43 protein-coding genes, 2 pseudogenes and 1 CRISPR repeat array (1 of these 46 only partly in view) are annotated in these 57,671 nt (G+C 71.1%); of the genes and pseudogenes, 25 read left to right on the top strand and 20 right to left on the bottom strand.

Annotated features, from left to right (window positions below; translation table 11 throughout):
- Positions 1 to 312: 312 nt before the first annotated feature.
- The 3 genes from ACWGR4_RS34225 to ACWGR4_RS34215 form a co-directional block, all read right to left on the bottom strand.
- A complete protein-coding gene (locus ACWGR4_RS34225; RefSeq protein WP_452131056.1) occupies positions 313 to 735 on the bottom strand; it encodes a hypothetical protein in 423 nt (140 codons plus the stop codon).
- 883 nt (positions 736 to 1,618) lie between these two features.
- A complete protein-coding gene (locus ACWGR4_RS34220; RefSeq protein WP_452131057.1) occupies positions 1,619 to 2,761 on the bottom strand; it encodes an ABC transporter substrate-binding protein in 1,143 nt (380 codons plus the stop codon).
- A 116-nt stretch (positions 2,762 to 2,877) separates the two neighbouring features.
- Positions 2,878 to 3,450, bottom strand: coding sequence for a TetR/AcrR family transcriptional regulator (locus tag ACWGR4_RS34215; RefSeq protein ID WP_452131058.1), 573 nt, complete (start codon positions 3,448 to 3,450; stop codon positions 2,878 to 2,880).
- A gap of 104 nt (positions 3,451 to 3,554) precedes the next feature.
- On the opposite strand from ACWGR4_RS34215, the gene ACWGR4_RS34210 reads away from it, so the two are divergent.
- The 3 genes and pseudogenes from ACWGR4_RS34210 to ACWGR4_RS34200 all read left to right on the top strand — a co-directional run.
- On the top strand, positions 3,555 to 3,863 hold the full coding sequence (locus ACWGR4_RS34210) for a hypothetical protein (RefSeq protein WP_452131059.1): 309 nt from the start codon (positions 3,555 to 3,557) through the stop codon (positions 3,861 to 3,863).
- 86 nt (positions 3,864 to 3,949) lie between these two features.
- Positions 3,950 to 4,672, top strand: a complete 723-nt coding sequence (locus ACWGR4_RS34205) for a VOC family protein (protein ID WP_452131060.1) — start codon at positions 3,950 to 3,952, stop codon at positions 4,670 to 4,672.
- 43 nt (positions 4,673 to 4,715) lie between these two features.
- Positions 4,716 to 5,539: pseudogene (locus ACWGR4_RS34200) on the top strand (IS5 family transposase); the annotation flags it as partial.
- 94 nt (positions 5,540 to 5,633) lie between these two features.
- Here ACWGR4_RS34200 and ACWGR4_RS34195 read toward each other — a convergent pair.
- Together ACWGR4_RS34195 and ACWGR4_RS34190 are read right to left on the bottom strand one after the other, a co-directional pair.
- Complete coding sequence (locus ACWGR4_RS34195; protein ID WP_452131061.1) at positions 5,634 to 6,260, bottom strand: DUF7691 family protein; 627 nt, start codon at positions 6,258 to 6,260, stop codon at positions 5,634 to 5,636.
- 196 nt (positions 6,261 to 6,456) lie between these two features.
- Positions 6,457 to 6,660, bottom strand: a pseudogene (locus tag ACWGR4_RS34190) (flavodoxin-dependent (E)-4-hydroxy-3-methylbut-2-enyl-diphosphate synthase); the annotation flags it as partial.
- A gap of 1,907 nt (positions 6,661 to 8,567) precedes the next feature.
- Positions 8,568 to 8,962: a CRISPR direct-repeat array (repeat unit 29 nt; unit sequence GAAGTCTCCGCGCAGGCGGAGGTGAACCG).
- A gap of 523 nt (positions 8,963 to 9,485) precedes the next feature.
- On the opposite strand from ACWGR4_RS34190, the gene ACWGR4_RS34185 reads away from it, so the two are divergent.
- The 10 genes from ACWGR4_RS34185 (at position 9,486) to ACWGR4_RS34140 (ending at position 25,864) form a co-directional block, all read left to right on the top strand.
- Positions 9,486 to 10,589, top strand: a complete 1,104-nt coding sequence (locus ACWGR4_RS34185; protein WP_452131062.1) for an alpha/beta hydrolase — start codon at positions 9,486 to 9,488, stop codon at positions 10,587 to 10,589.
- Positions 10,590 to 10,919: 330 nt separating this feature from the next.
- Positions 10,920 to 11,681 (top strand): ParA family protein, encoded by a 762-nt coding sequence (locus ACWGR4_RS34180; protein WP_452131063.1) that lies wholly within the window; start codon positions 10,920 to 10,922, stop codon positions 11,679 to 11,681.
- Positions 11,681 to 12,487, top strand: a complete 807-nt coding sequence (locus ACWGR4_RS34175; protein WP_380003992.1) for a hypothetical protein — start codon at positions 11,681 to 11,683, stop codon at positions 12,485 to 12,487. Before ACWGR4_RS34180 ends, ACWGR4_RS34175 begins: the two co-directional genes overlap by 1 nt.
- 542 nt (positions 12,488 to 13,029) lie before the next feature.
- Entirely contained in the window at positions 13,030 to 15,789 is a 2,760-nt protein-coding gene (locus ACWGR4_RS34170) for a hypothetical protein (RefSeq protein ID WP_452134292.1), read from the top strand.
- Positions 15,790 to 16,845: 1,056 nt separating this feature from the next.
- Positions 16,846 to 17,256 carry a hypothetical protein gene (locus tag ACWGR4_RS34165; protein ID WP_452133939.1) on the top strand — a complete coding sequence of 137 codons (411 nt, stop codon included), beginning with the start codon at positions 16,846 to 16,848 and terminating at the stop codon, positions 17,254 to 17,256.
- Positions 17,257 to 17,749: 493 nt separating this feature from the next.
- On the top strand, positions 17,750 to 18,520 hold the full coding sequence (locus tag ACWGR4_RS34160) for an SDR family NAD(P)-dependent oxidoreductase (protein ID WP_380003988.1): 771 nt from the start codon (positions 17,750 to 17,752) through the stop codon (positions 18,518 to 18,520).
- A 1,282-nt stretch (positions 18,521 to 19,802) separates the two neighbouring features.
- Positions 19,803 to 21,149 (top strand): hypothetical protein, encoded by a 1,347-nt coding sequence (locus tag ACWGR4_RS34155; RefSeq protein ID WP_452133938.1) that lies wholly within the window; start codon positions 19,803 to 19,805, stop codon positions 21,147 to 21,149.
- 146 nt (positions 21,150 to 21,295) lie between these two features.
- A complete protein-coding gene (locus ACWGR4_RS34150) occupies positions 21,296 to 21,778 on the top strand; it encodes an NUDIX domain-containing protein (protein WP_452133937.1) in 483 nt (160 codons plus the stop codon).
- 316 nt (positions 21,779 to 22,094) lie between these two features.
- The gene (locus tag ACWGR4_RS34145; RefSeq protein WP_452133936.1) at positions 22,095 to 24,074 is read left to right on the top strand and encodes an IPT/TIG domain-containing protein; all 1,980 of its coding nucleotides are present in this window, start codon (positions 22,095 to 22,097) and stop codon (positions 24,072 to 24,074) included.
- A 476-nt stretch (positions 24,075 to 24,550) separates the two neighbouring features.
- The gene (locus ACWGR4_RS34140; RefSeq protein ID WP_452134139.1) at positions 24,551 to 25,864 is read left to right on the top strand and encodes a low temperature requirement protein A; all 1,314 of its coding nucleotides are present in this window, start codon (positions 24,551 to 24,553) and stop codon (positions 25,862 to 25,864) included.
- Between the two features lie 150 nt (positions 25,865 to 26,014).
- Here ACWGR4_RS34140 and ACWGR4_RS34135 read toward each other — a convergent pair whose 3' ends face one another.
- The gene (locus tag ACWGR4_RS34135; RefSeq protein ID WP_452133952.1) at positions 26,015 to 28,303 is read right to left on the bottom strand and encodes an MMPL family transporter; all 2,289 of its coding nucleotides are present in this window, start codon (positions 28,301 to 28,303) and stop codon (positions 26,015 to 26,017) included.
- Between the two features lie 448 nt (positions 28,304 to 28,751).
- Here ACWGR4_RS34135 and ACWGR4_RS34130 point away from each other — a divergent pair, with 448 nt between their 5' ends.
- Positions 28,752 to 29,357, top strand: coding sequence for a TetR/AcrR family transcriptional regulator (locus ACWGR4_RS34130; RefSeq protein ID WP_452133951.1), 606 nt, complete (start codon positions 28,752 to 28,754; stop codon positions 29,355 to 29,357).
- A gap of 164 nt (positions 29,358 to 29,521) precedes the next feature.
- Positions 29,522 to 30,244, top strand: a complete 723-nt coding sequence (locus ACWGR4_RS34125; RefSeq protein ID WP_452133950.1) for a hypothetical protein — start codon at positions 29,522 to 29,524, stop codon at positions 30,242 to 30,244.
- Between the two features lie 61 nt (positions 30,245 to 30,305).
- Here the strand turns inward: ACWGR4_RS34125 and ACWGR4_RS34120 are convergent, their stop codons facing one another.
- Positions 30,306 to 31,124 (bottom strand): aminoglycoside adenylyltransferase family protein, encoded by an 819-nt coding sequence (locus tag ACWGR4_RS34120; RefSeq protein ID WP_452133949.1) that lies wholly within the window; start codon positions 31,122 to 31,124, stop codon positions 30,306 to 30,308.
- Between the two features lie 142 nt (positions 31,125 to 31,266).
- Here ACWGR4_RS34120 and ACWGR4_RS34115 point away from each other — a divergent pair, with 142 nt between their 5' ends.
- Positions 31,267 to 31,590, top strand: coding sequence for a hypothetical protein (locus ACWGR4_RS34115; RefSeq protein ID WP_452133948.1), 324 nt, complete (start codon positions 31,267 to 31,269; stop codon positions 31,588 to 31,590).
- A gap of 72 nt (positions 31,591 to 31,662) precedes the next feature.
- On the opposite strand, the gene ACWGR4_RS34110 is transcribed toward ACWGR4_RS34115, so the two are convergent.
- Positions 31,663 to 32,421, bottom strand: a complete 759-nt coding sequence (locus ACWGR4_RS34110) for a DeoR/GlpR family DNA-binding transcription regulator (RefSeq protein WP_452133947.1) — start codon at positions 32,419 to 32,421, stop codon at positions 31,663 to 31,665.
- Positions 32,422 to 32,471: 50 nt separating this feature from the next.
- Between ACWGR4_RS34110 and ACWGR4_RS34105 the strand changes: the two genes are divergently transcribed.
- Entirely contained in the window at positions 32,472 to 33,125 is a 654-nt protein-coding gene (locus ACWGR4_RS34105; protein WP_452133946.1) for an HAD family hydrolase, read from the top strand.
- Between the two features lie 99 nt (positions 33,126 to 33,224).
- Here the strand turns inward: ACWGR4_RS34105 and ACWGR4_RS34100 are convergent, their stop codons facing one another.
- Positions 33,225 to 33,770 carry a YceI family protein gene (locus tag ACWGR4_RS34100; RefSeq protein ID WP_380003974.1) on the bottom strand — a complete coding sequence of 182 codons (546 nt, stop codon included), beginning with the start codon at positions 33,768 to 33,770 and terminating at the stop codon, positions 33,225 to 33,227.
- Positions 33,771 to 33,896: 126 nt separating this feature from the next.
- Here ACWGR4_RS34100 and ACWGR4_RS34095 point away from each other — a divergent pair, with 126 nt between their 5' ends.
- Positions 33,897 to 34,550 (top strand): MarR family transcriptional regulator, encoded by a 654-nt coding sequence (locus ACWGR4_RS34095; RefSeq protein ID WP_452132310.1) that lies wholly within the window; start codon positions 33,897 to 33,899, stop codon positions 34,548 to 34,550.
- A 44-nt stretch (positions 34,551 to 34,594) separates the two neighbouring features.
- On the opposite strand, the gene ACWGR4_RS34090 is transcribed toward ACWGR4_RS34095, so the two are convergent.
- Positions 34,595 to 35,356 carry a putative protein N(5)-glutamine methyltransferase gene (locus ACWGR4_RS34090; protein WP_452132309.1) on the bottom strand — a complete coding sequence of 254 codons (762 nt, stop codon included), beginning with the start codon at positions 35,354 to 35,356 and terminating at the stop codon, positions 34,595 to 34,597.
- A gap of 318 nt (positions 35,357 to 35,674) precedes the next feature.
- Positions 35,675 to 36,901, bottom strand: a complete 1,227-nt coding sequence (locus ACWGR4_RS34085; RefSeq protein WP_452132308.1) for an MFS transporter — start codon at positions 36,899 to 36,901, stop codon at positions 35,675 to 35,677.
- A 205-nt stretch (positions 36,902 to 37,106) separates the two neighbouring features.
- Here ACWGR4_RS34085 and ACWGR4_RS34080 point away from each other — a divergent pair, with 205 nt between their 5' ends.
- Entirely contained in the window at positions 37,107 to 40,097 is a 2,991-nt protein-coding gene (locus ACWGR4_RS34080; RefSeq protein WP_452132307.1) for a helix-turn-helix transcriptional regulator, read from the top strand.
- Positions 40,098 to 40,312: 215 nt separating this feature from the next.
- Positions 40,313 to 40,786, top strand: a complete 474-nt coding sequence (locus ACWGR4_RS34075; protein WP_452132306.1) for a hypothetical protein — start codon at positions 40,313 to 40,315, stop codon at positions 40,784 to 40,786.
- A 543-nt stretch (positions 40,787 to 41,329) separates the two neighbouring features.
- Here ACWGR4_RS34075 and ACWGR4_RS34070 read toward each other — a convergent pair.
- The 3 genes from ACWGR4_RS34070 to ACWGR4_RS34060 form a co-directional block, all read right to left on the bottom strand.
- The gene (locus tag ACWGR4_RS34070) at positions 41,330 to 42,457 is read right to left on the bottom strand and encodes a terpene synthase family protein (RefSeq protein WP_452132305.1); all 1,128 of its coding nucleotides are present in this window, start codon (positions 42,455 to 42,457) and stop codon (positions 41,330 to 41,332) included.
- 221 nt (positions 42,458 to 42,678) lie between these two features.
- The gene (gene ligA, locus ACWGR4_RS34065; RefSeq protein ID WP_452132304.1) at positions 42,679 to 44,799 is read right to left on the bottom strand and encodes an NAD-dependent DNA ligase LigA; all 2,121 of its coding nucleotides are present in this window, start codon (positions 44,797 to 44,799) and stop codon (positions 42,679 to 42,681) included.
- A 44-nt stretch (positions 44,800 to 44,843) separates the two neighbouring features.
- Entirely contained in the window at positions 44,844 to 46,028 is a 1,185-nt protein-coding gene (locus ACWGR4_RS34060) for an MFS transporter (protein ID WP_380003966.1), read from the bottom strand.
- Positions 46,029 to 46,087: 59 nt separating this feature from the next.
- Here ACWGR4_RS34060 and ACWGR4_RS34055 point away from each other — a divergent pair, with 59 nt between their 5' ends.
- Positions 46,088 to 47,059, top strand: a complete 972-nt coding sequence (locus ACWGR4_RS34055; RefSeq protein WP_452132303.1) for an ArsR/SmtB family transcription factor — start codon at positions 46,088 to 46,090, stop codon at positions 47,057 to 47,059.
- A 67-nt stretch (positions 47,060 to 47,126) separates the two neighbouring features.
- Positions 47,127 to 47,870, top strand: coding sequence for a YqjF family protein (locus ACWGR4_RS34050; RefSeq protein WP_452132302.1), 744 nt, complete (start codon positions 47,127 to 47,129; stop codon positions 47,868 to 47,870).
- Between the two features lie 742 nt (positions 47,871 to 48,612).
- On the opposite strand, the gene ACWGR4_RS34045 is transcribed toward ACWGR4_RS34050, so the two are convergent.
- From ACWGR4_RS34045 to ACWGR4_RS34030, 4 genes are all read right to left on the bottom strand, one after another.
- The gene (locus ACWGR4_RS34045) at positions 48,613 to 49,140 is read right to left on the bottom strand and encodes a nucleotidyltransferase domain-containing protein (RefSeq protein ID WP_380003963.1); all 528 of its coding nucleotides are present in this window, start codon (positions 49,138 to 49,140) and stop codon (positions 48,613 to 48,615) included.
- Positions 49,141 to 49,442: 302 nt separating this feature from the next.
- A complete protein-coding gene (locus ACWGR4_RS34040) occupies positions 49,443 to 50,426 on the bottom strand; it encodes a carbohydrate kinase family protein (RefSeq protein WP_452132301.1) in 984 nt (327 codons plus the stop codon).
- The gene (locus ACWGR4_RS34035) at positions 50,423 to 51,454 is read right to left on the bottom strand and encodes a LacI family DNA-binding transcriptional regulator (RefSeq protein ID WP_380003961.1); all 1,032 of its coding nucleotides are present in this window, start codon (positions 51,452 to 51,454) and stop codon (positions 50,423 to 50,425) included. The genes ACWGR4_RS34040 and ACWGR4_RS34035 overlap by 4 nt, the downstream gene beginning before the upstream one ends.
- Before the next feature lie 113 nt (positions 51,455 to 51,567).
- Entirely contained in the window at positions 51,568 to 52,872 is a 1,305-nt protein-coding gene (locus tag ACWGR4_RS34030; protein WP_452132300.1) for an AGE family epimerase/isomerase, read from the bottom strand.
- 338 nt (positions 52,873 to 53,210) lie between these two features.
- Between ACWGR4_RS34030 and ACWGR4_RS34025 the strand changes: the two genes are divergently transcribed.
- The 3 genes from ACWGR4_RS34025 (at position 53,211) to ACWGR4_RS34015 (ending at position 56,204) form a co-directional block, all read left to right on the top strand.
- Positions 53,211 to 53,984, top strand: a complete 774-nt coding sequence (locus ACWGR4_RS34025) for an ATP-binding cassette domain-containing protein (RefSeq protein ID WP_380041299.1) — start codon at positions 53,211 to 53,213, stop codon at positions 53,982 to 53,984.
- Complete coding sequence (locus ACWGR4_RS34020) at positions 53,981 to 55,153, top strand: ABC transporter permease (protein ID WP_452132299.1); 1,173 nt, start codon at positions 53,981 to 53,983, stop codon at positions 55,151 to 55,153. Before ACWGR4_RS34025 ends, ACWGR4_RS34020 begins: the two co-directional genes overlap by 4 nt.
- 82 nt (positions 55,154 to 55,235) lie before the next feature.
- A complete protein-coding gene (locus tag ACWGR4_RS34015; RefSeq protein ID WP_452132298.1) occupies positions 55,236 to 56,204 on the top strand; it encodes an ABC transporter substrate-binding protein in 969 nt (322 codons plus the stop codon).
- 229 nt (positions 56,205 to 56,433) lie between these two features.
- Here ACWGR4_RS34015 and ACWGR4_RS34010 read toward each other — a convergent pair whose 3' ends face one another.
- Both ACWGR4_RS34010 and ACWGR4_RS34005 read right to left on the bottom strand, forming a co-directional pair.
- A complete protein-coding gene (locus tag ACWGR4_RS34010; RefSeq protein WP_380003956.1) occupies positions 56,434 to 57,021 on the bottom strand; it encodes a septum formation family protein in 588 nt (195 codons plus the stop codon).
- Between the two features lie 158 nt (positions 57,022 to 57,179).
- On the bottom strand, positions 57,180 to 57,671 hold the 3' portion of the coding sequence (locus tag ACWGR4_RS34005) for a S26 family signal peptidase (protein WP_452132297.1). Its footprint extends 180 nt past the window's final position; only the last 492 of its 672 coding nucleotides appear in the window; the start codon falls outside the window, past its right edge — the gene reads right to left on this strand; it ends in the stop codon at positions 57,180 to 57,182.

The following is a 57,671-nucleotide window of genomic DNA, read 5'->3' as shown; positions in this document are numbered from 1 at the left end:
GCCATCCCACCCTCGCGCCTCGTCGCACCCACACCAGTGCGTAGAGACTTCCGGGGTTCACATGGCGCAGCGCAGCCGTGTCTCAGCTCCCCCACCCACGGGGGAGCACCCCAGGATCAGGGCCAGTTCGGTTCACCCCCACCCGCGCGGGGACTTCCCGAGCGACGCCGGCCCGCTCCACAAGGTCGTCGGTTCACGCCCCCCACCTGCGTGGGGACTTCATAGACCCTGGTGGCCTCCCGGGCCGCCTCCCGGGCCCGCCCGCCGGTTCACCTCCACCCGTGCGGGGCCGGTGCCGGGCGACTCGAACTTCTACGCGTGGGTGGCGGGATCGTTCGGTTGCATCCCGCCGCTCGTTCGCCGTTTCCTCCCCTGGTTCGCTGGGACTTGCGCGTGTTCGGTGGGGCGGACCGCTCCGGTGGGCGTGGAGTGGGCCCGTCGCCACCATGTGCCGTCCCTCTGCAGGTCGTCGAGAGCTTGAAGCCGTTGTTCGATGTGCTCGAAAAATTCGGCGGGAAGTCTGACGGCGTGGTCGAGGACGTAGTGGGACAGGCCCTCGGGCCACAGATAGGAGCCGTCGGACAGGTCCCGGGATCCGTTGGGACGCGAGCACAGCCTGCACCTGGAGGCGCCCATCCACGACGCGGCGACCTGCCCGTGATCGAGGTAGTCCGCGACCCACGCCCGTTCGGACACGTCCCATTCCGTGTCGACGAGATCGGCGGGATCCGGCAACGAATCATCCTCCGGCGTCACCCAGAACCCCAGCAACACGACCGAACCCGAAGGATGTTCCCGCAACACCGACATCCCCCAAGACTTCCACAACACGCACCGACGAACCGAAGACATCCCGCCTCCGCGGCGCCGACGCTCGCTGCTGCGGGCGCACGAGGCGATGAATCATCCCGCGCCGGCGGGACCGACGCCGAGACCTTCGGCACCACGACTGGTGCCTTCGGAACATCCCCGCGCTCGCGAGGCCGACACTGGACGACCTGGGGTTTTACCAGCCGGGAACAGGGTTTTCACTCGGTTGCATCTTGCTACCCATGCGGCGCCTCCAGTGAGGCGGATCTTCCGCGACACAACGGTAGTTCAGCCGCCGGCCGCGTCGGAGCTCCGACGGGCGACCGATCCGGGCCCACCGCAGATCACAACGATCGGCCCGACTCCGCCCTCGACGCCGGCGCAAGCATCCCGCGCCGCGAACCGAGTTCAACGACAACGCGGTTCGCACACACACCGTCTTCGAGGCGTTCCCTTCGACATGGACCCGCCGCTGAGGTGGATACGTGCACCCAGCGCCGGCCACCCACACCCCGCGCTCACGGGGCCACCTGCCGCACGAGCGCCGTGCGCCCATTCCCGCGCTCGCAGCCGCGACGCGTTGCGGTACGTGGCGGATACCTACGAAGCGGAGCCTCTCCACGTTCGCGGGGCCGACGTCGTCCGCGGCGGCGTTGAGGCATGGGCCGCAGGAACATCCCCACGCGCGGGTCCGACAAAGGATCTGGCTCGGGGGAGAGTACGGGCAGGGAGTAATCCCGGTAAGGCGGTGTCGAGTTCGGTTCGGATTCGGAGGGGTCGGTCCGGACTGTTGGGCCTTCGGGTTTGTTCAGGCGGTGTGAAGGATTCGGAAGCGGTTGGGTTCGGCCGGGTTTCGATCGACGACCTGGGTTGGTGGCCATGCCCATTGCCACACGCTGATGCCGGGAGTGCGGGAGAACCGGATTTGGCCACGGGTGCCTTCGACCGCGACGCGCCGCCAGGACTCGGCGATGCGCGGCCGGTCGGTGCCGTGGGAGCGCAGAATGTCGGCGAGTACGGCGATCGTGTCGTAGCCCTCGAAGGCGACGAAGGACGGCGCCTTGCCCAGCTGTCGGCGGAGATCCGCCTCGACCCTCGCGCCGAGTGGGCTCAGGTGCTCGGGCAGGTAGCGCAGGAACGCGATCGATGCGCCGTCGTTGCCCAGTAGCGAGGCCCACTCGGCGAACTCCGGTTGCCCGGCCGGAGCGCCGATCACGACCTCGGCGAGGCGCTGGTCGCGGCGGACGGACTTGACGATCGACACTGCCGGTTCCGGGTGGCCGACCAGAAGCAGGAGGGCTGTCGCGCGATGGTCGACGAGTGCTTCGCACACGTCCGTGGGGGTGAGCGCGCGCATGTCGAGTTCCATGACGGTGGCGCCGCGGGCAGTGAGGTGGTCCCGCAGGATGGCCGTCCCGGATGCCCAGTAGACACTCGGTTGGGCTGCCAGGGCGATTCGACTGTGGCCTGCCGCGAGGAGGAAGTCCGCGTAGACGCGCCAGCCGTGGGACTGCGCCGGGGCGAGCCGCGCGACCCATTCGGTCGGCCGATCGGTGAGCGCGTCGAGGACCGCCGACGAGCAGAGGAACGGCAGTTCGAGGGCATCGGCCCTGATGGCGGCGGCTCGGGCGACGACGCTGTGATACTCCCCGGCAACGGCGGCCACGCCCAGGGCGGCCAATTCGTCCATGGCCGCCGCGGCCGTTTGCGGATCGGCGGCGGTGTTTCGGATCGCGAGTTCGAGGGGCCTTCCGTTGATCCCGCCGTCGTCGTTGACGTCGCGAACGGCCAGTTCGAGCCCGGTGAGCAAGTGCTGCCCGGCCTCGACCCAGCCTGGCGGGCTCAGCGGGACGAGAGCGCCGATCCGGATGGGTGATCCGCCGGTCGGGCGACCGCCGTTGGTTGTGTCGGCCGGTTCCTGGATGGGCTCGAGACCGTCGGTCGCGTTCATGGACACGGGAGTGTAGGGGGAGCCGTGGAGCGGGGTTCTGCCGGCCGTACGTTGCTTGCCTGGGGGGCTGGCTGTGTGGATCAGGGTGGTGGGTGGCTTTTTGTTTCGGCGTCGGGTCAAGCCGGGCTCGGGAGGGCGGAGAGAAGGGCCGCGGCGGCGCTGTCGAACGGCGCGATGTCACCCGCTGCGCGACAGAGGATGTGGGCGCCTTCGAGTGTGACGATCAAGAGGGTGGCCAGGTCGGTTGCCTTGGATGGACTCATTCCGGCGTGGGTGAGTTTTTCGGTGAGCTCGCCGATCCAGCCGGCGAATCCTTCGGCCGCGACAGTGCGCAGGCTGCCCTGGTCGGCAATGGCCGCACCGCCGTCGATGGTGACGGCCGCGACTGCGCAGCCGCCGCCTTCGGCGGACGCCTGTACCACGGGGCGGACGTTGCCGAGGAACGCCTCCACGACTTCGCGTGGCGTGGTGGCCGGCAGTTCGTGCAGGTGACCGCGGACGTCCTCCGCGTTGCGGCGGGCGGCTTCAAGCGCGAGTTGCTGTTTGCCGCCCGGGAAATGGTGATAGATCGCCCCGCGCGCTGCCCCGCTCTCGGCCAGGACGTCGGTGAAGGACATCGCGGCCAAGCCGTGGCGCTGCAGCAGTGCGATCGCTGCGCCGATCATGCGGGACTTCGTGTCTGCGGCCATCGCGACCCCCTTGACTAGTACGCCCATCCTAGTGCATGTTCACTCACTAGTACGCACGTACTAGTCGTATGGGTGGGGCGGCTCCCCACAATTGGAGGTTCGTGATGGGCAGGACATTTCTCTACACCGAGATCCAGGCGGCAGTGCCGTTCGAGCAGTTCGACTGGCACTCGATCAACGCGGCGCTGAAGACCACGCCGGGCCTGATCCGCAAGACGTGGCTGTCCGGCATCGGTACGCACACGGTCGGAGGCTTCTATGAGTTCGACAGCGCCGAGGACGCCCTGGCCTTCGCTCAGGGCCCGTTCGCCGAAGAGGCCCGTCGAGCCGGAGCCGCGGCAACGACACGACTGTTCGACGGCGACGTCGTCGAAGACGCCAGTGTCGACATGCGCTCGCCGTATTACGCCTGACGCCGCAGGCAGGTCGCCGCCGAGTCGGCTTCGGACACTGCTTTGCTTCCACTGCCGGGCGGCGGCGCCAAGGGAGAGGCATCTCGATGGACATCACGCGGCACCCCGAGAACAGCGTGAGCTGGATCGACCTCGGTACCCCCGACATGGAGACGACGGCGGCGTTCTATACCGCGCTGTTCGGTTGGCACGTCGCCCCACCGGACTCCGGCGGTTACAGGCTCTGCACACTGCGCGGACGTCTCGTCGCCGCCTTGGGGCCGGCCGAGGATGCCGGCGCGCCCTACTGGACGATCAACGTCACCGTGTCGGACATCCAAGCCGTCGCCACCCGCTTTGCCAACCTGGGTGCCCGAATCGTCGTGACACCCACGCCGGTCGGGACGCTCGGCTACGCCGCCGTCACGCTCGATACCGTCGGCGCACCAGTGTCACTGTGGCAGCCCGGCACTCATGACGGCATGCAACTGGCCCGCGAACCAGGCACTTTCGCGGGCATCAGCCTGCTCACCGACCACACCGCGCACGCCGCGGCCTTCTACCGACCGGCCCTGGACTGGAACTTCGACCCTGAGCACTCCGGGTTCCGGTTGCCGGACGACTTCATCGCCGCCACCGGGCCGCCGCCGGGGAAGGCAACGGCGCAGCGATCACTGTGGCTGGTCCGTTTCGCCGGCGACAGCCATGATGGCGGCGCGGAGCAGGCCCGACGGCTAGGTGCGACCGTGGTTCGCCGGGAGCCCGACGGAGATGTGGTCTTGCGCGATCCCACCGGCGCTTTGTTCGGCCTTGGAGGTCCTAACAAATGATGAGTGTGGTGTGACTATCTGCTTGTCGATCGTTGTGTGTGGTGTGCGTGGAGGTGAGTCTCGTCCGTGGGCGGTTTCGGGCGAACTGTGGTTTCTGATCCAGCCGTTGCTGCCCGATCCGGCGCCGAAGGCGGTGCCGGGTCGGCCTCGGCCTCGTGTGCCTGATCGGCGGGCGTTGTGCGGGATTCTGTTCGTGCTGCACACCGGGATCCTGGGAGTTTCTGCCGCAGGAGTTGGGTTTCGGGTCGGGGATGACGTGTTGGCGTCGTCTCGCGGCCTGGAACGAGGGAACGAGGCCGGGGTGTGGGATCGGCTGCATGCGATCCTGCTCGCGAGGCTGCATGCGGCGAAACGGCTCGACTGGTCGCGGCCGTGATCGACACCAGTCACGTCCGGGCCGCCCGAAGGGGCCCGCAAGCGGTCCGAATCCGGTCGATCGCGCACGACCGGGCAGTAGGCACCATGTTCTGGTCGAGGGGTGGGGCATCCCACTCGCGGTGTCCTTGACCGGCGGAAATCGCAACGACGTCATGCAGGTTCTGCCCCTGCTCGCCACGGTGCCCCACGTCCGTGGGCGCGTCGGCCTCGCCATCGGTCCGGCCCGACTCCCTGTACGGCGATCGGGGTTACGGCCACGACAAATACCGCCGCCTTGTGTGGGCGAGGGGTACCAAACTCATGATCGCCCGGCGGGGGCAACTCCGCGGATCCGGCCTCGGAAGCGTGCGTTGGGTCATGGAGTGCACCATTTCGTGGCTGCACGGCTTTCGTCGCCTTCGCATCCGTCGGGAACGATGCGACGACATCCGCGAAGCTCTTCTCGCCATCGCCGTCTTCCTCATCGCCCACCGCCACGTGAAACGCCTTTGTCAGGGCCTCCAAGGACGCCGTAGGAATCACGGCCCCGGTCAACTCCCGTACCGGGGTGGCGCAGCGGGGGCGACGAGGGCTTTCGAGCCGGCTACTTGCCGCCGTCGCGAATCAGGAGCATTCCCAGGTCCCGGGAGCGGGCGCCGCGTACCCACTCGGGGAGGTTGTCGGCGAGCAGCCACTCGACATCGTGGGCGTCGTCCTCGTCCGGGAAGAGGTCGTTGTCGGTGTGGATCCTGTCGGTGTCGAAGGCCGCGAGTTCGAGGTGGATCCGCTCCGACTCGGTCTTCGACGCGAACATGGGGAACGGCCATGGATCCGGGTCCGGGGCCATGCAGGATCCCGACGGGAACGTCCAAGGATGCGCCCACACATCGGCGAGGGTGGTCAAGTCCCAGCCACGGAAGACGCCTTCGAGGCGATCCCAGCCATGTCCCGGCAGGACCACCGATCCCAGCGGTGTGCCGAAGGTCGGGCCGAGGAGTTCCAGAAGCCACCCATAACCGCCCGCACGCCCCGGATCGAGACGGCCGTCGACGATCTCGCGCAGCGCCGTTTCGACTTCGTCGGGGTCGGTGGCACGAAGCAGCCGGTTCCCGGTGTTCAGATCCTCGAACGTTTCCAGGGTCTTCTGCACCGCGACCTCGTCGTTCGAGCCAACCAAGCCGAAGATCACGGCGGCCTCGATTGCGAAAGCGGACACATACTGTTCGGCCACGCCGCCATTGTGCCAACGCCGACCGTCACGGCGTCCGTCGCGTCGCCCGTCACGTCGTCCGTCGGGGCATGGCGCACTCGTGGGGCCACGCCGTGGGTGTGCGATGCGAACGTGCCGCGTTCGTCCGTAGGCTTCGGCGGTGCTCAGGTGCCTGCCTTCGCCGTCTTGGGCGTGGCCACCTGGCCGGGGTGCCGGTGATCGCGGGCAGCGCGTCCGCGTCGTCGCGGGACGGCACCGCGACGCGAACGATGTCGCATCCGGCGGCGGTCACCTCGGCGATCTGCCGGAGTGTGGCGTCGACGTCGACGTCGACGTCGGCGGTCGAGGTGGTGGTCATTGTCTGCACGCTGATCGGCGCGCCGTCGCCGACCGGGACGCGGCCGAGGTCGATGGCGGTCATGCGGGTGCCTCCTGTGCGACTGGGTGCGCCCCTCCCGGTCGCGTGGCACCGCTGTGCGCGACGCGTCGGCCGAGGTGGGATTCGCCGCAGCCTCGCCCGACGGCCGGTACGGCGGCCAATCGAGGCGTGGTCCCTGGTGGCCGGCCGAGTGCTGAAGGTAGGTGCATGTCCCTCCCGGGTTCGAAGTGCGGTACGCCGGGGGCGAGTCGCGGCGCCGTGTGGTGCGGCTTGCCACGTTGTGCCGTGCCACGCCGTGCCGTGCTGGTCGGCGCCGTGTCGTGGCGACGCCGGGACGCGGGTCGGCCGGAGTACCGGTGGGCCGGTCGGGCCCGGTGCGGCTCGATCCGATCCGGTCTGGACCTGCCCCATCCGGCCCGGCTCGCCCCGCCCCACCTCGCGCCCGCAATGACGTATTTATCGAAGTTTCCGACCATCACACGATCCATAAGGCGTGAACCCAGCCCCGGTGACGCACCGATGATCACGCCCGCACGCCGGGTGGTGCGGATACCGACCACGGCGCGATGGAATGCGCCCCGGCGGACACCCCGAGCGCCGGCGGCGCCGATCCCGCGCCTCGCCGACACAGCCGAATCACCTCGACGGTGCCACTTCCCTGAAGCCTTCCCACAGCGAAACTCCAACGGCCGACCAGCGGACGCGAATACGCACATGACGACCTCGAAGGCATCCCCGCCACCCGGTATCCGAGCCGCCGAGGCCACCGCCACCCGGACCCGGATGTTGGCGGCCAGGCACGAACCGTTCACCCCGCGCGGCTACGCGGCCACCACGATGGCTGCCGTCGCGGCCGAGGCAGGGTCCCCGTACAGACGCTCTACTTCACCTTCGCGACCAAGCACACGATCCCGACCGCATTGCTCGACGTGCCGGTGGCCGGCGCCACCGAGCCTGGGTGGCCGAGCCGCCGTCACCGGAGCCGCCCCCAAGGTGCCGCCGCCGCAGGAGGCTTGGCCCTGGGCGGACCGATCCGCGAGGTGGTCCGATCGGCGGCCGTGGTGGATCGGGGGCGGGCCGGGTTGCGGCGGGCCAACGTGGCCCAGCGGCACGCCATACAACTGCGCCTGGCCGAGCCGCCGGCCGCGCCGCCCATCGCCCACACGGCGGTTCACCCACGCGTACACCCGGCCCCACCACACCCCTGACCAGAATCCACCTGGGCGGCGACGTATCCGCGATCCCGGTGAACGCGCCGGGTAAGGGGCCGGCCGCATCCCGCCCCGAACGCCAGGTCACGTACACGATCACGGACCACGGCCTAAGCCAAGCAACAAGTTTGGTAACAGTCCACGCAACCACATCAAGCCACTCGGCATACAACACCTCGACAAAATCCCCGAACTCCACCACCTACCGGAAACCCTGACCCCGACGAGCCTCCGCCTCCACCACAGCCCCGCCCTGAAGCCAGCCGAGCCGAACATGCCATCAGCTGGTCGCGGACGCCGAACACTGCGACGGGCCACGGGCCAAGAGATACGAGCAGAGGCGAACGCGGATCGGCGAGCGTAGATGGGATGAGTGTGGGTGGTGGAGCAAGCAGGAGTAAGCCGTGCGGACCAAACAGAACCACCGGAACCGAGGACGTCCTGACACCCTCAACGCGACCCGTGCCCGTTCACGTCCGTGACACGCAACCGCACGAAGCCTCCACGAACGTCCAGAGTGGCCCATGGCTGCGTTGTACGGTCTGCGTGGGATCTTCAACCCGGCGCGCCCTTGAGTTCCGGTTAGCAGCGCCGTATATACGGCCGCCCTCGGTGACAGTGGGACAGTCCCCGATTGATCCAGTGGACACAGACTGGAATGAGGAAGGAGCCTTGCCGCAACTAAGCCATTTCTGTCACGAAACAATAACGGCTGCAGAAACATGCAGGTCAGCAACGGAAGTCTCCGCGCAGGCGGAGGTGAACCGGCCGGGCGTCTCGGAACCGTCGCGCCGTTCGAGAAGTCTCCGCGCAGGCGGAGGTGAACCGCGAGGCACGCCATGAACCAGCCGTTGATCCTCGAAGTCTCCGCGCAGGCGGAGGTGAACCGGCGACGTACGGCGCGAGCGGATCGCGGGTGTCGAAGTCTCCGCGCAGGCGGAGGTGAACCGAAGGTCGTTTCCGGGCGGGGCGGCCGGGTCGAGAAGTCTCCGCGCAGGCGGAGGTGAACCGACCTCCCACGGATTGCGGCCGTCACACACGATGAAGTCTCCGCGCAGGCGGAGGTGAACCGCTCGGCCACGTCCTCATCCACCATGTCTTCGTGAAGTCTCTCCGCAGGCGGAGGTGAACCGACCTCTGGGACGGCGGAGCACTGGTCTGCGCCGACGTCCGCGCAGGCGGAGGTGAATCGGACGCTCGGGTCAGAGAAATGGCTGCCTGGATGATGTCTCCGCGCAGACGGAGGTGAACCGCCGTACATGGCCGCTGCCGCCGCCACGGGGCCGAAGTCTCCGCGCAGGCGGAGGTGAACCGATGGTTCGCTGGTCCCCGCTCGTCACCGGCCTGGAGTCTCCGTGCAGGCGGAGGTGAATTGTTCTTCTTCGTCGGTCGGCGCGATCGGGACGCGAAGTCTCTGTGTGGGCGGAGGTGAATTGCTGACGGCACCAAACGGGTGCATCGGCGCGGCCGAAGTCTCCATGTGAGTGGGGGTGAACCGGATGTTGGCAAGGTTTGGAGAGGATTACGGCTGAGCCTTCGCGTAGACAGCGGTGGACTGATCGCCGGGATAGGGGTGTTACTGATGTCCCGCGGTTTTCGCGTAGTTGGGGGCCGTTGGCTGGGTGGTGTTGGGGGTTGGCCGGCAGGGTTGGGGTTATGGGTGATGGGGATTTTGGTGGGTTGGCCGATGTTGAGCTTGCTGCCTATGTGGATGCGGAGCGGCTTGGTTGTGGGCCCTCGGTTCGGGAATTGGGTGTGGTTGAGGTTCGGCGGCGGCAGGCGGTGCGGGTTGCCGGGCGGGTGGGCGGGCCTGGGCTTGCTGAGGTTCGGGATGTTGAGGTTGGCCGCCGGAGTGTGAGTGGGGTGGCGCTGGGTGGGTTGACTGGCGTTGATGTGGTGGCGGGTGATGCATCGTTGGTTGCTTCCACGGGGGTTGGGGCTTCTGGCGATGTGGCTGGGGGTGGGTTGGGTTCGGCTGAGGGTTTTGCGGGCTGCGCCGAGGGGGTGGCTTCTGTTCGGGGTCGGCTTTATCGGCCGACTCTTGATGCGGTTCCGCTGGTGGTTTATTTGCATGGCGGGATGTGGAGCATCGGTGGTCTGGAGTCGCATGATCGGCTGTGTCGGCGGCTTGCTGTTGCCGCGCGGGTTGCTGTGTTGGCTGTTGACTATCGGTTGGCGCCCGAACATCCCTGGCCTGCCGGGATCGATGATGCTGTTGCGGCGTTTCGGTGGGCTGCGGAGCATGCGGGTGAGTTGTGCGGTGCGGTTGGGATGCCGGCGATTGCGGGGGACAGTTCCGGCGGGCACTTGGCTGCGCTTGTGTGTTTGCGGATGCGTGATGCGGGTGGGCCGATGCCGGCTTCGCAGTTTCTTGCGTTTCCCAATACCGATTTGACGTTGTCTCGGCCGAGTACGCGGGAGAAGGCGACCGGTTGGGGGCTGACGACGGATGCCGTGGCGTGGGGAGTTGAGAACCTTGTGCCCGATCCTGTTCGGCGTGCCGATCCGGGGGTCAGTCCGCTTTTTGCCGCCGATCTGGCCGGGTTGCCGCCGGCGGTGGTTGTTACCGCCGAGCATGATCCGCTGCGGGATGAGGGGGATGAGTACGCGGATCGCCTGCGTGGTGCTGGGGTTCGGGTTCGGCATCGGCGTGAACTCGGGATGGTTCATGGGTTTTTGACCATGGAGCTTGTTTCGCCGGCGGCGGATGCGGCCGGTGGTCGGTTTTTTGCGGACGTGGCGGATTTTTTGTTGGGCTGAGGAGGGCGGGAGAGCGGGTGGGTGGGAGGGAGGGCGTGAGGGACGTGAGGGCGTGAGCGTGGTGGGGGCTACGGCGGCGATTGGTTGGTCTTGGTGGTTTGGGGTTGTGGTTGCTCCGCACCATCGATCGGGCTGATGTGGGAGGTTGCGCCGGTTCGGGCTTTGGGTGGCGCGGGCGTCCGGGTTCTGACTGGGGCTCCGGTGGGGGTATGGCTGGTTTGTTCGGGCTTGCGGAGTGTCGTTCGTCCCGAATGGGGGTTGCTCCGTGGGGGTCTGGCATGCTGGGTGATGTCCGAGTACCCGTTATGGGGAAGCCAACGGAGGTCCCAGATGAGCCCTGCCCGCCGGGCGGCGGCGCCGCCGTCGAAAGCCAGAGTCGTGGTCGTCATCAACCGCAAGGGTGGTGTCGGCAAGAGCACGATCGCGGTGAATCTGGCCGCTGTTCAGGGTCAGAACTTCACCCCCACCGGGCCGATCGATCCGGATGCCGACGCGCCCGTGGTTGCGTGCGGGATCGACCCCCAGGGGTCGATGGAGGACTGGGCGGACCGGGTTCCCGAGGAACTGCTGCCGTTCGACTACATGTCCACCAAGGGCAAGCCCGGCATGCTGGCCGAGTTGAAGGCCGACCCGAGCGTTGCCCGGATCGTGGTCGACAGCCCCGGCTTCATGGATACCGACCCCGAGGCCGAACTCGCCACCGACCCGCTGGGCCACGGCGCGGCGGCGGACGCGCTGCGCGACATGCTCGAAGTGGCGGACCTGGCGGTGGTACCGATCACGCCGGAGTTCATGAGCTGGTCGCCCAGCGAGTACACGATCGAGCGGGTGCTCAAGCCGCGCGGGATCCCGTACATCGCGGTGGTCAACCTGTGGGACCCGCGCGACGGCGAGACCGACCGGGCGCGGGTCGAGGCGTGGATAGACGAACGCGGATATCCGCGGGCGCGGGAACCGATTCGCAAGTACAAGATCCACGCTCATGCGGCGGAGGGCGGGCTTGTGGTCACCCAATACAAGGAGAGCGGTACCGCGTTGCGTGCCCGAGAGGACTTCTACAAGCTCGCCCTCGCGATCGAGCAGGCGCTCTGATGGGCCGGCAGCGTACCCCCCGGACGGCCGCCGAGCCGCGTCGGCTGCGTACCGCCGCCGACATGGCCAAGGAACTGCCCACGCCGTTCCGGCCGTTGTCGGACAGCCCGGTGCTGATCGACGACGAGCAGCGGCAACTGGCCGCGTGTGAGGCGGCGATCGAGACGTTGCGGGTTGCGTTCTGGGCGGCGGGCAAGGCGCTCCAGATCGTTCGCGACGCGCGGTTGTACCGCACGCGTTACGAGAGCTTCGAGGAGTACTGCCTCGATCGCTGGGACATGCAGCGTAGGTATGCGGACCGGCTGATCCAGGCGTGGCCGATCGCCGAGGCGTTGAGTCCAATTGGACTCAAGGCGGTGAACGAGGCCCAGGTGCGCGAACTGGTCCCGCTGGCGGGGCGGTACGGGAACGAGGCCGCGGTGACGGTGTATCGCACCGTCGCGGAGGCCGAGTTCGTGCCGCTGACCGCGTCGGTGCTGCGGGGTGCGGTCGCCGCCATCGGGGATGCCTTTTCGCCCGCCGCCGCGGTGGAGCAGGTGCGGCGCTATCTCGATTCGCTCGGCATCGAACCCGCGGAGCCCGAGGGCGAGCGGGTGGTCGACTACACGGCCAAGGCCGCGGACACCATCCCGCGCCGCTGGCTGAGCACGCTCGCCCGGCAGGATCGCGCGGCGGCGGTGGCGTACCTCGACGAATTGGAGCGGCAGGTTGCGCAGGCTCGACGGGAGCTTGCGGAGGCGGATGGGGACGTCGGCGACGGGTCGCGGGGCGGGCGGGGCGCGGATGAGGATGCCTTGAGCGCGTAGGGCGGGTGGTTGGCGGTGGGTCGTTGGCGTTGACGGCTGACGGCTGACGGCTGACGGCTGACGTTTGGCTGCCGCGTGGTTGCCGGGCAGTGGCAGTGGGCTGCCCGGTGATGGTTGTTGGGTGGTGGCTGCCGGCGGCGGTGCTTTGGTGAGTCCAATTGGACTCGGTTGGGTTCGCTTGGACTCGCCGGGATTCGGTTGGCCGTCGTTGGGCTTGCTTTGCTTTGGCTGGACTCGTTTGGACTCGCTGGGATTCGGTCGGCTGCGGTTGGGCCGCTGTGGGCGGCCCGGACGATACGTGCTTCCTGCGTGGCCGGAGTTCCTGTGTCCGGAGCGTTGCGGCGGTCGGGATGTCTGTGGCGTCTGATCGGATCGCCCCGGGAACGGGCTTGGTTCGGTAGCCGAATCGCACGTTGCGTCGACCTTCGATCGGATCATCCGCCGGTGATTCGGGCCCTTTCCTGCGGTCGTATCACCCACGGACACGAGCACTTCCCGAATCGGACCCGTGCCTCGCGCGGGACGAAGGAGTTGTCGTACAGATGCTGGACCTCGCGCGCTGGGACTGGTCCCGGGACTGGCCCTACCTGGCCGGAGCCCTCGTCGTGCTCGCGTCGGCCGTCCTGATCGAACGGGCACGCCGCCGGGCCGTCGCCGAGCGGGCCAGGGTCGCCGCGTTGCCCGAAGAGGCCCGGAAGGCGCTGGAGAGCGACCGGGCCGCGACCCGGGATCGACGCGGCCGGCGGGTCGAGGACCTGCTGACGGCGGGCGTCGCGGCCGCTGCGGCGGGCCTGTCGGCGGCGCAGCTGGGCAAGTTCGGTCGGGACGTCATGGGCCTGACCGGGCCGTGGGCGTATCTGCCCTTCGTCGCATTGGACTTCGCCGCGGTGGTCTGCGCGTTGCGGGCTCGGCGGCGGGCCTCGCGGGGCGCGGCGGCGGGGCTGTCCGGGGCGTTGGTGTGGGTACTGGCGCTGTTGTCGGCGTCGATGTCGGCCAGTGAGGGGGCCGGCCTCGGGGAGATGTTCGCGTTGGGCATCTGGGCGCCGATCGCGGCGGTGTTGTGGGAGTTGGGCCTGGCCGAGGAGCGCCACGCCCGGACCGCGCGGGCCGACCGTCGGGTGGGCTGGATCCGCTGGTTGCACCCGATCGAGCGGGTCCTGGTTCTGGCGGAACTGGCGAGCGACGAACACCTCGGCGCGGCCGACGCGACCGAGCGGGTCCGGGAGCGGCGTGCCGCGCGAGCGCTGTACCGGCTGCGCCAGGCCACGGAGGCCAGGGACGGGCGTGCCGGGACGGGTGGGGCGTCGGCGCGGTCGGTACGCGGGATCGACCGCCGGTATCGCCGCGCCGAGGCCTTTGCCCAACGCACCGCGTCCCGGGTGCGGTTGGCCGACGCGGAGGTGGAGGCCGCAGTGCTTCCCCAGCTCCGAGTCCTGGTCGACGTCGGCCGCTTGGCCACGATGACGTGGCCTGCGCCGGGGGCCGCCGACCCGAGAGTGGGTGAAGCCGCGCCGACGCCGAGGATGCCACGGCCGCGTGTGGGTGACACGGACGCGGGCGCGGGCGCCGCGGCGCCGAACGGTGACGGCCGACACGACGATCTCGGCCACGGATCGGCGGTGGTGTCCGCAGGCGGGCCCTTTCGTCACGAGGTAGGCGACGATCGGGGGCGCTTCGGGGCGGTGACGGGCCCGGGCCGGCTGCGTTCGGAGGGCGGGATGTACGCCGCGTCGGACACCGGACACCCGGACGCCGGCGCATCGACGGGCGTGCCTGTGTCCGGTGTCGCGGGTGGCTCGGACGCGCTTGGCGTGACGTCGCGAGGCGTCGCGCATGCACCTCGCGAAGTGCCTGCGGGCGGGTCGGCCGCCTCGGACATCCACGGACGGTCGGCGGGTCGGCCGGGGGAGATGGATGGCCGGATGCCTCTGTCCGGTGTCGCGGTGTCCGATGAGGTGTCCGCCGGTCGGGTGGCCGCTGCGGACATGCGCCGGCGGCCGATGGACGTCGCCGATGTCGTGGCGCCGGGTGCCGAGGGCGGGGGCATCGGCCATGACGCGCCCGCCGGCCGAGCGACCTCGTCGGACATCCGCCGGCAGTCGGCCGACCCCGACGACTCGGCGGTGCGCGATGCCCCGAGGGCCGAGTGGCCGGTGGGGGATGTCGCCGTGGCGGGTGGTGCGGTGCCGGGTGACGTCGTGTCCGGTGGCCCCGTGTCCGGTGCGGCCGATACGCGTCGCGATGTGGTGACCGGATGGCCGACGGAGGCGGCCGGCCGCCACGGGGTGTCCGGTACGCCGCATGGCGAGTCGGACACTCGCCGGCGGCCGGCCGATGGCGTGGCCGGGTCGGTGTGGCCGGAGGAGACGGGTGGTCAGGTGTCGGTGTCCGGTGCGGTCGATGCCGGTGTCGTTGCCGTGGCGCCCGGCGGTGTCGGGGGGCGGCGCCACGTGGCGGCGGATTGGCCGGAGGGTACGGAAGTTCGCCGAGGCCGCTCGGGCGCCGGCGGGCGGCGGGACGTGACGGTCGCGTGGCCGGACTCGGCGGACGGTGGCCGGGACGAGGGTGTCGTGTCGTCGGACCCGGGGCCGGTCGGCGCCACCAAGGGCGCCGGGGCACGGGGGGCTTCGCGGGCGCCTGCCGAGGGCGACTCGCATCACCATACGTCGGCCGCCATCGCGGCCGACGTCACGGATTTGCGTCACCGGGCCGCGGCCGGGTCACCGGGTGAGGCGCATGCTCCCCACGACGGCGACGCGGGCGCGGATCGGGGACGGCGCGCCGACGGCCCGGCCCCGCGTTCCGACGCGCGCCGTGGGTCGACTCGCGCAGACGTGGCCCGGAACGCCGAGGCCGACACCGCGCGCCGCCGGGCCGTGACGCGGCCGACGGTGTCGGACGTACCCCCGGCCGACGCGCCGTCGCCGAGCACGATCCCCGAGCAACGAGCAATCGAGGGCGCGGGGGCCAAGCGCGGGAGCGCCGTTGCCGGCGCCGACGCCGACGCCGCGACCTCGGACACGGCGTCCCCCGCCGTCGAGGCGACGCCCGGATACGACTTCCCGCGCCAGGGCCACGCCGTCGACGGCACCCCGCTCACCAGCGCCGCACGTCGCGACCCCCGGATCCTCGGACTGGTCGCCCTCCTCGCCGCCGAAGCCGACGTCACCGGCGCCGAGGTCGGCCGCCGCCTCGGCGTCAGCAGCCGAACCGGCCAACGCCTCCTCGGCCTGGCCCAGGACGAACTCGACGCCCGCCGCAACCACGCCGACGACCCCGAACTCAGCGACGCCGGCATCTGACACGCATCCAACGTCGAGGTGATGACGGTCCGTTGTCGGCCGTTCGCCGAGGCCCTACCTCGAGGCGCGGAGCGGTGCGCGTTTGTCGCGGTGATCGGCGCCTGATGCCCAGCGGAGCGGAGTGGCTTGCCAGGGTCGCGCGTTGTGGGGCGAGGCTTGGGTGGCGGTGAAGGGGGTGGCTTGCCAGGCACGGTGATGCCCGAGTCGTCGGGATGGGGGCTCACCAGGGTGGCGCGCTGTGGGGCGAGCCCTGAGCCGGGTGGCCTGCTGGGGTTGGACGTTGCTGTGGGGCAGGGCCTGCGTCTCGGCGGAGCGGGGCGGCTTGCCACCGGTGCGCGTTGTGGGGTGGGTCCGGGTCGTTGCGGAGCAGGGCGGCCTGCCAGGGTCGCGCGTTGTCGTGGGATGGGCCCGAGGCGCGTGGGGAGCGGGCGGCTGCCGGAATCGGGCGCTGTGGTCGCGGGGGCCTGAAGGGTAAGTAGGGCGGCTCGGAGTGCCCGGAGTCGTGTTCGCGGCGTTGCTCCTTGTTGGGCGCTTCGCGCCGGCTCGCGAGGGACCGCTTTTCTGCTCCCCCGCTTCGTTCCTCCGCAGAACAGCAGCCCCTTGCTCGGGGTCGGGTGTCCCTCCGCTTCGCTCCGGGCCACCCGACCCAAGCTTTGCGGCTCCGCCGCTCTCCGCGCTGCGCGCGTCGATCCCGGGGGCAGCCCGAGTCGTGGGCGCTGACGCGCCTGGAGAGGGCAGTCTGGAAGGTTCTGTTGCGTGGCGGTCGGCTCCCGGTCGGTGTGCGCGGGCCGGGCCGGTGCGGTAGTCACCGTGAGTGGCCCGACGCGTGGGTGTTGACGTGGTCGGGGCGGCCGGGCAGTTCGTACGGGCCGGGTCTGCGGGTGATGAGCCGGGTGGCGCGCACGAACTACGCACCAGGTCGGATGTATCGACCGTGGTCTCGATGCCAGACTCGGGTGTCGGTTCGGTGCCGAGGTCGGGGGACGAGCGCATGGACGAGGCCGGATGACGAATACGGCGCGAAGGGTCGTCGTGGGGCTCACGGTGGCGGCCGGAATGCTGGTCGGCGCGTGCGGCCTCGGAGACGGTGACGACAAGGACGAAAAGGCGGCGCACCGCTGTGAACCGACGAGTTCCGTCACGGCCGACCTGTTGGCGGTGTTCCCGCAGTTGGGCTCCGTGACCTCCGCCAAGTGGTGCGTCCGGGCCATGGGTACGCCCGATACGGCGCGTGTGACGGTGCCCGGGCCGCACGACTGGGGCTACTACGGCGTCGTTCATCTCGCGGATACCGTCGCCGCAAAAGGGTGGGGGCAGTGGCAGGCGAGCGCCGGGCCGCCGATGGAGGAGATGCCGAGCGCCTTGCGTTCGCTCGTACCCGAACATGGCCGGTGGTCGTACAACGGGGCGGGTGCCTACTTGGATCGTTCCTCCGCGACGATCGTGCTCAGCGGGGCATCCGGATGACGCGCGCGGAGGACCGTGGCGTGGGGGACTTTCGCGTTGGGCGGTTACGGGCCTGCTTGCCGCCCCGTGCCCGCACGAGGCCGCGTCCCGCCCGGTTGCGAAGGTGGGAGCCCCGGCGAGTGAGCAGCGGTGGAGTTCGGTCCCGAGGGGCGGGCCTCGGCGCGGTCGGGTGTCCATCGCTTCGGTAGGGAGGGCACTCGGCCGACGGGGCCGCGCCGTTCGCGAAGTCCTGCGGTTCGTACAGGCAGGTGTGGCCGCGGGCCGCCGTTTGGCTACCGGGCTTCGATGACGGGGCGGACGTTCGCATCCACCGTTGCTGCTTTTCGTGCGGCGGCGCATGCCGTCACACCGCCGGTCGGTTGTCGGTGACGGGTGGGGAAGTGGGTCTGGTTTCCCCAACTTGGCTGTGGCACGATCCGTCACCTCTGGTCGTGGGTGCGTTGTCGTGCCCTCTCGATCCGTCTTCCGAATCCTCGTCCGATGGAGTGAACGCATGTCGATAGCCCATGTGTCCGGCCGGTTCGACGGTAAGACCGCGGTGGTCACCGGAGCCGGGTCGGGGGTCGGGCGGGCCACCACGTTGCGGTTGGCGGCGGAGGGGGCCAACGTGTTCGCGCTGGACATCGCGGCGGCGTCGTTGGCCGAGACCGCCGAGGCGGCGGTCGGGCTTGCGGGCAAGGTGGCCACTCGGGTCACCGACGTGGCGGTACGGGACGAGTGTTTCGCCGCGGTGGCGGCGGCCGTGGCGGAGTTCGGTGGGATCGACGTGCTGGGCAACGTGGCCGGCATCGCGCGGGCCGAGCACGTGCTGGAGGTCACCGAGGCGGACTACCGGCGGATGATGGGCGTCAACATCGACGGCTACTTCTTCATGTGCCAGGCGGCCATCCCACACCTGCTCGAACGGTCCGGCAACGTGGTCAACATCGCGTCCAACGCCGGTGTGATGGGCCTGGCGTACGGCGTCGTCTACACCATGAGCAAGGGCGCCGTGGTCCAGCTGACCCGGTCGCTGGCCTGGGAGTTCGCCAAGCAGCCGCTGCGGGTGAACGCGATCGCGCCGGGCGGTATCGACACCAACCTGGTGGCCAACTACCAGATGCCCGCGGACGTGGACTGGGACCTGGTCGGCCGCGCCATGACGCCGCGCCCGATGGCGCAGCCGGAGGACATCGCGGCGATGTTCTCGTACGTCGCCTCCGAGGAGGCCCGGAACGTACACGGCGCGATCCTGCACAACGACAGCGGCCTGACCGCCGGCTGAGCCGGCGAGACGACGCGGGGGTGACAAGGGGGGACACGGGGGTGACAAGGGGGACACGGGACGACGCGGGACGACACGGGACGACGCGGGACGACGCAGGACGGTTCGACTCGGCATCGGGCGACTCAAGACGATACGACGTGATACGACACGACTTGATGCGACTCGACACCGGACGGCATCACCCCGATCCCGGAGCGCGTCCCGGGAGCGGGTGGAGGGTGGTCCGTCCCGGCGTCGGCAACGTGTCCCCCGGAGCCATCGTCGCAACCAGGGGTTCGTCGACCACGATCCGGAACGTCGCCCGGCCGGAGGCTCCGGATCCACCACGCCGACCAGTGCGATGTCCGGCTCGCCCCGGAGCAGCGCGGTGGGCATCCGCTCCGACGTGTCCTCGGGCAGGGCCGTCTCGACCCCGGGACGGTCGTCGTGTCGTGCGGCGGTGCGGATGAAGTCGGGCTCCTCGACGGCGGCGGCGAAGTATTGCCGCGCTTGCAGCGACCCCCGCGGTGCTCGCGGCCCCCACCACCGCTGAACGTCGCGAACCGGCCGCCGTGTTCGACGGACTCTCCGCCGAGCACACTGGAACTCCCGCTCCCTGTACGCAGGTTGGCGCGTACGCCGAAGTGGTCGCGCACATGTCGGTCGGCTTCCGGTGCTCGTTGGCCCGGCTCGGCCCGGAGGTGGTCAAAGCACGCGGCAGCCTTCACCGCATGACCGACCGCCGCGCTCGCGCCGACGTGGCCGCGCTGTCCACCGACGAGCCCGTCGCGGCGCTGCGGGACAACGTCGAGCACCCGAGGAAGCCGCCGGGCCGCCCCACCCCGGCCCTGGGTCACGACATGGTGCACGGCGGCGCCATCGCCCTGAGCCTCGACCGGCGAGTCCCGAGGGAGTGGCCGCGCTCGCTGCCGGCTGCGATCGGCCCCCGAGGTCTCCGGTTCTCACGGCGGACCCGGCCGGAGTGCCCGGCGCCGGCCGGGAACTCCCCCTCGTCGCCTTCGGCCGCGGGCTTTGGCCGGGCCGACGTCACAACGAGCACCGGGACCGCTTCACCACCACCCGAGACCCGCCGCCTACACACCGTTCGCGCCCGCCACCCCCGCGCACCCCTGGTCTCCGCACGGCGGCGTGGGTCGGAGTTGCGACGGGCGGGGGAGGGGCGAAGAGTTGTTCTTGTCGATCCATGTGCACTGTTCGATACACGTGCACTGTCACGCGTGCACCGTTCGATACATGTGCACCGTCACATGCGCACCGTCGAGGCTCAGGTCTCCGGTGCTTGCAGGCAGCCGCATCGGCGATCGAGCCGACAGCGGCCGAGCCGACAACGGCACAGCAGCAACGTCCCCACTCGACTGGATTCGTCATGTCCAAAACTGCCCGGCGACAGATATCCCGCATCGTAGGCACGTCCTGTCTGGCTGCCGCACTGGCGCTGCCGACCGCCGCCGCGGCCGCCGCACCCCAGGTCGCCTCGCCCGGCCAGGCCACGAGCCGCGTGCCGGCCGACACCCCCGAACCCCCGAACACCCCGCAGGCGCCGGCGTACACACCGCCCCCGCCCAACACCCCGAACACACCCAACGCGCCGAAGACCCCGAATACGCCGAACTCCCCCAACGGGCCGAACCAGCAGAACACGCCGGGGACGCCCAGCGCCCCGGGCGCCCCCTCGTCGGGGCCGCCGAGCACACCCGGTCCGGGCGGATCGTCGCATCCGCCCAATGAGCTGCAACAGGTCGCGCCGCCGGATCCGACGAAGGACCCGGACGGCGCGAAGCGGGAGGTGGAGGCCGAGATCGACAAACTGAACGTCCCGCCGGATGTGAAGCAGAAGCTGAAGGAGGGGCTGAACACGGCGGTGAACGCGATCAAGAATCCGTCCACGTCCCCCGATGACCGGAAGAAGTACGCCGAGGCCGTCTCGGCGATCAATCAAACGCTGAAGCACATCCAGGACCCGACGACATCGGCGCCGGACCGGGCGCTGTACACGAAGGTCGTGCAGGGCGTGAACGAGGCGCTGCGGCGGAGCCAGGACCCGAAGTTGGCCGTGGGGGAGCGAGCCGATTATCTGAGGACCGCGCAGGGTGTGGCCCAGATCATGGTAAGCCTCCAAAGTCCGACCTTCCCGGCGGCCGACCGAGGGTTCACCATCCAGGTCGTGACGCTGATCAGTGACGCGTTGCTCGCCTCCAAAAACCCGACGACGGCGCCGAAGAAGGCGGTGGACCAGCAGCAGATCCAAAAGGTCATCCACACGACCGCGACGGCGGCCACGCAGGCGACCGCGACGCTGCAGGACCCGAACGCGTCGCCGCAGGCCAAGGACGCGGCCCGGCAGACCCTGGCCACGCAGGCCAACGTGCTCCAGAACCCCAAGTATCTGGAGTTCATCAACGAGGTGAAACGCTACAACCCGAGTGCGGAATGCCTCACGACGATCGAAACGCGCACTCGTCAGGCCGGTTGGCCGGACGGATCCCTCTGGGGTCTTGCCGACGACACGTGCCGCGACACGCTGACCGCGGCCGTCGCCGACAGCAGCAGCAAGTGGAACGCGCTGTTCACCTGCGTGCAGCAGAACGCGTTCTCGACCTGTCCGACCTACATTCCCAAGGACTGACCGACTCCCGAGAATCGACCGAAGCGGCTTTCCACGGCCCTGCCGGCTCCAGGCCGGCGGGGCCGTGCCGGCGTTGCGGTGCCGGCTCGGTGCCGGGCGTCGTGGAGCCCGACGGGGGTTCGAAGGCACGCGCTAGGCTCGACGAAATGACCCGAGACTTCCTGCCGCCCGAGCAGTGGTACGAGCAACTGCCCTCCCTCTACGCTGCCGCCTCCGCGCTGATCACCGACGCCGACGACCGGGTCCTGGTGGTCAAACCCAACTATCGGGACTACTGGAACCTGCCCGGCGGCTTCGTCGACCGCAACGAATCACCCCACGACGCCTGCGCGCGCGAACTGCGCGAGGAACTCGGGCTCGATGTCGCCGTCGGCGAGCTGCTGGTGATCGACTGGGTACCCGAACTCGAGCCCCGGCCCCGCCCGTTGACCGGTTGGATGTTCGACGGCGGTACGTTCACCCCCGACCGGATCGCGGCCATCCGGATCCAGGAGGACGAACTCGACGACCACGCGTTCGTCACGGTCGAGCGGGCCGCGGAGCTGCTGCCGAGTACGGTCGCCCCGCGCGTGCCCGCCGCGTTGCGCGCCCGCGCCCAGGGCCGGACGGTATACCTGCCCAGGGACTGAGCGGACCGCCCTCGATCCCCGCCCCAGCACCCTCGCCCCAATGCCCCCCACCCCAAAGCCTGTACACCAACTCCCGCCCCCATGAGGCGAATTCGCCGTTAAGGCCGCATCACCGCCCGCCGACCCGGTACGTTTCGGGCGATGCACCGACGAATCGCGGTCCGTGATTCGCGGCCGTCCGGCACCACGGCTCGGCACCGTTGCCGGGCGTGGCGCCGGATTCGGGTGGGGGCCCGAGTGCTGCACTGCGGGGTGGGGATCGGTGTGCCCCGATGGAGCCGGCCGGGTGCGCTCCATCGTCAGGGAGGGGATCCCGATGTCACACGATCTCGCAGAACTCGCCGACCGGTTACGGCACCCGCGCCGCCCGGCCCGGCTCCACCGTCCGACCCGGCCCCACCGTCCGCCGACGCGCCCCGCGCTGCCCGGCCGGCTGATCGCCCTCGTCGCCGCCGCGGCCCTCGTGCTCGCCGGCCTGATCGCCCAGGCCGTACCCGCCGCCGCGGCCCACGCGGGCGTGGCCGTCTACGTGGCCAACTCCGGCTCGAACACGGTCTCGGTCATCGACGCCGCGAACAACACCACCACGGCCACCGTCCCGGTGGGCCGGGGCCCGTACGGCCTCACCGCGAACCACGCCGGCACCCGGGTGTACGTCGCGAACTTCGACTCCGGCGGCATCTCGGTGATCGACACCGCCACCGACGCCGTGGTCGCCACGATCGCCACCGGCGGCGCGCCGTTCGCGATGGCGATCGACCCGACCGACACCCGGCTGTACGTGGCCCAGGGCAACTCCGTCCTCGCCGTCGACACGGCGACCGACACCGTCGCCGCCACGATCGCGGTGGGCACCAGCCCGATCGCGGTACTGGTCGCGCCGGACGGGGCACACGTGTACGCGGTCAACAACGCCGGACGCAGCGTCTCGGTGATCACCGCCGCGACCGGCGTCGTCGGCACGACCATCACGCTGCCCGGTACGCCCGACGGGGCCGCGCTCAGCCCCGACGGGCGTCGGCTGTACGCGGTCGACAACCAGTCCGGACTGTGGACGCTCGACCTGACCGCCGGCGGCCTGCTCGTCGCGACCGTGCCGATCACCGACGCCAGCAACGTCGCGGTGGACCCGACCGGAAGCCGGGCGTACGTCTCCGCCTTCCCGGCCGAGGTCAAGGTGGTCGACCTGGCCACGAACACGGTGGTCGACAGCGTGGCGGTGGGCGCGTATCCGGCCAACCTGACCCTGCACGTCGCGGGCCGATACGTGTACACCACCAACACCCAGTCCGGCGACGTGTCCGTGATCGACGGCACGACCGACACCGTGGTGGCCACCGTCCCGGTCGGCTCCACCCCCTACGGCATCGTCGTCGTCGGCGTCCCGCAACCGCGCACCGTCACGTCGGTGCGCCCCAACTCCGGCCCCACGGCCGGTGGTACCTCCGTGACCGTCACCGGCACCCACCTGACCGGCACCACCGCCGTCGTGTTCGGTACGACCCCGGCCGCCGCGTTCACCGTCGTCGACGACACCACCCTCACCGCAACCGCGCCCCCCGGCGCACCCGGCACCGTCGACATCACCGTGTCCGGCCCCGGCGGGACCAGCCCGACCTCGGCCGCCGACCGCTACACCTACCTGCCCGCCCCCACCGTCACCGCGGTGAGCCCGAACTCCGGCCCCGACACCGGCGGCACGGTGGTCACCGTCACCGGCACCGATCTCGCGGGCGCGACCGGCATCACCTTCGGCCCGGGCCGCCCCGCCACCGCCGTGACCTGCACCGCCACCACCTGCACCGCGACCGCGCCGCCCGGTCCGGCCGGCCAGGTCGACATCCGGGTGAGCACCGCCGGCGGCACCAGCGCGACCGTGCCGGCCGACCGCTACACCTACATCGCGAGCGCGGCCGACGTGTCGGTGGTCCTTGAGGCCAACGGCGTCGGCGGCCTGTTCGGCGCACACATCGACTACACCGTCACCGTCACCAACCGCGGCCCGAACGCACTCGCCTCGGCGACCGTCGTCGCGCCGCTGCCGTCCCCGATGACCGCGACCTCACCGGACTGCGCGGTGGCCAACCGCACGGTCACCTGCACGGTCGGCCCGCTGGCCAAGGGCGCGGCAACCATCCGCCACTTCACCGCCCCGGTCGACCTGCTCAACCTGGGCCTCGGCTACGAGGTCACCGCGACCCGCACGGCGAGCACACCCAACGACCCCAACCCGGGCAACAACTCCTCGTCGGCATCGTGCACGGTGGTCACATCGCTACTCATCCTGTGCTCGTAACCTGAGCCCAAGCGCCCAAGCGCCCAAGCGCCCAAGCGCCCAAGCGCCCAAGCGCCCAAGCGCCCAAGCGCGCGAACTCGCCTACGCACATACGCACATACGCGTGCGCCCCCACCCCCGGGGGGGGCCGGCAAAACAGGGCGCCCACCCCCCCACCCCCCCACGCCCCCACGCGCGCGAACCCGCCTACCCACATCCGCAAATCGGCGTGCCCCCCCCCCCCCGGGGCGCCCCGTAAACCCGGCCCCCCGCGGCACATCCCGGCCCATCTCCGCGCGTCCGGGATACGCCGACCGCGAACGTGATGACTTCCGCTGTCCCGGAACGCGCCGCGCGGTGATGATGGGCCCTCGCACGTACGACCCGAACTCGACCACCCGCGCAGGTTCGGGCGGCCCGACCGGCTCGCGGCCGGTGGCCGCGACGCGTGTCGGGATCGAAGGAAGCATGCTCGCAATACACCTGGAAGTGACCGCATGAACCCCTCCCCGACCCCACCGGACCGCGAACCGCACGACCACCGGCCAACCACCACCGGCGACGCGCCCACCACGACCGCCGCCGCGCCGGCCACGACCCCCGCCGAGCCGGCCCTCTCCATCCCCATGGACCTCCCGCACGACCCGATCGAATCCCCCGACGAGTTGGAGCAGTCCACCGGCGTCACGCCGATCGAGCTGTTCTTCGACCTCGTCTTCGTCTTCGTACTCACCCAGGCCACCCACCAGGTGGAGTCCCACCCGGGCTGGTCAGGCCTGTTCCAGGGGATGTTGCCGCTGGCCGCGCTGTGGTGGATGTTCGGCGCGTTCAGCTGGCTGACCAACGCGGTGCGGCCCGACGCGGTGGTGCATCGGCTGCTGCTCGCGCTGACCATGACCGCGTTCTTCGTGATGGGCCTGGACCTGCCCTACGCGTTCGACCCCGACGGCTGGGCGTTCGGACTCGCGTTCCTTGTCGCGGTCGGAATGCACGTCGCGCTGTTCCTGACCGCCGCCGAGCCGTCGGCCCGCGCCGGGATCCTGCGGCTGGCCCCGTTCAACGTGGTCGGCGGCGTACTGATCCTGATCGCGCCGCACCTGTCCGACGTCGGGACCTGGGTGTGCTGGGCCGGTGCCGTGACGGTGTTGTACCTGTCGATGGTGATCGGCCGGATCCGCGGATTCGTGGTCGAGCCGCACCACTTCGTGGAGCGCCACGGCCTGATCATCCTGATCGTGCTCGGCGAGTCGGTCGTGGCGGTCGGCATCGGCGCGGGCGGGCGACCGGTCGACTGGAAGCTCGCGGGGGGCATCCTGCTCGGCATCGCGGTCGCCACCGGCATCTGGTGGACCTACTTCGGCGGTGACGACGAACGCACCGTACGGGCCATGTCGGAGGCGTCGGTGGAGCGCCGGCAGATGCTCGGGTACGTGGCGTTCGGCCTGGCCCACGCGGTGATGATCGCCGGCATCGTGCTGGTCGCGGCCGGCATCTCCGACGGCATCCACCACCTGGGCACCGACACGAACCGCTGGTGGCTGGGCACCGGTGTGGCCGTCTTCCTGCTCGGCCACGCCTGGCATCGCTACGTACTCGGCACCGGCTCGATCGCGGCACGGATCGGCGCGGCCGTCGTGGTCGTACCGCTGACCGCCCCACTGGCCGGCGCCGGTTGGGCCACGCTCGCCACCGCCACGGCCGTACTCGCCGCCATGACCGTGGCGGACCATCTCCTGCAACTCCGCATGGTGATGCCGAGAGAGACGCGGGAACCCAGGGAGCCCGGGGAGCAGCAGCCGGTGGCGACCTGATCCCATCGACCGCGGATCCCATAGGCCGCGGATCCCATAGACCGCGCGCCACCACCACACCTACACGACAGCGGGGGTGTGCCCGAGCCGAAGCCCGGGCACACCCCCGCTGTCACGTTGTCCGGTCGGATCAGACCTCGATCGCCCGGATCACACCTTCACCGTGTCCAGATCCAGATCCGGATCCCGGTCCGGTCGCCGCGACCCGTCCTCGGAGTCCGGCGCCGCGTTCGCATCGTCGTCCCCGAGGTACTTCCGCAGTCCCTCGCCCTCGACGTCGACGTTGGGGATCAGCCGGTTCAGCCAACCCGGCAGCCACCAGGCGGACTTGCCGAGCAGGGCGAGCACGGCGGGCACGATCGTCATCCTGACCACGAAGGCGTCGAACAGCACCGCCGAGGCGAGCCCGAAGCCGATCATCTTGACCATCGAGTCGGGTGCCCCGATGAAGCCGGCGAACACGCCGATCATGATCAGTGCCGCGGCGGTGACCACCCGGGCTCCGTGGCGGAAGCCACTGACCACGGCCTGTCGGGGGCTCTCGCCGTGGACGTACGCCTCGCGCATGCCGGTGACCAGGAATACCTCGTAGTCCATGGCCAGGCCGAAGACGATGCCGACCAGGAAGATCGGCATCATGCTCATGATCGGTCCGGTCTGGTCGACCCCGATCAGGCTGCCGAGCCAGCCCCATTGGAAGACCGCGACGACCGCGCCGAGCGAGGCCACCACCGAGAGCAGGAAGCCGCCGGCGGCCTTGATCGGCACCAGGACCGATCGGAACACCGCCATCAGCAGCAGGATCGCGAGGCCGACGACCAGGGCCAGGTAGGGCAGCAGTGCGTCGTTCAGGCGTTGGGAGAAGTCGATGTTCAGTGCCGGTCCGCCGCCGACCAGGGTGTCCGCACCGGTGCGGGCCTTGGTCCGGTCCGCCGTGTCGCGGATCGCGTGCACCAGGTCCTTGGTGGCGTTGCTGCTCGGCTTCGAGTTCGGCGTGACCTCGATGATGGCGGTGTTGCCCGCCTTGTCGAACGTGGCCTCGCCGACCGAGGCGATGCCCTTGACCTTGCCGAGTGCCTGGGTGACCTCGGCTGCAGCGGCCTTGCCGTTGTTGCTCTTCGCGGCGTCCACCACGACCAGCAGGGGTCCGTTGAAGCCGGGGCCGAAGCTTTCGGTCAGCAGGTCGTAGCCGCGGCGCTGGGTGGTGTCGGTCGACTTGACGCCGTCGTCCGGCAGGCCGAGTTGCATGCTGCCGACGGGGATCGCGAGGGTGCCCAGGCCGAGGACGGCGATCACGAGCACCCGGATCGGGTGGCGCAGGACGAACCGGGCCCAGCGGGTACCCATGTTCGGCTTCTCCGCGGCCCGTCGGTGCACGCTGCCGCCCTCGGCGGCCTCGGCGGCGAGCAGTTCGGCCTTCCGGCGGGCCTTGCGGCCGAAGATGCGCTTGCCCGCGAAGCCCAGGATGGCGGGGACGAAGGTGAGTGCGACCAGTACGGCCACCGCCACCGTCCCGGCCGCGGCCAGGCCCATCTCGGTCAGCATCGGGATGTTGACCACCGCGAGGCCGGCGAGCGCGACGATCACGGTGAGGCCGGCGAAGACCACCGCGGAGCCGGCGGTGCCGACCGCCCGGCCGGCGGCGTCCTCGGGTTCGTGGCCCTTGGTGAGTTCGTTGCGGTAGCGCGAGACCACGAACAGGGCGTAGTCGATGCCCACCGCCAGGCCGAGCATCATGGCCAGGGTCGAGGTGGTGGGGGAGAGGTCGAACACGCCGGCCAGGGCGGTGATGGAGCCGACGCCGACCGCGACGCCGAGCAGCGCGGTGAGGATCGGCAGGCCCGCGGCGACCAGGCCGCCGAAGGTGATGACGAGGACGACGGCTGCGATCGCGATGCCGACGATCTCGCCGTTGCCGGGACCGGAGTCGTCCTGGAGCGCGTCGCCGCCGATCTCGACGGTCAGGCCCGCGTCGCGGCCCTTCTGCGCGGCGTGTTCGAGGTTGTCGCGGGTGGCGTCCTTCAGCGTGTCCCCGGAGACCTGGTACGACACCGCGGCGTAGGCCGTGGTGTGGTCCTTGCTCACCGTGCCCGCCGTGTACGGGTCGTCGGCGGCGGCCACCTGGTCGCTGCCCTTGAGCGCACCGACGACCTGCTCGACGGCCGCCTTGTTCTTGGCGGAGTCGATCTGCTGGCCGGCGGGGGCGCGGAAGACGATCCGCGCGCTCGCGCCGTCGGCCGCCGCCTCGGGCATGCGCTCGCCGAGCAGGTCGACGGCCTTTTGCGCCTCGATGCCGGGCACGGTGAACGGCTTGGCGGCGGGCGAGGACGCGTTGGCGGCGCCGAACCCGACGAGGGCGATGATCGCCACCCAGAGCAGGACGACCAGGCGTCGTCGCCGGAAGGCGCTCCGGCCGAGTCGATACAGGAAAGTGGCCATGAAAGGGGTCTCCAGGCTCATGCGAGTCGGGACTGAACGGGGCGGGACGTGTGGCATCGACCCGACGACACGTGTCGAAACCGCCGGGTTGGAAATGCGTGACGAAAAGGAGAAACAGAGACAGGGCAGATGAGGGCATGTGCGAGCAGGTCGCGGCCCCGTCCGGCCGAGCATTTTTACTAGCCGGACAGTAGAAAGTATTCACCGCGATCAACCCCGCGGACGTCCTTCGGAGGTTCTGGCCGCGCGTACTACGTGGGGCGTAGTTTCTACTGGCCGTACAGTAGAAATAGTCTTCGAGGCAGGTCTTGGAACCAGATCTCGGTAGTAGGTCTCGGAAGCGGGACCCGGAAGCGGGACCCGGAGGCAGGGCCCGGGAGCAGGTCTCGGAAGCAGGTGCCGTGCGGGGACGCGAAGGCGTTCACCGCCACCGGGGAAGGATGCGCGCGTGACCGGTCAACGAGGCGACACCCGGCGCCGCGTCCGGGATGCCGCACTGACGCTGTTCGCCGAACGGACCTACGGCGCGACCCGGCTCCAGGACATCGCCGACGCGATGGGTGTGACCAAGGCCGCCCTCTACTACTACTTCCACACCAAGGAAGAGATCCTCGCCGACCTGGTCGAGCCGGCCGTCGAGGAGTTGGAGGCGATCCTCGACCGGGCCGAGGGGCACGGCTTCTCACCCGCCGCGACCCGTGATCTGCTCGTCGCGATGGGCGAGTTGTACGCGCGGGATCGGCGTCTGCTCACGGTGTTGATGTTCGACCGTACCTTCCGGGCCCAGCCCGTGCTGGGCGCGCGGGTGTTGGCTTGCCGGCGGCGTACCCAGCGGGCGTTGAACCGGGGCGACGCCGAGGACACGATGGTCGGCGAGGTACGGGCGCTGGCCGCGCTGGCGGCCCTCACCGTTCCGCTGGCCGCGTTGGAGGGGTACGAGGACCTGCGGCCGCTGGTCGGGCCGTCGGTCGCGGCCGCATGCGCCGTGCTGGGGATCCGGCCGCCGCGCGCCCGGGCGGGGGCGGCGGCCGTCGGCTCGACGGCTTCGGAGTAGCCGGGCGTCGGATCGACGTGGGGCGCCTGCGACCGGGCGGGCCGTGTTCGCTCCGGTCCGTGCGGTTCCGTTCCGTTTCGTTCGAGTCCGCTCGGTTCCACCGGCCCTTGGCCTCGGCGTAATGCCGGTGGCCGATTCCGGTTGGCGCAATAAAGTTCGGCGTCATGGACGTGACACCGCTTTCCGTGTCGGCCTTCGTGGTTGCCGCCGTCGCGGTCATGCGGCTCGCGGCGTTGGCCGACGCGAACCTGAAGGCGCGGGAGGCGCGGAAGTCGTGGGCCCTGCTCGGGTACGACCGCCGGGCCGCCGGTTGGGACCCGTGCCTCGTGTACTGGGATCCGCTGCCGATGACCCACGAGGTGCTCGACGTGCCCACCGCTCCCGACGCACCCGACGCCGTTGGCGACCGCCTCGCCAATGGCCATCCATTCATCAATGGCCGCTGGGCCGACCGGAGTTGGTTGAGTGTCCCGGGCCCGTTCTTCATCGGCGCGGGCGGTGTGGGCCCGGACGCCCGGATGGCCGCCGCCCATTTCCTGGCCGACGACGGGGGGCTGTCCTTCGTCCACCGCCAACCCCGCACGCCGCGCGAGGTATGCGACTTCCTCGGCGTGGCCGCCATCGGGCCGGCCGGCGGTTGCGGGTGGGACGGGGACGAGTACTGGACCCCGGCGGCGGTGCGCGCCTGGTGGGCCGACCGGGATCGGGTCCGCGCCTGGATCGACGCGCGGCTCGCCGATCCCGATCCGGCGTACCACGACCCCGCGACGCTGCGGGCCTTCGCGGCCCATCTCGACCACGGCCTCGAGGACTATCTGCGCGGGTACCTGTTCTGGCTGATCACGGGCCGACAGCCGACCCGCCACGATCCGCTGCCGCCGTTGTGAGGCGCGGGCTCACGATGTCCGGACGGGTGGCCCAACCCTGAGGCGGGTCGGCGGGCGCCGCTCACCGATTCCCCTCCGCGGCGGCGACCAGACGCTCGATCGCGGCGACGACATACGCGGCGTGCGCCCGTACCCGCGGCCGCAGTTCGTCCCATCGATCCCGCTCGATGCCCAGGTAGCCGGCCCTGGCCCGGTCGAGCGGCGCCCGGTGCTCGACCGGGAGTCGCCCGAGGGCCCAGTCGGCGGCCCGGTCCTTCGACTCGATGGCGCCGGTCGCGAGCGTGGTCCAGATCCGGGCGAGGGTCAACAACACGTTGCGGGTGTCGGATTCGAGTTCGTCGAGCAGGTCCGGGATGCCGGCGACGACGGCCCGTTCCAGGTCCCGCCGCGGAACCGGATCGAGGACCTCGTGCGGCGCCGGCCCGAGCAGCGCGACCCCACCCATCGACACCATCGTGAGCAACGGCGCGAGATCCGGATCCACCGTCGGCCCCGGTGTCTCCCCACGCTCGTACGCGTCGCGCAGCCACTCCCCGTACTGGAACTCGCGTCGCGGCGGATATCGCCACGGCCGCACCTCGTCGTGCACCACGACGGTCAACTCCACGGGCCGTGCGGGCCCGCCCCGCGCCCGCGTCCCGGAGATCTCCAACAGCCCGTCCACCAGGGCCCGTCGCTGCCCGAGGGTGGTGGCCCGGCGCACCACGACGAGCACGTCGAGATCACTGTCCGGCCGCAACCCACCCGCCACGGCGGACCCGTGCGGGTAGGCCCCGACGACGTCGTCCCCCAACACCGCCCGCACCAGCCGAACGACACCCTCCCAGCCATCCGCGGCGTTCAGCGAAGACACTCCGGGTCGGGCTCGGCGAGTCGTCACGGTCGCGGTTCCTCTCGTATGCCTCCACCCATGCCTCTGCCTCTACCTCTGCCTCTGCCTCTACCTCTGCCTCTATCTGTGCGTATCTTCTCCATCATCGCCGGTGGTGCCGACAACGCCGTGGTGGGGAAGGGGGCCGGGTATGGAGCGTTCCGAGCTTGCGACGGTGCCGCCGTGGCGACGCACCGGCATTCGACACTTTCCGCATGCCGCCACGGTGCGGGGGGTGTGGTGGGTGCTGCGCCTCAATGTCTTTCCGGATCATCCGATGTTCACGCTGTTCGTCGACGGTGCGCGGCGTTTCGACTTCGACGACTCCCCGCCGTACTGGGACCTTTGGGCCGAACCGACGGTTCCGCCGCTGCCGGCCGAGGCCGTCGAGGCGGCGTTGGCGCCCGTGCGGGACTTCGTGGCGTACGGCAGCGAGGTGGGGCGTCCGTGTGACAACGTCTTCTGCTGCGGATGAGGCCCGGACGTCCGCCGTTCGGCCGATCCGGCGGCCCGGTTGCCCGGTGATTCGGTGCGTGGGCGCGGGAGTTCACACCACCCGTACGTCCACACCCAGGTCGCGTAGCCGCTCGACCGCCTCGGTCGGGGCGTCCGCATCGGTGATCACCATGTCGAGGTCGGTCACCGGACAGACGTGACCGAGGCCGGTACGGCCGAACTTGGCCCCGGCGCAGACCGCGACGATCCGCTGCGCCGAGGCGATCATCGCCTGTTTGACCGGGATTTCGTCCAGATTGTGGGCGGTCAGCCCGTGCTCGACGGAGATGCCGCAGACGCCGAGGACGGCGGTGTCCACCCGCAGTGTGCGCAGCGAGTTCTCGGTGAGGGGGCCGCTCAGGCTGAGCGCGCCGGGGGCGCTCCGGCCGCCCGGGACGAGCAGTTGTACGTCGGGCGCGTCGCCGAGGACCCGGGCCGCGTGCAGGTCGAGTGGGACAACGGTGACCCGGCGGCGGGCCAGGATGCGGGCGATGGCCAGGCCCGTGGTGCCGCTGTCCAGGATCAGCGATTCGCCGTCGGTGACGAGCGAGTCCAGCTCCGCGGCGATGCGGCGTTTGCTCTCGGTCGCCTCGTGCTCCCGGACGCCGAACGGCGGTACCTCGCCGCGCAACATCAGGCTCACCGCGCCGCCCCGCACCCGGCGCAGCACACCGCGCTCGGCGAGTTGGTCGAGGTCGCGGCGGATGGTCATCTCGGAGCAGCCGGTCTCTGCGGCCAGCTCCGCGACCGTGACGCGCTCCGTCGTACGCATCCGTTCAATGAGCGTTTGTTGACGTTCCGCACTTTCCATGCGTTCAATCAAACGTATCGGATGTTCGAAAGTCAACGGAGGGAGCGCCCATGGGTACCCGATGGATCGTCTTCGACTTCGGCGGGGTCATCTGTGTCCCGCCCTCCGACGCGGCGAGCGAGGTCCTGGCCGGTGTTGTCGGGGTGACGGCGGCGCAGTTGTGGCCGGCGTACTGGCCGGATCGCATCGACTACGACGCGGGCACGCTGGATGCCGCCGGGTTCTGGCACGGGGTGTGCGCCCGGTTGGGCCGTGCGACGCCGGACGCGGCCCGGCTCGACCGGCTGGTGGCCGCCGACCTCGCGGTCTGGATGGACATGAACCAGGACACTCTCGACCTGTTGGCCGAGTTGGCCGCGTTGGCCGAACCGGCGGGCGACGCCGCTCCCGGCCTCGCGCTGCTCTCGAACGCGCCGATCGAAATGGCCCGGCACATCGAGGAGCAGGACTGGTCACGGCTGTTTCGGCACCGGGTGTTCAGCGCGGACCTGGGCCTGGCCAAGCCCGACGCGCGTATCTATCTCCACCTGTGCGAACGGCTCGACGCGCGCCCCGACCAACTGTTGTTCATCGACGACCGACCGGAGAACCTGACGGCGGCCCGGGCCCTGGGCATCGAGTCCCTCCACTACACGGACACTCCGACGCTGCGCGCCGACCTCGCCCGGATCGGGATCACCGCTGCCGCTTCGCCGCACCTGTAGCGTCCCCGAGCCCGCCGGGGCGGGGTCGCCGGGCCCGGTGCGCTTCGGAGAGTGGGCGCACCGGGGCCCGGCGTGGGCGGGGTCGGCTACAGGCGGGGGTCACGCCTGCTTGGCTTCGATTTCCAGGACGATGGTGATCTTGTCGCCGACCGCCGCGCCCGCCGCACCGCCGGTGACGCCGAAGTCGCTGCGGCTGATCTCGGTGGTGGCGGTGAAGCCGGCGACCGGGCTACCGTCGAAACCGGTGCCGAAGCCGTTCAGTTCGAGCTCGAGGGTGACCGGCTTGGTCACGCCGCGCAGGGTCAGGTCGCCGTCGACCTGGTAGACGAGCGCGGACTCGGCACGCACACCGGTGGAGGTGAAGGTCAGCGTCGGGAACCCGTCCGTGTCGAGGAAGTCCTCGTTGCGGATGTGGTCGTCGCGCATCTTGTTGTTGCTGTTGACCGACGCGGTCTCGATGGAGGCGGTGACCGAGGACTCCAGCGGGTTCTCGGCGGTGACGATCGAGCCCTCGAAGGTGTCGAAGCGCCCGCGGACCTTGGCGACACCGAGGTGACGTACCGAGAACGAGACGTCCGAGTGGACCGGGTCGATGGTCCAGTTGCCCGCGATGTAGCCGGGGATGGTCTCGACGGAGGTGGTCATGGGAACTCCTTGGAAGTGTTGCGGTGGCGTGGACCGGCCCGCCGCGATGTTCCGCGGCGGGTTTGTTGAACGCTCAGCAACATAGCACCCGTAAGTTGAGGATTCAACAAGTCTTATGCTGTTCCCATGAACGACGACGATCGGCTGACCGCCTCCGAGCGCGAGATCTGGCGCTCGTACTTCACCGGGACCAGGGAACTCGCCGCCCATCTGGACCGGCGGATGCGCCGCGAGGCGGGCATGCCGATGACGTACTTCGAGATCCTGGGCCTGCTCGCCGAATCGCCGGATCATCGAATGCGGATGAGCGAACTGGCCGCCGCGTCGTTGTCGTCCAGTAGCCGGCTGTCACACGCCGTGACGGCCATGGAGAAGTCCGGATGGGTCTCCCGGGGCCCCGCCGAGGGGGATCGGCGGGGCTGGGTCGCCCGTCTGACCGGCGCCGGCCTGGCCGCCCTGGCGGAGGCCGAACCGACCCACGCGGCCACCGTGCGGGAACACGTGTTCGACATGTTGACGCCTCGCCAGGTGGCCTCGATGGCCGAGATCGGCCGGACCATCCGGGACGGCCTGAGCGGGGTCTGCGCGAGCGCCCGGGCGGAGGCGGCGGGGGTGGACGGCTCCGAAGCCGAGGTCGGGACCGAAGCCGAGATCGGGACCGAGGTCGGAGCGGGCGCCGGCTCCAGGGTCGGTGCCGGGGTCGATGTCGGTGTTGGTGTCGGTGTCGAGATGGAGGAGATCGACACCGGGATGGACTGTCCGCTGGACGGCGCGGAGTAGGCCGGGATGGGCGGGGGAGGCCGGGTGTTCCGGCCCGCCGACCCCTAACCGTGTGCCCGTGTGCCGATCACGACCGTGGCGTACAACTCCTCGGACTCGACCACTCGCGCACGCAGGCCGGCGGCGCGGAACACCTCGACCGTCAGCGCCGTCTGCCGCTCGCTGGTCTCGACCAGCAGCCCGCCGCCGGGGGCGAGCCAATCCGGCGCCGCCGCGGCGACCCGACGTTGCACGTCCACGCCGTCCGAGCCGCCGTCCAGCGCCACCCTGGGCTCGTGGATCCGGGCCTCCGAGGGCAGCAGTTGGATGTCCTCGGTGGGCACGTACGGGGTGTTGGCGATCAGGACGTCGATCCGGCCGCGCAACGACGCGGGCAACGGTTCGTACAGGTCGCCCTCGTACACCCGATCCGCCGCGATGTTGCGCCGCGCGCACCGCACCGCGGCCGGGTCGATGTCGGCGGCGTACACCTCGACGCCGGCCACCTCGGCCGTCACGGCCGCGCCCAACGCGCCCGAGCCGCAGCACAGGTCGACCACGACCGCCCCCGGACGGGCCAGCGCGACGGCCTGTTCGACCAGGAACCCGGTACGCCGGCGCGGGACGAAGACGCCCGGGTCGACGGCGATCCGCAGGTCGCGGAACTCGGCCCAGCCGAGCACGTGTTCCAGCGGGAGGCCGGCCACCCGGCGATCCACCATGGTGGCGAGTTCGGCCGGATCGCCGGCGGTGGAGACGAGCAGCCGTGCCTCGTCCTCGGCGAATACACAACCGGCGGCACGAAGCGTGGCAACGATGGGGGTCATCGAGGAAACCGAGGACATCGGGAACGGTGTGGCGGAGGAATCCGACATGAGAGCCTTGGAGCCTTTCGGGATGCCGAAGGGTGCTCTCGCGGGCTCACCTATGCCAGGAGGCCGCACGGTCGTGGAAGGAGAGCACCCGACCTGACACAGCGGTAATGGGTCCCACCTCCTCGACGTCGAGTCCGATCCGCGCCCCGAACCGGGCGCGGCGGCAACACTACCCGACGGGGGTCGGCGCGTACGCCGGGGTTGCGTGGCGTACGCCGCCGGTCGTGCCGCGTACGCCGCCGGCCGTTCACGTACGCCCCACCCGTGCCGCTACGCCGGAGGCAGGGGCGTTCGCGCCGGTGGTGCGTCGACCGTTTCGCCGCGCCGATCGACGGCGACCAGGACCAGGCCGGCCAGGACGAGCGCGCCGGTGCCCAGGAAGCCCGCCGGGTAGCCGGTGGCGCCGATCACCACGCCGACGCCGACCGCGCCGATGCCCATGCCCGCGTCGAAGGCGAGGTTCCACAACGCGCTCACCCGACCGAAGTCGTGCGGGCCGACCCGCTCGAACATCAGCGACTGGGTGACGTTCTGGGCCACCCCGAAACCGGTGCCGAACACGGCGGCGCCGACGAGTACGGTGACCGGATCGGCCGGGCGGGCCAGCAGCGCAACGCCGATCGCGACGGCCGCGATCGAGGGGCCGAACAGCCGGGCGTGGCCGTGCCGATCGCCGAAATGCCCGGCCCACCAGCGGGCCGCCGGCGTGGTCGCGGACTGGACCAGCATGGCGATGGTCACCAGGGTCAACTCACTCGACGACACCGCGAGCGGCAGGAACGTCACGACCACCCCCGCCGCCAACGTGCAGCCCGCGAACGTCACGGCGGGCCGGGCCAGCGCACCGGTCCGCAGTCCGCCCAACACGCCGCCGCGCGCACCCGAGGGCGCGGGCCGGTTCGTGGGCAGCGCGATCGCGGCGCCGAGCGCGCCCATGCAGCACGCGGTCGCGATCGCGAACACGGCGATGTAGCCCAGGTGTTCGCTCATCCACAGGCCGAGGGGCAGGCCCAGGATGCCCGGGACGCCGACCGCCGCGCCGTACAACCCGAGCCCTTCGCCGCGCCGTTCGGCCGGAACCAGCTCGGCGGCCAGCGCGGTGCCGACCACCATCACGATGCCGAGCCCGGCCCCGCGCAGCAGACACACCCCGACCACCAGCGGCACCGCGGCCGACCACGCGAGCGCCATCGTGGGCGAGCCCAGCAACACCAACCCGAGTACGAACACCGCCCGATAGCCGAACCGGGCCGTCAACGCGGGCACCGCGACCTCGGCCGCCACGGTCGACACCATCAACGCCCCGGTGACCACCCCGGCCGCCCCGGCACCGGAGCCCGAGCCCGAACCGTCGGCCACATACAGCGGAACGACCGACAGCAGCAGATAGAAGCCGACCATCGCACCACAGGCGGCGACGATCGTGGCCACCATGGCCCGGGTCAGGATCGGCCCGGGCGACCCCCGGTCGAGCGAACACTGCACAGGCGCGGTCATGCAAATCCCTCCGAACTTCGGCCCGATCCGACACCACCGACACTGCCGCTCGCACCCCCGACCCCACATCGGGCAAACTCCCCGATCGGTCCGCGAAGTTGCCCTAGACGACTTGCCCACGCCGGCCGGCGCCCACGGATGGGTACCGCTCCGGGCCGGATCACGACGCGGCGGGCGGGACGGGCGGCGGTGACATGCTGGGGGCGTGGACAACGACCGGGGTGAGCGGGGCGGGCCGGGCCTGGTGGGGCGGGTCCGGGAATTGGACGTGTTGGGGCGGGCCTGGGAGGGGGCCGGGGCACAGGGGGCGCTCGTCGTGCTCGTTCGCGGCGACGCGGGGATCGGGAAGTCGCGGCTGGTCGAGGAGTTCGCGGCGGGGGCGCCGGCGCGAGCCCGGGCCCGGGTGGTGCGCGGCGGGTGTCTCGACATGGGGCCGGACAACCTTCCGTTCGGGCCGTTCGTCACCGCGCTCCGCCGGCTGACGCGCGACCTCGGGACGGGCGCGACCGCCGCGCTCCTGCCCGCCGCCGGCCGCCGGGGGCTGGCCCGGCTGTTGCCCGAACTCGGCGATCCCATACCCGAGTCCGATCCCGAGCTGGGGCGGGCGCGGTTGTTCGAGGAGGTCCTGATCCTGCTGGAGCGGGCCGCCGAGAAGCGCCCGCTCCTGCTCGTCCTGGAGGACCTGCACTGGGCCGACCGCTCCACCTGCGAACTGCTCGCGTTCCTGGCCCGCAACCTCGACCAGCCCGGCGTACTCGTGCTCGGCACCCACCGCCCGGTCGCCCCGCACGGCGACGAGCCGTTCGCCGCGCTCCCCGGCCTGCTCGCCCGGCTCCCCAACACCCGTACCCTCGACCCGGCTCCGCTCGGCCGCGCCGAGGTGGCCCGCCAACTCGCCGACCTGATCGGCCGGCCGCCGGATTCCCGACACGTGGAACGTGTCCTGTGCCGCAGCGAGGGCAACCCGCTGTTCGTCGAGGCCCTGGCGAGCACCCGGGGCGAACCCGACGCGGGCACCGCCGGCGAACCCCCGGCCTCGCTGCGCGAGTTGCTGCTGGCGGGCGTACACCGCGTCGGCCCGCCCGGCCGTCGCCTCCTGCGTATCGCGGCCGTCGCCGGTACCACCGTAGGCCACGCTCTCCTGCACACGATCAGCGCTCCCGACGCCGCGACACCCATCCCGGATCCGGATCAGGCCGCCGGCGATATCGACGACGCGCTGCGTGCCGTGATCGACGCCCGGATGCTGCTTCCGACCGGCGACGGCTACACGTTCCGGCACACGCTGATCCGCGACGCGGTCTACCACGACCTCCTTCCGGGCGAGCGGATCCGGCTGCATGCCCGGTGCGCACGGGCGCTGACGGCCGACCCCGCGCTCGCGCCCGAGGGCCGGGCCGCCGCCGAATCGGCCGCGCACTGGTACGCCGCCGGGGACCGGTCCCGCGCCTTCGCCACCGCCTGGCGCGCGGCGGGCGCGGCCGGTGCGGCCTGTGCCTACGCCGAGCGGCTGGCCATGTTGGAACGTGTCCTGGACCTGTGGGACGCCGTTCCCGACCCGGCGGGGGACGTGGGCGCGGACCGGATCCGCGTGCTCGAACTCGCCGCCGACGCCGCCGCCCACGGCGGCGCCGCACACCGCGCCGAGACCCTGCTCACCGAGGCCCTGCACCTGCTCGACCCGGCCCGGGAGCCCGAACGCACGGCCCTGGTCCTGGCGAGCCGGGCCGCCGCGCGGGAGCACACCGGCGGGGACGCGCTCCCCGACCTGGAGCGAGCGGTGGGTCTGGCCGGCGGCGACGAGGCGATGCCGGTGCGGGGCCGGCTGCTCGCGTCTTTGGCCGGCATCCTCGCCGCGCGTGGCCGGGACGCGGATGCCGACGAGTACGCCCGCGACGCGCTCCGGCTCGGCGAGGCGGCGGCGGACCCCTCGGTCCGGGCCCGGGCCCTGACCACGTCGGCGATGTTGGCCGCCCGGCACGGCGAACTCGCGGACGCGGTTGGGCTGTACGGGCGCGCCGCGCACATCGCCCGGGACGCCGGGTGCGACGACGACCTGCTCGCCGCGATCGCGGGCGAGGCGGACGCGCTCCAGGCGGCGGGCGAACACGAGCGGGCCGCCGAGGTGGCCCGGCGGGGTGTGGCCACCGCGCGCGACCTGGGCCTGGCCCGCTCGCGCGGAACGCTACTGGCCGCCAACCTCGCCGAACCGCTGGTCTCGCTGGGCCGCTGGGCGGAGGCGGTGGAGATCGTGACCGACGCGATCGCCCTGGACCCACCGCCGGTGTATCGGGCCTGGTTGTACGTGGTGCGCGCCGAACCGGCCGCCGCCGTCGGCGCGCACGACGTGGCGGCCGACGCGTTGCGCGAGGTCCGGGCCGCGCTGGGGGCTCCGCACGGGCAGGAGACGTGCCTGGAGGTGGACGTCCTGGCCTGCCGTCTCGCCTTCGCGCGCGACGATTTGGTCGAGGCGGAGTGGCTCGCCGCCCACATCCTGGCCGACCACGATCTCACGCTGAGTCGACGCTACGCGTGGCCATTCCTGGTGGTCGCTCAACGGATCGCGCAAATCCGCCTCGCCCAAACGCTACGCGCACCGGCCACCACAGCCGAAATCACCGCGCACCTGGCCCGACTCCGACTACTGGCCGCCAAATTGCCCACTGCAGGCCGCCTCCAAGCAGCCCACCGAAACACGTTCGAAGCCGAGGCCGGCCTGGCCACCTGGCCCGACGCGATCGCAGCCTGGCAGGAGATCGGCCAACCCCACGCCCTGGCCGACACCCTCCTGAGCGCGGCAACGGCGTCCCTGACCACAGGAAACCGACCCACGGCCGCCACCTACCTCCAACAGAGCGCAACCCTGGCCAACCAACTGGGCGCCACCCCACTGCAAACCCGAATCACCGACCTGTCCACCCGCAGCCGCCTCCCGACAACCCCCGAAGCCCCCACCCCATCCACCAACACCCGAACCCAACTGGGCCTGACCGCCCGCGAATTCGAGGTCCTGTCCCTGCTGGCCCAAGGTCACACCAACCGCCAAATAGCCGAACTCCTCTTCATTTCCACCAAAACCGCCGGAACCCACGTCTCCAACATCCTCACCAAACTCCCCGCAAAATCCCGCACACAAGCCGCCACCCTGGCCCACCACCTCAACCTATTCCCAGCCCCCCACAACCTCGCCCCATAAGCGCACCAAATACCCAAAACCTCCCCAAATCACCCAATCCTCCGAGAACCCGTTGTCCTACCGAAAGCCGCGAATCGCGAACCGGCACTGAATTGCGCGGAATCCCGCCGAAGATGACGCACGAACCGATCGGTCGGTGTCGGTAAATGCGCTGTCGGCCTGCGAGTTGCGCGGGAGCAGCGACCCCTTCAGCACCGCGAACAGGTCCGCGCGGTTTGGGCCTGGCCTCGGTCCGCAACGCCGCCGGGTTCACAGTCCCTCGGATCACCCGTCGGCACGCTGTCGTAGCCCTCTACGTCACCGGTTCGGTCGTCGCACAGGATCTGGTGTGTCTCTGGGACAGTTGCCTGTTCGTCGGCGGGTCTTTGACCGTCCGGAACCTTCTCGCGACTTCGCTGTACGACCCGGCCGCCCTCGTCGTCAAGGGGCCGGTGTCCGTACATACCTGGCTCGAGATGGGCGGCCGGGGTTGTATCTACTTCGCCGGCAAACCAACGATCGACACCTGTATTCGCGGGCACCTGAACGAGTACGCCGAGGGAGCCAATGCCGCTGTCCACCTCGGCGGGGCAGGCAAGGTCGCCGGCGTGGCGGAGGCGGTGCTCCCCGAGTTCCTCTACGAGGACAGATTCTGCAAAAACCTGGATATCCTGAAGGCGGTGCTCGACGGCAGGCCAGTCCTGCGGTAGGCACCCGGTTCGGGGTCCCCGCGAACGCATGGACCCCGACCAGCCCGCCCGCCGTTTGAGGACCCCAAGCAGCCCCGGGCTCACCACCCGGCGCGGCAAGCCCATCGTGCCCGCACCGCAGCCGATCCCTCAGTGTTCCCCATCCCTCCAGCCCGTCCGGCGTTTGAGGACGCCAAGCAGCCCCGGACTCACCACACGGCGCGGCCGGCCCACCGTGCCCCGCACCGCAGCCGATCCCTCAGCGTCCCCAATCCCTCCAGCCCGTCCGGCGTTTGAGGACGCCAAGCAGCCCCGGACTCACCACACGGCGCGGCCGGCCCACCGTGCCCCGCACCGCAGCCGACTCGCCAACGTCCCCCATCCCTCCAGCCCGTCCGGCGTTTGAGGACGCCAAGCGGTCCCGGGCTCACCACACGGCGCGGCCGGCCCATCGTGCTCCGCACCGCAGCCGACCAGCCGGCAGCACCAACGCCGGCCCGTCGGGCATTTGAGGACGCCAAGCAGCCACGCGCGCGCAGCGGGACGCGCCGCCCACGCCGACCCCTACGGCCACCGATGCCCCGCCGCGCCGCCATCCCAACCCCGCGGCCGGCCCCGGACATCCAACAGGTCCTCCACGAACTCCGGCACCCGCAGGCCACCCTCGGCGTCCCGCGCGCTCCGCGCATCACCCGCACCGTCCGCCCCCCGCCGACGGTCGATCGACCTGACGTTCTCCCACGCCCAGGCCTCCGTCCCCGCCATACGATGGTGCATCGCCGAAACGCAGCGCCGCAGCACCAGATCCGTAGCCGGATTCGCCAACGCCGCCGCGCTCTTGCCCCCCTGCAACTCCCGGCGCGCGCTCAGGAAGTCGGCCACCCGATCCTGGATCCGCGCGGCCACCGCCGATTCCGCGTGCGCACGACCCACATGCTCCGTGTACGCCAGCACACCCACCAGGTCGGTGGCCACATCCGCCCCGGAACCCGCGCTGTCCCGCGACGCGTAGTAGTCGCTGGTCCAAGAGACCACGTCCGCCTGGGCGTTTCGCACATCGTCATACGCCGCGCCGTCCCGAATCATCACCGGCAGCTCCCCGCCCGCCATGTACTCGTCCAGCAGCAGACACGGGAACTGCCCACAGGCGAACCGCCGATGCCGCACATACGCCTCGACCCCACCGGCGTGATCCCGCCTCGCCGTGCGCGGCCCGCCCGGCGGACGCGGCAACACGTGTCGCAGCGTCTCCAGACCCTCGACCACGAACCGCTCGCGCCAGTCCGCACTCATGGCCGGATACACCCGCCCCAGGATGTCCGCGAGTGCCCTCGCCATCGGCCCGGCGGCGGGATCGACGCGGCCAGTGCGGTACACCGGCTCGACCTGGGCCGTCAGGTGCTCCCGGCCGGTTGCGGTGCGTTCGTCCGGTTCGGCGTAGCGGTCGTGCGTGAGGAACTGCCAGGCGATGAACTGCGCGTACAGCACCAGCCGGTCGGGCTCGGCGTCGGGGTGCGTATAGGCCGCGAGGTCCCCGAGCCGCGCGCCGACCAGCCGTTTCTCCGCGTCGGCGTGGTCGAGCAGGTCGTGGCGTCGGGCCCAGTCGAGCAGCCGGCGTTCCGCCTCGGGCGCGTGCGGATTGCGGTCGAGGGCGAACGGCAGCGGTATTCGCGGGGGGTGTGCCTCGACCATGGGGACTCCATTCGTCGTCGAAGGGTGGTGCGGCTCCGGCGGTTCCGCGCCTGCGAACCTTCCCGGCCACCACCGGCTCCCGAACGCGACGATGCCGGCGTCCGAGGCTTCGCACACCGATATCGTCCTATTCACTTCACGGTGTTCGTCGATCTGCTATGGATCGCCCGAATCACCGTCGCCGGAACGGATATCGACGCGAATGCCGGCACCCCCATCGGTCAGGACGGAAGCAACACCCCCACCAGTTCCCCGAATTCCTCCGGCGTCAGGATCCGCACGCCCAGTTGCTCCGCCTTGGCCCGCTTGGATCCGGCCTTGTCCCCGGCGACCACGAGCGCCGTCTTCTTGGACACCCCGGACGAGGCGGTACCACCGGCGCGTTCGATCAACTCGTTCATCTCGTTGCGCGACAGCGCCGCGAGCGCACCCGTCATCGCCCCGGTCACCACGACGGCCATACCCGCAAGCGGCCCGGCCCCACCCGCGTCGCCCGGCTCCGGGCCCGCCTCGCCACCCACGCCCGAAATCACACCCGCACCCACACCCGCATCCGGCACGACCCCGGGCTCGCTCATGTTCACCCCGGCGGCCACCAACTTGTCGATCACATCCCCGAGTTCGGCCAGTTCCGCGACGATCACCGCCGCCTTCCCGGGCCCGATCCCCTCGACCTGCGCCATCGCCTCCACGTCGGCCGCGCGGATCGCGTCCATCGTGCCGAAGTGGCGGGCGATCCGCCGGGACATCGAGCGCCCGGTCAACCGCACCCCCAGCGCGCACAACACCCGGTTCAGCGGCTTGGTCCGGGCCGCCTCGATGCCCGCCATCAGCCGGTCGGCGATCTTGTCGATCCGGTCCAGGGCGAGGAACTGTTCGCGGGTGAGGGTGAACAGGTCGGCCACGTCGGCGACCGCACCGGATTCGATCAGTTGCGTGACGATCCGGCCGCCGATGCCCTCGATGTCGAGTTGGTCGCGGCCCACCGCGTACAGGATCCCGGCGTGCAGCCCGCACGCGCGGCCCTGGGCACACCGCCACCGCTGCTGCGAAGTGTCCACCTCACCGCCGCACTTGGGACACGCGGTGGGGAACTCGATCGGCGTCTCGGCACCGGTGCGCGCGTGCACCAAGGGGGCCTCCACGCGCGGGATGATGTCGCCCGCCTTGTACACGCTGACCGTGTCGCCGATCATCAGCCCACGCCGCTCGATGTCGGCCGGGTTGTGCAGGGTCGCGAAGCCGACGACGCTGCCGTCGATCTCGATCGGGTCCAGGATCGCGCGCGGCGCGATCACCCCGGTGCGGCCGACCGCCCAGTCGACCCCGAGGAGCCGGGTGATCTTGTGCACGGCGGCCGGCTTGTACGCGATCGCCCAGCGCGGCGCGCGGGTGCCGCTGCCGGCCTCGGCCTGGTCGGCGGCGGCGTCGGCCTTGATCACCACACCGTCGATCCCGAACGGCAACTCGGCCCGCAGCGCCGCGATTTCGTCCACCGCCGCCTGGACCTCGGCGATCGTGGCGCACACCCGAAGCCGCGCCGCGGTACGCCCGGTGGTCAGCACGCCCAGCGCCCCCACCCGGGCCATCACCGCCGAGTGGTCGGCGGTGCGCAACTCGGCCGCGAACGTGCTCTCGTCGTCGGGCAGCGGCAGCGCCACGTAGCCGAAGAAGGTCATCGGGATCACGTACGGTCGGTCCTTGGCCCGCAGCGTGCCGGCCGCACCGCCGCGCGGATTGGCGAACACGCTCGCGCCGTACTCCCGGCGGATCTCGTTGGCCGCCTCGAACTGCTCGGCGGTGAGCAGGACTTCGCCGCGCACCTCGATCGAGACCGGCTCGGCCAACCGCTCGGGCAGACCGACGATGGTACCGATCGCGTGCGAGACGTCCTCCCCGGCGATGCCGTCGCCGCGGGTGATCAGCCGGTCGAGCCGGCCCTCGCGGTAGCGCACCGCGACCGCCAGGCCGTCCATCTTCGGCTCGACCGTCAGCGCCGCCGGCGCCCGCCCCAGCCGGCGCTCCAACGACGCGGCCCACGCGGTCAGCCCCTCCGGGTCGAACACGTTGTCCAGGCTCAGCATCGGCACCGTGTGCGGCACCTCCCCGCCGGGCAGCGCGCCCGCGGCGACCTTGCCCACCGGCGACTCGGCGACCGCGTGCTCGGGGTGCGCCCGTTCGTACGCCTCGATTCCGCGCAGCAGCCGGTCGTAGGTGTCGTCGTCGACGGTGGACTCGGCGCCTCCGTAGTAGGCCCGCGCGGCGTCGGCGACGGCCGCGACGGCCCGGGTGTACGCGTCGAAGTCGGCGAGAACGGCGGCCGGCGCCGGGGAGTCGATCATGCGTACATGCTCTCGAACAGGACCGACATCACCCCGCACCGATATCACCCCACGGGCACCTCCGCCGCCCCCGGGCCCGCCCGCAGACCCGCCGTCAGGCTCAGCGTCACCGTGATCGACATCCCCGCCATCACCACCATCGCGGTGCTCGGCGACGTCACCTGCGCGATCCCGCCCGCGAGCGACGCACAGACGCCCTGCATCGCCACCATCCCGGACGCGTGCAGCCCCAGCGCCTGGCCGCTCAGCTCGTCCGGCGTCATGGCCATCAGCCGCTCCTGGAACAGCAGGCTCGCCGAGTAGCCGACCGACGCGATCGCGACCACGACCAGCGCGAGCGGCAGCGCCGGATCCATCACGAACAGCAGATACGGCGCGGCCAGCAGCAGCAACATCGGCGGCCCGAGCCGGTGCCGCCACGGCCCCGGCACGAACCGGCCGCCGACCACGTCCCCGGCCAGCATGCCCAGCGCCGCCGCCGCGAACAGCAATCCCGCGTGGTCGGGTTCGAGCGGGATGAACAACGACTCGCAGCCGACGACCAGCCCGTTGGGCACCCACAGCGCGAGGTAGACGTAGCGGCGCGGCTTGACCGACCACAACAGCGCGTTGTTGCGCCACGTCTCGGCCACCGACGGCCGACCGGCCGCGCGCGGTGCCCGAGCCGCCAGCCCGCACCGCGACACCACCGCCCCGAGTAGGTACAACCCGGCCCCCACGAGGAGCGTGCCGCGCGCGGACAGCGCGGTGACCAGCACGGCACCGAGCGAGTAGCCCAGGATCTGTACCGTCCCGTTGCTCATGTTGAGCACCGACCGGCCGAGCAGGTAGCCGTCCCGGGGCAGGATCTCGTTCAGCAGCCCGAAACGCACCCCACCGCCCACCGCGGCCACCGCGCCCTGGCCCAACACGATGGCGAACAGCGCCCACAGCGGCATCCCGGGCAGGGCCAACGCGGCCGTGCCCAGGGCGAACATCAGCCCCGTCGAGGTCAACGCGGCCCGGGGCGGCAACCGATCCGCCGCCGACATCAGCGCGGTCGCCCCCACCACCTGCGCGAGCGAGCCGCCGAACATGCCGAGCGCGGCCAGCAGCGGCGAGCCCGTCCGATCGAAGACCAGGGTGCCCAGGGCCAGTCCGCTCACCGTCATCGCCGCCAGATGCGCGGATGTGGCGGCGAACAACGGGGTGTACTCCGGTGTGCGGAACAGCTCTCGGTAGGTGCGCATGGCGAGAGCTTCGGGGTATCCAAGCCCGGGGCGTTACTGTTTCGCCGGGAGGCGAAAGCATGGGGTGGTGGCAGGTCGACGCGGATACCCTCGCGGGCAGCCGCTTCACCGTTTCACCACTGGCCGAGGTCACCGCGACCCTGAAGACCCTGGAGCGCGGTACGGCCGGCCACCCCGGCGAAGGCGCCTGGCTGGCCGCGCACCTGCCCGCCTACCGGGCCCGGCTCGCCGCCGACCCGATCACCGCGCTGCTGCTGCGCATCGGCTACGGCGGCAGTTGGAACGCCGACTTCCTCACGCCCCCGCCGACCCGCGACCCGGAGCCGAGCTTCGACAGGGAACTGGAACGGGTCCGGGCGGTCTCCTCCGCCGACGCCCGGGCGGACCTGGAGGTGTCGATGGGCGGTCCACTGCCGCCCGCTCTGCGGCGCGACGACCTCGCCGCCCGCGCCGCCGACATCCTGGACTGGCTCTGGAGCGGGGTGGTCCGCCCCGACTGGCCGCGCCGCCGCCGGATCATCGAGGCCGACATCATCGCCCGCACCGATCGACTCGGCCGCGGCGGCTGGGCGGCGGCGCTGGACGACCTGCGCCCGGGTATGCGCTGGCTGGGCGCGAGCCGACTGCGGATCAACGCGTACGACTACCCGCCGCGCGATCTCGGCCGGGCGCGGCTGTCGTTCGTCCCGGTCACCCCCGGGCGCGGCTGGGTGGCCTGGGACGAGGCCCGGCACTACGCGGTGGTCTACCCCTGTTCCGGCGTACTGGCCGACGGCCCCCGACCGGCCGCGGCCGATGCGCTGGCCCGCCTCCTCGGCGCCGGCCGGGCCGGCGTACTGATCCGCCTCGACACGCCCAAGAGCACCAGCCAACTGGTCGCGCTCACCGGACAGGGCCTGGGCTCGGTCGGCCGCCACCTGCGGATCCTGCTGGACGCCCACCTGGTGCTGCGCCGCCGCGCCGGCCGCTCCGTCCTGTACTACCGCTCCCCGACGGGCGAGGCCCTGATCGCCGCCCAGACACCGCGCTGAACGGGCGCCGGCCCCGAACCGGGCGATGCGGCGCCACCCGCCTCCGCCGATGCGCCACCATGGCCCGATGAGGATCGAACCCGTCACCCCGTTGGCGCCGCGCGGGATCCGGCACGTGGTGCTCACCCAGCGCTGGAGCGAACTCACCTTCCTGCATTGGCCCGTGCCGCCCGCCGAGGTCGCCCCGCTGCTCCCGGAGGGCACCCGGCCCGACGTGCTCGACGGGGTGACCTACGTCGGCCTGGTTCCGTTCCGGATGGTCGACGTCGGCCTGCTGCGGCTGCCGCGCGTCCCGTGGCTGGGCACCTTCCCGGAGACCAACGTGCGGCTGTACTCCGTGGACGATGCCGGCCGTCGCGGCGTCGTCTTCCGCTCCCTGGAGGCCGCCCGCCTGCTGCCCGTGCTGACCGCCCGGGCCACGCTGCGCCTGCCCTACCGCTGGGCCCGGATGCGGATCGAGCGCGCCGGCGACCGGGTGCGCTACACCACCCGCCGACACCGCCTCGAGGGCGCGCCTCACGCGGCGACGGTCGAGGTCCGTGTCGGCGCGCCGGTGACCGAACCCGGGCCGCTGGAACACTTCCTGACGGCGCGTTGGGGCCTGCACACCTCGGTCGCCGGACGCACCCTCTACCTGCCCAACGCGCATCCGCAGTGGTCGCTGCACCACGCCGAGGTGCTGCACCTCGACGAAAACCTGATCGCCGCCGCCGGCCTCCCGAACATCACCGGCGCCCCGACCAGCGCGCTCTACTCCCCGGGCGTACCCGTACGCTTCGGCCCACCCGTCACGGTCACCCCCGACACCTGACCGACACCCGCAACCGAGTCGGGCCCGAAGGCGCTCGTGGCCACGAACACCACGTCGCGCAACGCCCGCCCAGGTTGTCCGCGACGGCATTGCCGGGCCCGAACGCCGACCCGACCACCGACTCGGAGCCGGCCGGGAACAGCCGCCGGCGGAGCGACGGTTGGGTCGACCGAGCAACGCGGGCGCCCGTCACGGCGTCCCCATGCCACACCGCCCCGCCCCCACGAACCGACCCGAAGGGCCGGCCGGTCACCGTCGATCCACCGATCGGACCGGCGGTGACCGCTCCGGAGGGCGCGGCCACCCCGAGCCCTCCAGAGCCCCGGCCGACCATCGACCGGCCGTGCCACGCCCACACCCACACGAACACCGACGCGCACCCGCTCAACCCCACACGAACACCACCCCGCGTACCCCGCAGCCCGGCGACTCGAACCGCTGCCGACGCGCACACCACGACTCGGCACCCCGAAAAGCGCGCGAGCGCACGGCGAATTGCCCGGTCACGGGCGACCGGTGACCGCATACGGCTCACGGATTGTCGATGTCGGTCTCAGCCCGCTCGACCGACGACGCGGTCGGCTCCCCGACTCGAATTTCGCCTCGAATCCGGTTTCGAGGCCCGATCCGGATCACGGCCGAATCGGTGTCGCTCCCCGGGCGAAGCCCGGCAGCGCATCCCCATCATCCCCACCCTCCCCACACTCCCGGGTCACGCGGTCCCCACCGCGAACCCCACCGCCTACCGGGCCAATCCCTCCCGCAGGCGTTCGATGTCCTCGGCGTCCTTGGCCCGGCGCGGTCGGTGCGGTCGCCAGACCGGGGTCATCAACTTGATCTCGATCTGGGCCTCTGGCGAGATGATCGGACACGACACCCCGGCCAACTTCCCAGGGGGAGTGTCGAGCATCCCGTCCGGCCAGCGGGCGCCCGCCCACGGGCCGCCGGCCACGATCACGTGGCCCTCCGGGTCGCGATCCAGGAAGGCAAAACCCAATTCCACGTCTCCCGTCGTGTAATCGAGCTGCTGTTCGGCCGGTGCCCGGGCCAACCGCACGAAGCCGCGCGCGGCGAACGCGACTGTGAGCGCCGGGGCGTCCTCGGCCCACGCGAACCAGTCGACGTCCACATGCTCCCGGGTGATCCGGCCGAGGTAGAAATCCATCGCCCAACCGCCGCGCAACCAGACCTCGATACCCAATTCTCGCGCCAGGTCCTGGACTTCGACGATCAGTGCGAGCTGTTTGTCGGCATCCGACGACACAGTCATGGGTTTACCGTAGAGCGCCCGAATCCCGACTCGGCACCGTCTTGGCCGGCCGTCATCCACCCGTGACCGAAACGGGCGTCGATCGTGGTTCCGGCCATGTGCCGGACCCGCCCGCACCCACCGGACACCACCGGAATCGGCCATGGCCCCGATCGCCCCGTCGGAGTATCGACACGGAACAACCACGAGGTCCCCGACCCGATGTCACCCGCCACGCCGACGACACCCACGCTCGACAGAGTGTCCGAATACCGCCACCCGACACCCCTTTCCCTCGGTCGCCAAACAATCACACACAGTCATCACCCATTGTCGAAACGTGCCTCCCGCCGGTACGCCTCCACCTCCGCGGCCGTCGGCGGATCCGCGCCCGGGCGGGAGCAGGTGAGTGCCGCGATCGACGAGGCGTCGACGAGCAGTTCGGCCAGGGTCGACGGGTCGAGGTCACGGACCCCGTTCGGGCTCAGCAGCTCCCGCCGACGGAGCGCGTCCAACAGCCCGGCCGTGTACGCGTCGCCCGCGCCGACCGTGTCCACCACCCGCACCGGCACGGCCGGGATCGTCGCCCGGCCCGCCCGGCAGACCCCGTACGCACCTTCGGCCCCCCGGGTCACCACGACCAGACCCGGCCCCCGGCGCAGCCACTCGTCCGCCACGTCGCGGAACGACCGCGCCGGATACAGCCATTCCAGGTCCTGATCGCTGACCTTGACCAGATCGCACAGATCCACCAGCACCTCGATCCGCGCCCGGGCCGTCTCCGGCTCGCCCATCAGGGACGGCCGGCAGTTCGGGTCGTACGACACGAGCGCCCGGCGCCCGGCGTGCGCGGCGGCCAGCAACTCCCGTACCGTCTCGGCCCCCGGCGCCAGCGTCGCCGCGATCGACCCGGTGTGCACGCACCGGGACTCGGCCGGCACCCGCACCTTCGCGGGCAGATCCCACACGATGTCGAAGGAGTAGTCGGCCACCCCCGCCGCGTCCACCCGCGCATACGCCACGCTCGTCGACCCCGAGTGCACGCCTTCCGGCGCCGGCACCACCCCACTCGCGGCCAGGTGCGCGGACAGCAACTCGCCGTACTCGTCCTTCCCATAACGGGTGATCAGCCGCACCGGCACCCCGAGCCGACCCAGGCCGACCGCCACATTGGCCGGACTGCCGCCCGGATGGGCGACGGGCGCGCCGCCCTCGGTCCGGACCAGATCGATCAACGCCTCGCCGATCACCGTGATCACGGCCGAACCTCCCTCGTCGTACGCCGACTTCGCGTCTCGCCCGGTCACGGCCCCACCTCGCCCGAACCCCGGGGGATGAGCCGGGTGCGCATGTGTACGTGCTGGACCGGGGTCGGATCCCCCGCCAGCCGCCGGAACAACAACTGTGCGGCGGCCTGTCCGAGGCCGGACGGATCCTGGGCGACCACGGTCACCGCCGGCGTGAGCATGTCGGCGAGTTCGAAGTCGTCGAAGCCGACCAGGGCCGGCTGTACCGGGGAGCGGCGGATCTCGCGCACCGTCTCGACGGTGAACCGGCTGTTCCCGCAGAACACCGCCGTCGCCGGATCGGCGCCGCCGAGCATCGCCCGCAACCACGCGCGCAGTTCCTCGCCGTACGGCGGCCCGTTGTACACCAGGCGCGGATCGACCTCGATGCCCGCCTCGGTCAACGCCTCGCGGTATCCGCGCACCCGCTCGCGCGCGGTGAAGATCTCCAACCGGTCGCCGATGAAGGCGATCCGCCGATGCCCGTGCCGGACCAGATGCCCGACGCCGGTCCGGGCCCCACCCACGTTGTCGACCAGGACCGTGTCCGCCTCTATGTCGCCCGGCGGCCGGTCGACGAACACGCACACCATGCCCGCCTCGATCTCCGGCAGCAGATAGGTATGGCTGCCGCTGGCCGGCACCACGATCAGCCCATCCACCCGCCGGGCGCACAGCGCCAGCACGAGGTCGCGCTCCTTGTCCGGATCCTCCGCCGACGACGCGCTGAACAACACCGTGCCGTGTTGGTGCGCGATGTCCTGGATGGAGCGGGTGAGCGCGGACGAGAAGGGATCCGCGGCGTCCTCCAGCACCAGGCCGATGCTGGAGGTGTGCCCGGAACGCAGCTGCGCGGCACTGTCGTTGCGGCGGAACCCGGTCTCGGCGACCGCCGCCCACACCGCCTGCCGCTTGACCGCGCTCACGTTCGGCTCGCCGTTGATCACCCGCGAGACGGTCTTGATCCCCACGCCGGCGAGGGCGGCCACGTCCTTCATCGTGGAGCGCCCGCGCCCGCGTGGTCGCTCCGGTGTCGTCGGGCCGGCCATCGCATTCCTTTCGGGCGACCGGGCTCACACCCGGCACTCACGGTGCGTGTTGCGCGTTGCGTGGTGTGCGTGTTGCGCGTGGGTAGGGGCACGGGAGCGGGACGGCGCCGCACTCACCCCACGGCCCGACGACGCAGCGCCTCCGCGATGGTCGGTGCGGACCGCAGCCGAGGCAGCAGGGTCGCCTGGACCGCGTGGTACGCGTCGGGCTTGCCCCGCCAGACGTCGGCCGAGGGCCGCGCGTCGGCGTCGAGTTCGTGATGCCAGCCGCCGTGCTCCCGGTCCAGGAATACGGCGTCGGCATGCTCCCACCACACTCGGTACCAGTCATCGTAGTCGGCGTCCCCCGAGGCCCGACGCAGCGCCGCCGCGGCCGCGATCGCCTCGGCCGCGACCCAGTGCATCCGGGTCCGGACCAGCGGTTTCCCGGACCAGTCGACGGTGTACACGAAGCCCGGCCGACCGTCGGCGCGCCACCCCTCCCGCACCGCCGCGTCGAACAGCGCCACCGCGTCCGCGCGCAGCCACCCGGGCGGCTGCGGCAGCGCCTCGGCCAGCGTGATCAGCAGGCGGGACCACTCGAACCAGTGGCCCACGGTGGCGCCGTAGGGACGGAACGGGTCGGCGGGGCGCTCGCGGTTGTACTCGGGCAGTGGGGTCCAGTCCGCGGTGAAGTGTTCGATCAGCCGCCAGTGGTTGGCGCGGGCGTGCTCGTGCACCACCCGCTCGGCGATCCGCAGGGCGCGTTCGCGCCAGCGGGCCTCGCCGGTGGCGTCGGCGGCGGCCAGGAACGCCTCGACGGCGTGCATGTTGCTGTTGGCGCCCCGATACGGCTCGCCGACGGTCCAGGTCCGGTCCCAGGATTCGGCGCAGGCGCCGCGGTCCTGCTCCCAGAAGCGGCGCTCCACCACGTCGAGGGCCTCGGTGAGCAGCGCGGGCGCCTCGGGATGACCGGCGGCGCACGCGCTCGCGGCTGCCAGCACGACGAACGCGTGGTCGTACATCCGCTTGCCCTCCGGGCGATCGGGGTCGGCGCCGGTGTCGCCGTCGCCCGGCGCGGGTCGGCCGGCGCGATCCACGACCGGATGCCAGCCGCCGTACTCGTGGTCGCGCAGCGGCCCGGTCAGCGCGGCGATCCCGTGCGCCACGAGCGCGCCCGCCTCGGCGGCGTCGAACGCCGACCCACGGGCCTCCGCACGCAGCCGGGCCAGGGCGAACACGTGGGTCATCCGCGCGGTCACCCACGTGTGCACCACCCCGTCCGGCAGCGGCCGGCCGACGTCGTCGAGCCAACCGAAGCCGCCGCCGGTCAACTTGGCGCCGGCCGCGAAGCGGATCAGCCGGTCGCATTCCGCGTCGAGCCGGGCCGTGTGTTCGGGGGAGTCCGGCCAGGGTTCCGGCCAGGGTTCAGCTGCCATGTGCCGCACGCTCCCTATGACATCGTTGTCATGCGGACCGTACCCGTCCCACCCCCTGCTGTCGACATCCCGCCCCGATCGTCCTCGGCGGCCCTGCGTTCGGCGGTACCTGTCGGGGCAATCGCCGTAATCCCCACCCGGTTTCCGCCTCATCCGAGGTGGCACAACCCCTGGACACCCGCCGATGTGGCCGGCACTGTACTGACACCGTTGTCAGCGGCAGGCGGCGCGGATCCCCTCGTCCCCGTCCCGACACACGTGCGAACGCGTGGCGCCCGCCGGGTCCGGCCGAGCCCGGCTCGCGGGGAACGACCCGACAATCCGAAGGAGTTGGGCACGTGCAACCCCTGATCGAAGGTCGCGGCCTGGTCAAGCGATACGGCCAGGTGCAGGCCCTGCGCGGCGCCGACTTCACGGTCTTCCCGGCCGAGGTGGTCGCGTTGATCGGCGACAACGGTGCGGGCAAGAGCACCCTGACCAAGACCCTGGCCGGCACCGAACGCCCCGACGCGGGCCGGATCCTCTTCGAGGGCCGCGAGGTGCACATGGAACGCCCCACCGATGCCCAGGGGTTGGGCATCGAGACGGTGTACCAGGACCTCGCCCTGGCCCCGGATCTGGACGGCCCGGCCAATCTCTTCCTCGGCCGCGAACTGCTGCGCCGCGGTCTGGCCGGCCGCCTCGGCGTGCTGGACAAGGCCACGATGCGGGCGCGGGCGATCGAGGCGTTCGCCCGACTCGGCGTCGAACTCCAGGACGTGGACGCGCCGATCGGGACGTTGTCCGGCGGCCAGCGGCAGAGCGTGGCCATCGCCCGCGCGGTCGCCTGGGCGGACAAAGTGATCTTCATGGACGAGCCCACCGCGGCGCTCGGCGTACTCCAGCGCGGCCGGGTGCTCGATGTGATCCGCCGGGTCCGCGACAACGGCATCGCGGTCGTGCTGATCAGCCACAACATGCCCGAGGTGTTGTCGGTCGCGGACCGTGTCGAGGTGTTGCGCCTCGGCCGCCGGGTGGCGAGTCTGCCCGCGGCGGAGACCACGGTGGAGGAACTGGTCGGCGCGATGACCGGCGCGCTCGACACACTCGACACGGAAGGCGCGCCGGCATGAACCGCGACGACACGGCCACCACACCGAACTCCCAAGACCGCCCCGACCACCCGCCGCAAGACGACGCGGCCGACAACCCGGACGCCCGGCCCGCGAAGCGGTCCGACGGCCGTCGCGCCGATCCCCCCGAACCGCCGGACATCGACCCCGCCTCGACGCCCCGTGCACACCCCGCGGTCGCCTTCGCCCGCACGGTCCTGTGGCCCCGCCTCGCCCGTACCAACACCTGGTGGACCTTCCTGGTCCTGATGGTCCTGGTGGCCGCCTTCTCGATCATGCGCCCGTCGCAGTTCCCGACCACGTTCAACCTGCGCAACGTGGCCACGGACGCCGCCGTGCTGCTGATCATCGGCGTCGGCATGACCTTCGTGATCATCATGGCCGGCATCGACCTCTCGGTCGGCTCGGTCCTGGTGTTCGCGGGTGTCGCGGCGGCCAAGACGATGACCGCCGTCTCCGGCCCGGACGCGGGCTGGGGCGCGATCCTGCTCGGCGTACTCGCCGGCCTCGCCGCCGGTGCCGCGTGGGGCGCGTTCAACGGATTCCTGGTCGCCAAGGCCCGGGTACCGGCGCTGATCGTCACCCTCGGCAGCCTCGGCATGGCGCTCGGCCTGGCCCAGGTGATGACGGAGGGGCAGGACGTCCGGGGCGTGCCCACCCGGTTCACCGACACCATCGGCAACGGCCGGGTCCTGGGCGTGCCCTGGTTGGTGGTGATCGCCCTCCTCGTCACCGCGGTCGGCGCGCTCGTGCTCGGCACCACCCGATTCGGCCGCCGTACCTACGCGGTCGGCTCCAATGCCGAGGCGGCGCGCCGGGCCGGCATCCCGGTCGACCGGCACATGATCGCGGTGTACGCCCTGTCGGGCACCCTGGCCGGGCTCGCCGGCGTGTTGTCCCTCGCCCGCTTCACCACCACCACGATCGGCGGCCACGCCAACGACTCACTGGGCGCCATCGCGGCCGTGGTGCTGGGCGGTACCAGCCTGTTCGGCGGCATCGGCACCGTCGTCGGCACGCTGATCGGCGTGTTCATCCCCGCGATCCTGCAGAACGGCTTCGTCATCCTCGGCGTGCAGCCGTTCTGGCAGAGCGTCGCGGTCGGCGCCGTCCTGATCGCCGCCGTGTACGCCGACCAGTTGCGCCGCCGCGGTCGCCAACGCCGTTGAACCACACAGCGGTTGCCGAGCCACCATGCGCCCTTCGCCACCACCCCCGCATCGCCCCACCACCGCCAGGAGGCACTGCCCGATGAAGACACCGACCTATGTCGCCGTGACCATCGCCCTGACCGCGGTCGCCGCCCTGAGCGGATGCAGCGACGACGACGGCGGCTCCGGGGGCGGGCGCAAGATCACCTTCGTCCAGGGCGTCAAGGGCGACGAGTTCTACATCTCGATGGCCTGCGGCGCGCAGCAAAAGGCCAAGGAACTGGGCGTCAAGCTCGACGTGACCGGCGCGGACAAGTGGGACGCCTCGCTCCAGACCCCGGTGGTCAACGCGGTCGCGGCCAAGAGCCCCGACGCGGTGCTGATCGCGCCGACCGACACCCGGGCCATGCGTCAACCCGAGCAGCAGCTCAAGTCGCGCGGCGCGAAGGTGATCGAGGTGGACACCAAGCTCGACGACGCCTCGATCCGGGAGACCGCGATCTCCTCCGACAACGAACGCGGCGGCATGCTCGCCGCACAGACCCTGGCCGCCCAGGTCCAGGAGCGCGGCGCCGTCGCCGCGATCAGCGTCAAACCCGGCATCTCCACCACCGACGCCCGCCTGAAGGGCTTCGAGACCGAGATCAGGAAGCACCCGGGCATCACCTATCTCGGCGTGCAGTACAACGACGACGACCCGGCCAAGGCGGCCTCGATCGTCACCTCCACCATCGCCTCGCACCGCGACCTGGTCGGGGTCTTCGCCGCCAACGTCTTCAGCGGCGAGGGCGCGGCCACCGGCATCGAGCAGGCGGGCAGGGCCGGCCAGGTCAAACTGATCGCGTTCGATGCCACCCCCAAGCAGGTCGAGGCGCTGCGCAAGGGCTCCATCCAGGGTCTGATCGCGCAGAAGCCCTTCGACATCGGCGCCCAGGGCGTGGAGCAGGCCGTGGCCGCCCTGGACAAGAAGCCGGTCCCCAAGGCCATTTCCACCGACCTGATCGCCGTCACCAAGGAGAACGTCGACCAGCCCGACGTCAGCAAGTACCTGTACAAGGGCGCCTGCTGAAGCGGAGGCCCGCGCCCCCGCGAGCCCCCGCACCCCGGACCCGCCGCGCGAGGGCCCTCGACGCGGTCGAGCCCCCGTGGGGAGTCACGGGGGCTCGACCAAGGATGTGCGCTCGGATGCGACGGTGTGTGTCGCGAGGGGCGTACGCGACGTGCCGGATCCGGCCGGGGTGCGGAGGAGTCGAGGGGCCGGGGCCGCTATGCCTCGACCGGTACCACCGGAATCGGTGCTACTTGATGATCGTGGTGAGCGGCAACTTGTCCTCGCGCTCGATGATGCACGCGGCCTGGTGGTTGCCGTGTCGCCACGACTCCATGTCCAGCGGGTACGTGAACGAGAACGTGATCTTCGGCGAGGCGGGCTGCCGGTCGACGATCGGGCCGACGTACTGCTCGCACAGTTCGCTGACCTTGTCCTCGTAGCCGGGGGTTTCCGGCGTGACCGTGGACGGCAGGTCGAAGGCCCGGCCGACCTGGCCGTTGTGCGACTTGCTGCACGGCACGTCGTCGGTCTTGGTGCCGTTCTGGTTGATGCACTGGCCGGTCTTGTACGTGAACGCGTCGATCACGTCGGCCGAGCCGCTCGCGGAGCCGGTCGGCTTCGGCAGACCCGTCGCCTTGCCGGTCGGCTTGCCGGTCGGGCTCGTGGTGGCCTTTTCGGTGGCGCTCGCGTTCGTGGACGCGGTCGCGGAGGACGAGGGAGCCTTGCTGCTCTTGTCGCTCTTGTCACTGCCGAGACAGCCGGACAGCAGGGCGGTGGCGGCGACGACTCCGGCCACGGCCGGCGCGATCGTGCGCAGGCGGTGGATGGTGGGCATGAAGGACACAACCTTTCGCTTTTCGGGACGCCCAAGATCCTGTCGCGATCCACGGTCGAAAGGTTGAGGGAAACGGTGCTTGAACATTCGCCGAAATCGGCGTATCCGCGCACGGTGGCACAGCCGCGGCGACCAGTCGCGGCAACGAGTCGCGGCAATCAGTCGCGGTACGCGTCGAACCAACGGGGTTCGATCCCGCGCCACGCGCCGTCCATCGTGTCCGATTCCCGTGCCCCTTCATCCTCGTACGCCGGCGCCGTCCACGCCAGCCCCTCGCGCGAGGTAGGTGCCGCGCCGCCCGGCGGCGCGATCCGGCGCACCGCCACGCCGACGACCTGATCGCGGTGCACGAAGCCGTACGCCCGCGAGTCCCAACTCGCGGCGGTGTTGTCGCCCAGCACGACCAGCGCGCCCTCGGGCACACGTTCCTCGGCCACGTCGCGCAGTACCGGGAACCGCTCCCGGGGCACCCGATCGCCGCCCACCGCCACCGCCCGCTTGATCATCAGCCGACCGGCCGGTCGCGGGGCCAACTCCGGCCGCATCGGCAGCGCGGCCAGCTCCTCCGGGGTCGACTCCAGCAGCTCGGGCGGCAGTCCGGGCAGCGTCGCCGGATTGGGCACCAGGACGACCACCACCTGACCGGCCCG

The sequence above is a fragment of the Embleya sp. NPDC055664 genome, assembly GCF_053618075.1.
The sequence above is the reverse complement of the archived record's forward strand: the minus strand, read 5'-3'. Positions and strand labels throughout refer to the sequence as shown.

What these genes read in the sequence shown, in the direction of transcription:
- ACWGR4_RS34220 (WP_452131057.1), bottom strand. Translation starts at nt 2,761, where the DNA reads ATGAACGCGACCGACGGTCTCGAGCCCATCCAGGAACCGGCCGACACA.
- ACWGR4_RS34215 (WP_452131058.1), bottom strand. Translation starts at nt 3,450, where the DNA reads ATGGCCGCAGACACGAAGTCCCGCATGATCGGCGCAGCGATCGCACTG.
- ACWGR4_RS34210 (WP_452131059.1), top strand. Translation starts at nt 3,555, where the DNA reads ATGGGCAGGACATTTCTCTACACCGAGATCCAGGCGGCAGTGCCGTTC.
- ACWGR4_RS34205 (WP_452131060.1), top strand. Translation starts at nt 3,950, where the DNA reads ATGGACATCACGCGGCACCCCGAGAACAGCGTGAGCTGGATCGACCTC.
- ACWGR4_RS34185 (WP_452131062.1), top strand. Translation starts at nt 9,486, where the DNA reads ATGGGTGATGGGGATTTTGGTGGGTTGGCCGATGTTGAGCTTGCTGCC.
- ACWGR4_RS34180 (WP_452131063.1), top strand. Translation starts at nt 10,920, where the DNA reads ATGAGCCCTGCCCGCCGGGCGGCGGCGCCGCCGTCGAAAGCCAGAGTC.
- ACWGR4_RS34175 (WP_380003992.1), top strand. Translation starts at nt 11,681, where the DNA reads ATGGGCCGGCAGCGTACCCCCCGGACGGCCGCCGAGCCGCGTCGGCTG.
- ACWGR4_RS34170 (WP_452134292.1), top strand. Translation starts at nt 13,030, where the DNA reads ATGCTGGACCTCGCGCGCTGGGACTGGTCCCGGGACTGGCCCTACCTG.
- ACWGR4_RS34165 (WP_452133939.1), top strand. Translation starts at nt 16,846, where the DNA reads ATGCTGGTCGGCGCGTGCGGCCTCGGAGACGGTGACGACAAGGACGAA.
- ACWGR4_RS34160 (WP_380003988.1), top strand. Translation starts at nt 17,750, where the DNA reads ATGTCGATAGCCCATGTGTCCGGCCGGTTCGACGGTAAGACCGCGGTG.
- ACWGR4_RS34150 (WP_452133937.1), top strand. Translation starts at nt 21,296, where the DNA reads ATGACCCGAGACTTCCTGCCGCCCGAGCAGTGGTACGAGCAACTGCCC.
- ACWGR4_RS34145 (WP_452133936.1), top strand. Translation starts at nt 22,095, where the DNA reads ATGTCACACGATCTCGCAGAACTCGCCGACCGGTTACGGCACCCGCGC.
- ACWGR4_RS34140 (WP_452134139.1), top strand. Translation starts at nt 24,551, where the DNA reads ATGAACCCCTCCCCGACCCCACCGGACCGCGAACCGCACGACCACCGG.
- ACWGR4_RS34135 (WP_452133952.1), bottom strand. Translation starts at nt 28,303, where the DNA reads ATGGCCACTTTCCTGTATCGACTCGGCCGGAGCGCCTTCCGGCGACGA.
- ACWGR4_RS34125 (WP_452133950.1), top strand. Translation starts at nt 29,522, where the DNA reads ATGGACGTGACACCGCTTTCCGTGTCGGCCTTCGTGGTTGCCGCCGTC.
- ACWGR4_RS34115 (WP_452133948.1), top strand. Translation starts at nt 31,267, where the DNA reads ATGGAGCGTTCCGAGCTTGCGACGGTGCCGCCGTGGCGACGCACCGGC.
- ACWGR4_RS34110 (WP_452133947.1), bottom strand. Translation starts at nt 32,421, where the DNA reads ATGGAAAGTGCGGAACGTCAACAAACGCTCATTGAACGGATGCGTACG.
- ACWGR4_RS34105 (WP_452133946.1), top strand. Translation starts at nt 32,472, where the DNA reads ATGGGTACCCGATGGATCGTCTTCGACTTCGGCGGGGTCATCTGTGTC.
- ACWGR4_RS34100 (WP_380003974.1), bottom strand. Translation starts at nt 33,770, where the DNA reads ATGACCACCTCCGTCGAGACCATCCCCGGCTACATCGCGGGCAACTGG.
- ACWGR4_RS34095 (WP_452132310.1), top strand. Translation starts at nt 33,897, where the DNA reads ATGAACGACGACGATCGGCTGACCGCCTCCGAGCGCGAGATCTGGCGC.
- ACWGR4_RS34090 (WP_452132309.1), bottom strand. Translation starts at nt 35,356, where the DNA reads ATGACCCCCATCGTTGCCACGCTTCGTGCCGCCGGTTGTGTATTCGCC.
- ACWGR4_RS34085 (WP_452132308.1), bottom strand. Translation starts at nt 36,901, where the DNA reads ATGACCGCGCCTGTGCAGTGTTCGCTCGACCGGGGGTCGCCCGGGCCG.
- ACWGR4_RS34070 (WP_452132305.1), bottom strand. Translation starts at nt 42,457, where the DNA reads ATGGTCGAGGCACACCCCCCGCGAATACCGCTGCCGTTCGCCCTCGAC.
- ligA (WP_452132304.1), bottom strand. Translation starts at nt 44,799, where the DNA reads ATGATCGACTCCCCGGCGCCGGCCGCCGTTCTCGCCGACTTCGACGCG.
- ACWGR4_RS34060 (WP_380003966.1), bottom strand. Translation starts at nt 46,028, where the DNA reads ATGCGCACCTACCGAGAGCTGTTCCGCACACCGGAGTACACCCCGTTG.
- ACWGR4_RS34055 (WP_452132303.1), top strand. Translation starts at nt 46,088, where the DNA reads ATGGGGTGGTGGCAGGTCGACGCGGATACCCTCGCGGGCAGCCGCTTC.
- ACWGR4_RS34050 (WP_452132302.1), top strand. Translation starts at nt 47,127, where the DNA reads ATGAGGATCGAACCCGTCACCCCGTTGGCGCCGCGCGGGATCCGGCAC.
- ACWGR4_RS34045 (WP_380003963.1), bottom strand. Translation starts at nt 49,140, where the DNA reads ATGACTGTGTCGTCGGATGCCGACAAACAGCTCGCACTGATCGTCGAA.
- ACWGR4_RS34035 (WP_380003961.1), bottom strand. Translation starts at nt 51,454, where the DNA reads ATGGCCGGCCCGACGACACCGGAGCGACCACGCGGGCGCGGGCGCTCC.
- ACWGR4_RS34030 (WP_452132300.1), bottom strand. Translation starts at nt 52,872, where the DNA reads ATGGCAGCTGAACCCTGGCCGGAACCCTGGCCGGACTCCCCCGAACAC.
- ACWGR4_RS34020 (WP_452132299.1), top strand. Translation starts at nt 53,981, where the DNA reads ATGAACCGCGACGACACGGCCACCACACCGAACTCCCAAGACCGCCCC.
- ACWGR4_RS34015 (WP_452132298.1), top strand. Translation starts at nt 55,236, where the DNA reads ATGAAGACACCGACCTATGTCGCCGTGACCATCGCCCTGACCGCGGTC.
- ACWGR4_RS34010 (WP_380003956.1), bottom strand. Translation starts at nt 57,021, where the DNA reads ATGCCCACCATCCACCGCCTGCGCACGATCGCGCCGGCCGTGGCCGGA.